Origin of the sequence: Bradyrhizobium sp. BR 1432, assembly GCF_051547705.1 — a bacterium.
Lineage (GTDB): Bacteria > Pseudomonadota > Alphaproteobacteria > Rhizobiales > Xanthobacteraceae > Bradyrhizobium > Bradyrhizobium zhanjiangense.
Map to the genome: position 1 here is coordinate 4,015,922 of NZ_JBPUGF010000003.1, position 55,964 is coordinate 4,071,885.

51 protein-coding genes and 6 pseudogenes (2 of these 57 running past the window's edge) are annotated in these 55,964 nt (G+C 64.8%); 37 read left to right on the forward strand and 20 right to left on the reverse strand.

Annotated elements, in window-relative coordinates:
• From ACSKB8_RS19345 to ACSKB8_RS19370, 6 genes are all read left to right on the forward strand, one after another.
• Positions 1-379, forward strand: the end of a protein-coding gene (locus ACSKB8_RS19345) for an ABC transporter ATP-binding protein (RefSeq protein WP_438105720.1). 701 nt of this gene lie to the left of the window's left edge; the window shows 379 of its 1,080 coding nt (coding positions 702-1,080); its start codon lies off the left edge, out of view; it ends in the stop codon at positions 377-379.
• A gap of 32 nt (positions 380-411) precedes the next feature.
• A complete protein-coding gene (locus tag ACSKB8_RS19350) occupies positions 412-1,128 on the forward strand; it encodes an HAD family hydrolase (protein WP_130215273.1) in 717 nt (238 codons plus the stop codon).
• Between the two features lie 16 nt (positions 1,129-1,144).
• Complete coding sequence (locus tag ACSKB8_RS19355; RefSeq protein WP_438105722.1) at positions 1,145-2,452, forward strand: NAD(P)/FAD-dependent oxidoreductase; 1,308 nt, start codon at positions 1,145-1,147, stop codon at positions 2,450-2,452.
• Between the two features lie 22 nt (positions 2,453-2,474).
• On the forward strand, positions 2,475-3,521 hold the full coding sequence (locus tag ACSKB8_RS19360) for an ABC transporter substrate-binding protein (protein WP_438105724.1): 1,047 nt from the start codon (positions 2,475-2,477) through the stop codon (positions 3,519-3,521).
• A 68-nt stretch (positions 3,522-3,589) separates the two neighbouring features.
• Positions 3,590-4,402 (forward strand): ABC transporter permease, encoded by an 813-nt coding sequence (locus ACSKB8_RS19365; RefSeq protein WP_438110588.1) that lies wholly within the window; start codon positions 3,590-3,592, stop codon positions 4,400-4,402.
• Entirely contained in the window at positions 4,399-5,184 is a 786-nt protein-coding gene (locus tag ACSKB8_RS19370; protein WP_438105726.1) for an ABC transporter permease, read from the forward strand. Before ACSKB8_RS19365 ends, ACSKB8_RS19370 begins: the two co-directional genes overlap by 4 nt.
• A gap of 164 nt (positions 5,185-5,348) precedes the next feature.
• Here the strand turns inward: ACSKB8_RS19370 and ACSKB8_RS19375 are convergent, their stop codons facing one another.
• Together ACSKB8_RS19375 and ACSKB8_RS19380 are read right to left on the reverse strand one after the other, a co-directional pair.
• Positions 5,349-5,999, reverse strand: coding sequence for a TetR family transcriptional regulator (locus ACSKB8_RS19375; RefSeq protein WP_438110590.1), 651 nt, complete (start codon positions 5,997-5,999; stop codon positions 5,349-5,351).
• Positions 5,999-6,688: an aspartate/glutamate racemase family protein gene (locus ACSKB8_RS19380; RefSeq protein WP_370988492.1), complete on the reverse strand. Its 690-nt coding sequence runs from the start codon at positions 6,686-6,688 to the stop codon at positions 5,999-6,001. The genes ACSKB8_RS19375 and ACSKB8_RS19380 overlap by 1 nt, the downstream gene beginning before the upstream one ends.
• Before the next feature lie 96 nt (positions 6,689-6,784).
• On the opposite strand from ACSKB8_RS19380, the gene ACSKB8_RS19385 reads away from it, so the two are divergent.
• From ACSKB8_RS19385 to ACSKB8_RS19405, 5 genes are read left to right on the forward strand one after another with little or no spacing between them, the layout of a single operon-like run.
• On the forward strand, positions 6,785-6,979 hold the full coding sequence (locus ACSKB8_RS19385) for a hypothetical protein (RefSeq protein WP_438105728.1): 195 nt from the start codon (positions 6,785-6,787) through the stop codon (positions 6,977-6,979).
• Positions 6,976-8,637 (forward strand): thiamine pyrophosphate-binding protein, encoded by a 1,662-nt coding sequence (locus ACSKB8_RS19390; RefSeq protein ID WP_438105730.1) that lies wholly within the window; start codon positions 6,976-6,978, stop codon positions 8,635-8,637. The genes ACSKB8_RS19385 and ACSKB8_RS19390 overlap by 4 nt, the downstream gene beginning before the upstream one ends.
• 3 nt (positions 8,638-8,640) lie before the next feature.
• Positions 8,641-9,906 (forward strand): NAD(P)/FAD-dependent oxidoreductase, encoded by a 1,266-nt coding sequence (locus ACSKB8_RS19395; RefSeq protein ID WP_438105731.1) that lies wholly within the window; start codon positions 8,641-8,643, stop codon positions 9,904-9,906.
• Between the two features lie 9 nt (positions 9,907-9,915).
• Positions 9,916-10,659, forward strand: a complete 744-nt coding sequence (locus ACSKB8_RS19400) for an aspartate/glutamate racemase family protein (RefSeq protein WP_091879764.1) — start codon at positions 9,916-9,918, stop codon at positions 10,657-10,659.
• A 39-nt stretch (positions 10,660-10,698) separates the two neighbouring features.
• Positions 10,699-11,478, forward strand: coding sequence for an SDR family NAD(P)-dependent oxidoreductase (locus tag ACSKB8_RS19405; protein WP_091879761.1), 780 nt, complete (start codon positions 10,699-10,701; stop codon positions 11,476-11,478).
• A 156-nt stretch (positions 11,479-11,634) separates the two neighbouring features.
• Here the strand turns inward: ACSKB8_RS19405 and ACSKB8_RS19410 are convergent.
• The 3 pseudogenes from ACSKB8_RS19410 to ACSKB8_RS19420 all read right to left on the reverse strand — a co-directional run bounded on the left by ACSKB8_RS19410 (position 11,635) and on the right by ACSKB8_RS19420 (position 15,412).
• Positions 11,635-12,430: pseudogene (locus tag ACSKB8_RS19410) on the reverse strand (IclR family transcriptional regulator).
• A gap of 22 nt (positions 12,431-12,452) precedes the next feature.
• Positions 12,453-14,187, reverse strand: a pseudogene (locus tag ACSKB8_RS19415) (FAD-dependent oxidoreductase).
• Positions 14,188-14,194: 7 nt separating this feature from the next.
• Positions 14,195-15,412: pseudogene (locus tag ACSKB8_RS19420) on the reverse strand (ABC transporter substrate-binding protein).
• A gap of 330 nt (positions 15,413-15,742) precedes the next feature.
• On the opposite strand from ACSKB8_RS19420, the gene ACSKB8_RS19425 reads away from it, so the two are divergent.
• The gene (locus ACSKB8_RS19425; RefSeq protein WP_438105733.1) at positions 15,743-17,044 is read left to right on the forward strand and encodes an MFS transporter; all 1,302 of its coding nucleotides are present in this window, start codon (positions 15,743-15,745) and stop codon (positions 17,042-17,044) included.
• Here the strand turns inward: ACSKB8_RS19425 and ACSKB8_RS19430 are convergent.
• Entirely contained in the window at positions 17,030-18,529 is a 1,500-nt protein-coding gene (locus tag ACSKB8_RS19430) for a hypothetical protein (RefSeq protein ID WP_438105735.1), read from the reverse strand. The genes ACSKB8_RS19425 and ACSKB8_RS19430 overlap by 15 nt on opposite strands.
• A gap of 442 nt (positions 18,530-18,971) precedes the next feature.
• Here ACSKB8_RS19430 and ACSKB8_RS19435 point away from each other — a divergent pair.
• The 6 genes and pseudogenes from ACSKB8_RS19435 to ACSKB8_RS19460 all read left to right on the forward strand — a co-directional run bounded on the left by ACSKB8_RS19435 (position 18,972) and on the right by ACSKB8_RS19460 (position 21,943).
• Positions 18,972-19,432: pseudogene (locus ACSKB8_RS19435) on the forward strand (Hsp20 family protein).
• Positions 19,433-19,512: 80 nt separating this feature from the next.
• Complete coding sequence (locus ACSKB8_RS19440) at positions 19,513-20,004, forward strand: Hsp20/alpha crystallin family protein (RefSeq protein WP_438105736.1); 492 nt, start codon at positions 19,513-19,515, stop codon at positions 20,002-20,004.
• A gap of 85 nt (positions 20,005-20,089) precedes the next feature.
• Complete coding sequence (locus tag ACSKB8_RS19445) at positions 20,090-20,425, forward strand: hypothetical protein (RefSeq protein WP_438105738.1); 336 nt, start codon at positions 20,090-20,092, stop codon at positions 20,423-20,425.
• Positions 20,422-20,607 (forward strand): hypothetical protein, encoded by a 186-nt coding sequence (locus ACSKB8_RS19450; protein WP_438105740.1) that lies wholly within the window; start codon positions 20,422-20,424, stop codon positions 20,605-20,607. The genes ACSKB8_RS19445 and ACSKB8_RS19450 overlap by 4 nt, the downstream gene beginning before the upstream one ends.
• A 1-nt stretch (position 20,608) precedes the next feature.
• Positions 20,609-21,406 carry a fumarylacetoacetate hydrolase family protein gene (locus ACSKB8_RS19455; RefSeq protein WP_438105741.1) on the forward strand — a complete coding sequence of 266 codons (798 nt, stop codon included), beginning with the start codon at positions 20,609-20,611 and terminating at the stop codon, positions 21,404-21,406.
• A 153-nt stretch (positions 21,407-21,559) separates the two neighbouring features.
• On the forward strand, positions 21,560-21,943 hold the full coding sequence (locus ACSKB8_RS19460) for a hypothetical protein (RefSeq protein ID WP_438105743.1): 384 nt from the start codon (positions 21,560-21,562) through the stop codon (positions 21,941-21,943).
• A 67-nt stretch (positions 21,944-22,010) separates the two neighbouring features.
• On the opposite strand, the gene ACSKB8_RS19465 is transcribed toward ACSKB8_RS19460, so the two are convergent.
• Positions 22,011-22,862: an HpcH/HpaI aldolase/citrate lyase family protein gene (locus ACSKB8_RS19465; protein WP_438105745.1), complete on the reverse strand. Its 852-nt coding sequence runs from the start codon at positions 22,860-22,862 to the stop codon at positions 22,011-22,013.
• A complete protein-coding gene (locus ACSKB8_RS19470) occupies positions 22,862-23,314 on the reverse strand; it encodes a MaoC family dehydratase (protein ID WP_438105746.1) in 453 nt (150 codons plus the stop codon). Before ACSKB8_RS19470 ends, ACSKB8_RS19465 begins: the two co-directional genes overlap by 1 nt.
• A gap of 288 nt (positions 23,315-23,602) precedes the next feature.
• On the opposite strand from ACSKB8_RS19470, the gene ACSKB8_RS19475 reads away from it, so the two are divergent.
• Positions 23,603-24,769, forward strand: coding sequence for an acyl-CoA dehydrogenase family protein (locus ACSKB8_RS19475; protein WP_438105748.1), 1,167 nt, complete (start codon positions 23,603-23,605; stop codon positions 24,767-24,769).
• Positions 24,770-24,870: 101 nt separating this feature from the next.
• On the opposite strand, the gene ACSKB8_RS19480 is transcribed toward ACSKB8_RS19475, so the two are convergent.
• Genes ACSKB8_RS19480 through ACSKB8_RS19490 form a run of 3 tightly spaced genes read right to left on the reverse strand, consistent with a single transcriptional unit; the run spans position 24,871 to position 29,210 of the window.
• Positions 24,871-25,407 (reverse strand): hypothetical protein, encoded by a 537-nt coding sequence (locus tag ACSKB8_RS19480; RefSeq protein ID WP_438105750.1) that lies wholly within the window; start codon positions 25,405-25,407, stop codon positions 24,871-24,873.
• A 12-nt stretch (positions 25,408-25,419) separates the two neighbouring features.
• Positions 25,420-26,736 carry a hypothetical protein gene (locus tag ACSKB8_RS19485; RefSeq protein WP_438105752.1) on the reverse strand — a complete coding sequence of 439 codons (1,317 nt, stop codon included), beginning with the start codon at positions 26,734-26,736 and terminating at the stop codon, positions 25,420-25,422.
• Between the two features lie 59 nt (positions 26,737-26,795).
• A complete protein-coding gene (locus tag ACSKB8_RS19490; protein WP_438105754.1) occupies positions 26,796-29,210 on the reverse strand; it encodes a hypothetical protein in 2,415 nt (804 codons plus the stop codon).
• A 513-nt stretch (positions 29,211-29,723) separates the two neighbouring features.
• Between ACSKB8_RS19490 and ACSKB8_RS19495 the strand changes: the two genes are divergently transcribed.
• On the forward strand, positions 29,724-30,416 hold the full coding sequence (locus tag ACSKB8_RS19495; RefSeq protein WP_438105755.1) for an RNA polymerase sigma factor: 693 nt from the start codon (positions 29,724-29,726) through the stop codon (positions 30,414-30,416).
• A gap of 143 nt (positions 30,417-30,559) precedes the next feature.
• On the forward strand, positions 30,560-31,384 hold the full coding sequence (locus tag ACSKB8_RS19500; RefSeq protein ID WP_438105757.1) for a flagellin: 825 nt from the start codon (positions 30,560-30,562) through the stop codon (positions 31,382-31,384).
• 42 nt (positions 31,385-31,426) lie between these two features.
• Here ACSKB8_RS19500 and ACSKB8_RS19505 read toward each other — a convergent pair whose 3' ends face one another.
• The gene (locus ACSKB8_RS19505) at positions 31,427-31,615 is read right to left on the reverse strand and encodes a hypothetical protein (protein ID WP_438110898.1); all 189 of its coding nucleotides are present in this window, start codon (positions 31,613-31,615) and stop codon (positions 31,427-31,429) included.
• On the opposite strand from ACSKB8_RS19505, the pseudogene fliD reads away from it, so the two are divergent.
• The 9 genes and pseudogenes from fliD (at position 31,533) to ACSKB8_RS19550 (ending at position 39,704) form a co-directional block, all read left to right on the forward strand.
• A pseudogene (gene fliD / locus ACSKB8_RS19510) lies at positions 31,533-33,135 on the forward strand (flagellar filament capping protein FliD). The gene ACSKB8_RS19505 and the pseudogene fliD sit on opposite strands and share 83 nt — an antisense overlap.
• 17 nt (positions 33,136-33,152) lie before the next feature.
• Complete coding sequence (gene fliS / locus ACSKB8_RS19515; protein ID WP_438105759.1) at positions 33,153-33,581, forward strand: flagellar export chaperone FliS; 429 nt, start codon at positions 33,153-33,155, stop codon at positions 33,579-33,581.
• A 163-nt stretch (positions 33,582-33,744) separates the two neighbouring features.
• The gene (locus ACSKB8_RS19520) at positions 33,745-34,017 is read left to right on the forward strand and encodes a hypothetical protein (protein ID WP_438105761.1); all 273 of its coding nucleotides are present in this window, start codon (positions 33,745-33,747) and stop codon (positions 34,015-34,017) included.
• Positions 34,018-34,280: 263 nt separating this feature from the next.
• Entirely contained in the window at positions 34,281-34,946 is a 666-nt protein-coding gene (locus ACSKB8_RS19525) for a flagellar hook assembly protein FlgD (RefSeq protein WP_438105762.1), read from the forward strand.
• 50 nt (positions 34,947-34,996) lie between these two features.
• Positions 34,997-36,245 (forward strand): annotated as a pseudogene (gene flgE / locus ACSKB8_RS19530) (flagellar hook protein FlgE).
• A gap of 3 nt (positions 36,246-36,248) precedes the next feature.
• Entirely contained in the window at positions 36,249-36,509 is a 261-nt protein-coding gene (locus ACSKB8_RS19535) for a hypothetical protein (protein WP_438105764.1), read from the forward strand.
• Positions 36,510-36,515: 6 nt separating this feature from the next.
• Positions 36,516-36,986 carry a flagellar protein FlgN gene (locus ACSKB8_RS19540; protein WP_438105766.1) on the forward strand — a complete coding sequence of 157 codons (471 nt, stop codon included), beginning with the start codon at positions 36,516-36,518 and terminating at the stop codon, positions 36,984-36,986.
• A gap of 18 nt (positions 36,987-37,004) precedes the next feature.
• Positions 37,005-38,780, forward strand: coding sequence for a flagellar hook-associated protein FlgK (gene flgK / locus ACSKB8_RS19545; RefSeq protein WP_438105768.1), 1,776 nt, complete (start codon positions 37,005-37,007; stop codon positions 38,778-38,780).
• A 12-nt stretch (positions 38,781-38,792) separates the two neighbouring features.
• Positions 38,793-39,704, forward strand: a complete 912-nt coding sequence (locus ACSKB8_RS19550; protein ID WP_438105770.1) for a flagellin — start codon at positions 38,793-38,795, stop codon at positions 39,702-39,704.
• A 6-nt stretch (positions 39,705-39,710) separates the two neighbouring features.
• Here ACSKB8_RS19550 and ACSKB8_RS19555 read toward each other — a convergent pair whose 3' ends face one another.
• The 7 genes from ACSKB8_RS19555 to ACSKB8_RS19585 all read right to left on the reverse strand — a co-directional run bounded on the left by ACSKB8_RS19555 (position 39,711) and on the right by ACSKB8_RS19585 (position 43,718).
• Entirely contained in the window at positions 39,711-41,282 is a 1,572-nt protein-coding gene (locus ACSKB8_RS19555; RefSeq protein WP_438105771.1) for an AMP-binding protein, read from the reverse strand.
• A gap of 33 nt (positions 41,283-41,315) precedes the next feature.
• A complete protein-coding gene (upp, locus tag ACSKB8_RS19560) occupies positions 41,316-41,951 on the reverse strand; it encodes a uracil phosphoribosyltransferase (protein WP_370989400.1) in 636 nt (211 codons plus the stop codon).
• Positions 41,952-42,196: 245 nt separating this feature from the next.
• Positions 42,197-42,331, reverse strand: a complete 135-nt coding sequence (locus ACSKB8_RS19565; RefSeq protein ID WP_438105773.1) for a hypothetical protein — start codon at positions 42,329-42,331, stop codon at positions 42,197-42,199.
• 14 nt (positions 42,332-42,345) lie between these two features.
• Entirely contained in the window at positions 42,346-42,537 is a 192-nt protein-coding gene (locus ACSKB8_RS19570) for a hypothetical protein (RefSeq protein ID WP_438105775.1), read from the reverse strand.
• A gap of 127 nt (positions 42,538-42,664) precedes the next feature.
• Complete coding sequence (locus ACSKB8_RS19575) at positions 42,665-42,817, reverse strand: hypothetical protein (RefSeq protein WP_438105777.1); 153 nt, start codon at positions 42,815-42,817, stop codon at positions 42,665-42,667.
• Between the two features lie 132 nt (positions 42,818-42,949).
• The gene (locus ACSKB8_RS19580; protein WP_438105779.1) at positions 42,950-43,228 is read right to left on the reverse strand and encodes a hypothetical protein; all 279 of its coding nucleotides are present in this window, start codon (positions 43,226-43,228) and stop codon (positions 42,950-42,952) included.
• A gap of 22 nt (positions 43,229-43,250) precedes the next feature.
• Positions 43,251-43,718: a hypothetical protein gene (locus tag ACSKB8_RS19585; RefSeq protein ID WP_438105780.1), complete on the reverse strand. Its 468-nt coding sequence runs from the start codon at positions 43,716-43,718 to the stop codon at positions 43,251-43,253.
• 592 nt (positions 43,719-44,310) lie between these two features.
• Between ACSKB8_RS19585 and ACSKB8_RS19590 the strand changes: the two genes are divergently transcribed.
• From ACSKB8_RS19590 to ACSKB8_RS19615, 6 genes are all read left to right on the forward strand, one after another.
• On the forward strand, positions 44,311-44,400 hold the full coding sequence (locus ACSKB8_RS19590) for a K(+)-transporting ATPase subunit F (protein ID WP_166814017.1): 90 nt from the start codon (positions 44,311-44,313) through the stop codon (positions 44,398-44,400).
• Between the two features lie 111 nt (positions 44,401-44,511).
• The gene (gene kdpA, locus ACSKB8_RS19595; RefSeq protein WP_438105782.1) at positions 44,512-46,215 is read left to right on the forward strand and encodes a potassium-transporting ATPase subunit KdpA; all 1,704 of its coding nucleotides are present in this window, start codon (positions 44,512-44,514) and stop codon (positions 46,213-46,215) included.
• Between the two features lie 17 nt (positions 46,216-46,232).
• The gene (kdpB, locus tag ACSKB8_RS19600) at positions 46,233-48,347 is read left to right on the forward strand and encodes a potassium-transporting ATPase subunit KdpB (protein WP_438105784.1); all 2,115 of its coding nucleotides are present in this window, start codon (positions 46,233-46,235) and stop codon (positions 48,345-48,347) included.
• Between the two features lie 108 nt (positions 48,348-48,455).
• Positions 48,456-49,058 (forward strand): K(+)-transporting ATPase subunit C, encoded by a 603-nt coding sequence (locus ACSKB8_RS19605; protein ID WP_438105786.1) that lies wholly within the window; start codon positions 48,456-48,458, stop codon positions 49,056-49,058.
• Between the two features lie 37 nt (positions 49,059-49,095).
• Positions 49,096-51,819: a DUF4118 domain-containing protein gene (locus ACSKB8_RS19610; RefSeq protein WP_438105788.1), complete on the forward strand. Its 2,724-nt coding sequence runs from the start codon at positions 49,096-49,098 to the stop codon at positions 51,817-51,819.
• Positions 51,816-52,505, forward strand: a complete 690-nt coding sequence (locus ACSKB8_RS19615; protein ID WP_370989413.1) for a response regulator — start codon at positions 51,816-51,818, stop codon at positions 52,503-52,505. Before ACSKB8_RS19610 ends, ACSKB8_RS19615 begins: the two co-directional genes overlap by 4 nt.
• 136 nt (positions 52,506-52,641) lie before the next feature.
• Here the strand turns inward: ACSKB8_RS19615 and ACSKB8_RS19620 are convergent, their stop codons facing one another.
• Positions 52,642-53,529, reverse strand: coding sequence for a Ku protein (locus ACSKB8_RS19620; protein ID WP_438105790.1), 888 nt, complete (start codon positions 53,527-53,529; stop codon positions 52,642-52,644).
• 117 nt (positions 53,530-53,646) lie between these two features.
• Between ACSKB8_RS19620 and ligD the strand changes: the two genes are divergently transcribed.
• Positions 53,647-55,964, forward strand: partial view of a DNA ligase D gene (ligD, locus tag ACSKB8_RS19625; RefSeq protein WP_438105792.1) — the 5' portion only. It continues 370 nt past the right edge of the window; only the first 2,318 of its 2,688 coding nucleotides appear in the window; it begins with the start codon at positions 53,647-53,649; the stop codon falls past the right edge of the window.

Genomic DNA, 55,964 nt, shown 5'->3' on the forward strand with positions numbered 1-55,964 from the left:
CGCGAGTTTCATCGGGGAAGCGACGATGCTGCCCGTTCGCCGTGTCGATGCGGCCTGCGTCGCGCTCGGCAACGCGCTGCTGCGCAGCGCCCGCGCCATTCCGGACGGCGATGCGCTGATGCTCGCCGTGCACAGCGAAAAACTGCTGATCGACAACGGCGTGCAGGATGCCGCCTGCAACCGGCTGACCGGCACGGTCACCGACATCGTCTATCAGGGCGAGAGCCTGCGTGTCTTCCTGGCGCTCGAAGGCGGCATCGCGCTCAGCCTGCGCCAGCCGAGTTACCATCAGGCCTACAGCCGCATTCCGCCGCTCGGCGGCAGTCTCACCGTCACCCTTCACCCCGAGGACACCATCGTGGTGCCCAGGGTGGACTGAAGCCTTGTTGCAACCTGAGAGAAGAAACGAACATGTCGACCCAAGCCGCGTTCAGCAATTTCAAGGTTCTCACCTTCGACGTCGTCGGCACCTTGATCGACTTCGAGACCGGCGTGCTCGCCGCGGTGCGCAGGATCTCGGGCAAGACGCCAGCCGAGCTCAGTGACGACCAGATCTTCGAATCCTACAAGCGCGGTCGCGACAAGCATTACGAGCGCTCGAGCGAGGTGATGTTCCACGTCTACCGCTATCTCGCCAAGGAGCTCGGGCTGCCGGCCGACGATGCGTCCTGCGACGTGTTCCAGCTCGCCGTGCTGCGCTGGGGGCCGTTCCCGGACTCGGTCGAGGCGCTCAAGCGCCTGCGCACCAAATTCCGGCTGGTCGCGATGACCAATGCCGACCGCGTTGCGCTCTCTTGTTACGCGCATGCACTCGGCAATCCCTTCGACGACACGGTCTGCGCCGACGAGACCGGCGTGGCCAAGCCGAACCCGGAATTCTTCGCCTACAACAAGGGTCGCCAGTCCGCCTTCGGCTACAAGCAGTCCGACATCCTGCACGTCGCGCAGAGCCAGTACCACGACATCGGGATCGCGCGGAAGCTCGGCTACAAGGTGTGCTGGATCGAGCGCCGCCAGGGCATTGCCGGCTTCGGCGGCACGCCGGCGGTGGAGACGCTGACCAAGCCGGACTTCCACTATCCGACGCTGAAGGCGCTCGCCGACGCCGCCATCGGCCCGGCGGCCTGAGTCCGTGAGCGCGGGCATGACACGGGACTGGAGCGCGCTGCCGTCAGCCAACTCGCTGTGGGCCGCCACGGCCGAACCGGCGCGCGAGTTTCCGGTCCTGTCGGGCGAGCGGCAGGCAGATGTGGTGATCATCGGCGCGGGCTACACCGGCCTCTCCGCTGCGCACCACATCGCCAGAAGCGGGCTCGCGCCGGTCGTATTAGAGGCCAACCGCCCCGGCTGGGGCGCGAGCGGCCGCAATGGCGGGGTGATCACCGCAAAATTCCGCCTCTCGTTCCGCGAGATCGATGCCGTGCACGGCCGCGCCATGGCGCGGCGCATGTACGAGATCGCGCATGAATCGACTGACATGGTCGAAGAGCTCGTCTCCGAGTTCGGCATCGCCAGCGCAAACCTCACTCGCACCGGCCAGGTCAAGGCGGCGCATAACGAGACGACGCTCCGGGCCGCGATCGACGAAGCCAACTGGATGACGCGCGAGATGGGTGATGCGGAGGTCCGCATTCTCGACAAGCGCGGCGTGCGCGAGGAGACCGGCTCCGACATCTTTGTCGGCGGCGTGCTCAATCCCGGCTCGGGCGGCATTCATCCGCTGAACTATCTGCGCGGGCTTGCCGACGGCGTCGCGCGCCGCGGCGTTGCCATCTTCCAGGAGTTGCCGGTGCTCAAACTCCGGCGGGAGAACGGCGAGATCGTCGCCGAGACGCCGAAAGGCGCGGTGCGGGCGAAGCAGGCCATCATCGCCACCAACAGCTATTCAGATCTGACCGATGCCACCGCGCAGTTGCAGCGCACGCTGATCCCGTTCCGCAGCGCCATCATCGCCACCGAGAGGCTGCCGCGCAATCTCGCCGGCAAGCTGATGCCGACGGGGCGCACCTATACCGAGACCAAACGCATGATGCGCTGGTTCCGCATGGTCGACAATCGCGTGATCTTCGGCGGCCGCGGCGCCTTCGGCAAGCAGGACTCCGAACCGGCGTTTGATGCGTTGCGCAAGGCGATGGTCGGCATCTTCCCCGATCTCGCCGATATCCCGCTCGCCTACAAATGGTCGGGTCTCGTCGCGATGACGCTGGACCAGGTGCCGCATATCGGCCGGCTCGACGACCGCACGCTGGTCTCGATCGGCTACAATGGAGCCGGTGTCGCAATGTCGAGCCTGATGGGCCGCTATCTCGCCGCCTTCGTGCGCGGCGAGACGCCCGAGGTCGGCCTGCTCGATATCAGGCGCATGAAGGCGATTCCGTTCTACCCGCTGCGCGAGCCCGCCGTGCGCATGGTCGCCGGCTGGTACCAGTTTCTCGATGCGATCGGTCAGTGAGATCTATTTGGAGGAGGTGAGGATGACGACGAAGCAGAAGTTTGGATTTGGCTGCGCATTGCTTGGTGCAATCGGATTTACCACGGCTGCCGGTGCCGCCGAGCAGATCACCTTCGTCTCGCAGGGCGGTGCCTATCAGCAGGCCCAGACGGTGGCGATCCTCGATCCCTCCGCCAAGAAGCTCGGCATCACCATCAACCAGGACTCCATTCCCGACGCCTGGCCCGCGATCAAGACCCAGGTCGGCAGCGGCAAGCCGATCTGGGACGTCGTCGACACCCCGACCGGCTATTGCCTGCGCGGCGGCGAGCAGGGGCTGATCGAAAAGCTCGACTTCTCCAAGATCCCGAACGCAGCGGCGATGCCCGAGGCCTATCGCAGTCCCTATTCGGTGTCTTACGAATTCTATTCCAGCGTGCTGGCCTACAGCCAGAAGACGTTCCCGAAGGATGCGCCGAACAGCTGGGCGGATTTTTGGGACGTCAAGAAATTCCCCGGCCGCCGGGCGCTGCGCAACCACCCGATCGCCACGCTCGAGGCGGCGCTGATGGCGGACGGCGTCGCGCCCGACAAGCTCTATCCGCTCGACGTCGACCGCGCCTTCAAGAAGCTGGAAGAGATCAAGCCGCACATCACGGTATGGTGGACCTCGGGCGCGCAGTCGGCGCAGCTTCTCAACGACGGCGAAGTGGACATGGAGATGGCCTGGAACGGCCGCGTCAGCGCGGTCGCCAAGGAAGGCGCCAAGGTGGCCTTCACCTACAACCAGGGCATCCTGCAGAGCACTTCGCTCTGCATCCTCAAGGGCGCGCCGAATCTCGCTACCGCGGTGAAGTTCCTCAACGAGGCCGTCGATCCCGTGCACCAGGCCAACCTGCCGCTCCACATCGACTACGGCCCCGGTAATCCGAAGGCGTTCGAAACCAGCGTGATCAAGCCCGAGCGCGCCGCGCAATTGCCGAGCGAGCCGGCCAACGCGGCCAAGCAGGCGCTGATGTCCTACGCCTGGTGGTCCTCGCCCGCGGGCGAAGCGGCCGAGAAGCGCTGGGCGTCGTTCATGCAGAAGTGAGCGAGGCGGCCTTGACGACATCCGTGTCCGATCCATCGCAGAAGCATCAGCGCCGCGAGCACGGCCTGATGCTGGCGCTGGTGTCGCCGGCACTGCTGGTGATTTTGGCTCTGATCGTGCTGCCGGTCGGCTGGCTCGCCTGGCAGTCGGTCTACCACGACGGCTTTACGCTGGAGAATTATCGCCGCGTCTTCACCGAGGACGTCTATTGGCGCAGCTTTGCGCTGACCTTCGAGATCAGTCTCGCGGTCACGGGAATCGCGCTGCTGCTCGGCTATCCCGTGGCCTATCTTGCCAACTCGGTGCCGAAAGCGTGGAGCATCCTCATCCTGTCGCTGGTGGTGCTGCCGTTCTGGACCAGCGTGCTGGTCAGGGCCTATGCGTGGCTGGCGCTGCTGCAGCGCACCGGCGTGATCAACCAGTTCCTGCGCTATCTGGACGTGATCTCCGAGCCGCTCGCGTTGGTCCACAACACGTTCGGCACGGTGGTTGCGACGGTGCACATCCTGCTGCCGTTCATGGTGCTGCCGCTCTATGCCACCATGCAGAAGATCCCCGGCGATCTCATGCAGGCCGGCGCCAGCTTAGGGGCGAGCCCATCGCTCACATTTTTCCGCGTGTTCCTGCCGCTGTCGCTGCCGGGCGTGCTCGCTGGCTGCACCATGGTATTCGTGCTCTGCCTCGGCTTCTACATCACGCCGGAGCTGCTCGGCGGCGGCCGCACCGTGATGGTGTCCATGCTGGTGAGCCGCAATGTCGAGCTCTACAACCAGTTCGGGGCGGCCAGCGCGGTCGCCGTGGTGCTGCTCCTGAGCGTGCTCCTGATCTTCTTCGTCGTCAGCCGCTTCATCTCGCTCGATCGTGTGTTGGGGCAGAAATGATGCGCGCCTCGCCCGCACGGATTGCTCTCTACGTGATCAGCGCGCTGGTGCTGGTCTATCTGATCCTTCCCGTGCTGATCATCGCGCCGATCTCGTTCTCGAGCGCGCGGTTCCTGACTTTCCCGCCGCCGTCGTTCTCGCTGCGCTGGTACCAGCAATATTTCGCCAACTCCGCCTGGATGCAGGCGACGCGGGTGACGCTGACGGTCGCGCTGCTGACCGTCGTGATCGCGACCCCGCTCGGCGTGGCAGCCGCCTATGCCATCAGCCAGTTGAAGCTGCGCATCATGCGCATCATCCACATGGCGCTGCTGCTGCCGTTGGTGGTGCCGATCATCATTACCGCGGTCGGCATCTTCTTCGTCTACGCCAAGGTCGGCCTGGTCGCGACCATGCCCGGCCTCGTGCTCGCGAACGTGATGCTGGGATTACCCTATGTCGTCATCTCGGTGCTCGCGGGCCTACAGAGCTTCGACCCCGCGCAGGAGATGGTGGCGCGCAGCCTCGGCATGAACCGCCTGCGCAGCTTCTTCGCGGTGACGCTGCCGCAGATCAAGTCCAGCGTGCTCGCCGGCGGCATCTTCGCCTTCATCTCGGCGATGGACGAGACCATCGTCGCGCTGTTCATCTCCGGCGGCCAGTACCAGCCGCTGACCAAGCGCATGTTCACCGCGCTCCGCGACGAGATCGACCCGACCATCGCCGCGATCTCGACGCTGATGACGGCGGCCTCCTTCATGCTGGTGCTACTGGCAAGCACGCGGCAGAAGAAGGGTGGGTGAGGCGAGTTATTGTCGTCCTGGCGAAAGCCAGGACCCATTACCCCAGGGAGTGTTTTGGCGAAGATTGGTCGTTCGGGACTAGTACCATCCGCAACCGATAGACCTCGCGGTATGGGTCCTGGCCTTCGCCAGGACGACGGCTGAGTTTGCGGCGGGCCACACCCTCACTCCTTCGCCTCCAGCCACGCCAAAATCATCTCCACGATCTGCGTCCGGCTCTTCGCCAGCACCCCGGGTTCGCTGAGGTCGCGGTCGAACAGCGCACCAAAGGTGTCGCGGTTGGCGACGCGGAAGAAGCAGTAGGAGGAGATGGCGAGGTGCAGGTCGATGGCGTCAACGTCGCCGCGGAAGACGCCTTCGTCGCGGCCGCGCTTCAGGATGCCGTCGAGCGTCGCGATCACGCTGGCGTTGAGCTGCCGCAGCTGCGGGTTCTGCTTCAGATGCTTGCCATGGTGGATATTCTCGATGCTGACGAGGCGGATGAAGTCCGGATTGCGCTCGTCATGGTCGAAGGTGGCCTCGATCAGGCGGCGCAATCCCTCGCGGGCGTCGCAGCTTGCGATGTCGAGCTGGTCCTCCAGCGCGCGGATTCTGCGATAGGCCTCTTCGAGCACCGCGAGGTAGAGCTGCTCCTTGCCGCCGAAATAATAGTAGATCATCCGCTTCGACGTGCGCGTCCGGGCGGCGATGGCGTCGACCCGCGCGCCGGAATAGCCCTCGCGGGCGAATTCGGTCATCGCCACTTCGAGGATGTCGCGCTTGGTGCGCTCGGGGTCGTTGATGCGCTTCGATGGGAGCGGCATGCGTTCGAGCATCATCCCATGGCGAAATCGGCCGCCGTCTCGGCATGAATTGCCGTCGTATCGAACGTCTCGACTGACGTGTCGTCCGGGCCGACCAGCATCGTGATCTCGGTACAGCCGAGGATGATGCACTCCGCGCCGGCGGTGACGAGCGCTGCCATCACCTCCTGATAGCGCCGGCGCGAGGGAGCGGTGACAGTTCCAAGGCACAGCTCATCGTAGATGATGCGGTTCACGTCGGCGCGGGCGTCGGCGGGAGGAACCAGGACGTCGAGATCATGCGCGCGCAGCCGGTCGATGTAAAAGTCCTGCTCCATCGTGAATTTCGTGCCGAGCAGCCCGAGCCGCCGGTACCCTTTGGCCCGGATGCGCTGCGCCGTTGCGTCCCCGATATGAATGAATGGAACGGTCAAGCTCGACATGATGTCGGGTGCCAGTTTGTGCATCGTGTTCGTGCACAACACGATCGCACGGGCCCCGGCGCTTTCGAGCCGCCGTGCGACCTCCGCCAGGCTGGCCGCCGCCTCGCTCCAGCGATCGGCGTACTGCATTTCCTTGATCTGTTGAAAATCGTAGGAATACATCAGCAGTGGGGCCGAATGCAGCTTGCCCTTGCGGTCGCGGACCCGCTCATTGATGAGCTTGTAGTAGAGCGCGGTGCTCTCCCAGCTCATGCCTCCAATCAGGCCGATGGTTTGCATTCCGGTCTCCAGACGAGTTGGTCCGGCCGGATCGTAGACGAAGACGTCGAAGCTCGCCATCATGATGGGAAAATGAGACGGGTTGGCGTGTGGCCCATGGCGGACGCCGGGATTGCGTGGACGTGGTCTCAGAGCCCGATCAGTGCAAACGGCAAGGGCGGGCATGACGCCTGCGCAGGCGGCGAGAAGTCTTTCGATCTTGCGCGTCCTGTCGGCCTGTCCTACGCCAATTCCGCACATAATGGCGAGGCGCTCGGGCGCATCGCCAAAGCCTTGAGGGAGCCGTCATGACCATTCGCAACACCCGCACCGGGGGCCAGATCCTGATCGACCAGCTGGTCGCGCAAGGGGTCGAGCGCGTTACCTGCGTGCCGGGCGAGAGCTATCTGGCGGCGCTCGATGCGCTGCATGACAGCCCGATCGACGTCATGATCTGCCGCGCCGAAGGCGGGGCCGCAATGATGGCGGAGGCCTATGGCAAGCTCACGGGCCGTCCGGGCGTCTGCTTCGTCACCCGCGGACCCGGCGCGACCAATGCCAGCCACGGCGTCCACATCGCAATGCAGGACTCAACGCCGATGATCCTGTTCGTCGGCCAGGTCGACACCGGTATGCGCGAGCGCGAGGCGTTCCAGGAGCTCGACTACAAGGCGGTGTTCGGCACCATGGCGAAATGGGCGGTCGAGATCGATCGCCCCGACCGCATTCCGGAGCTGGTGGCGCGCGCCTTCCGCGTCGCCATGCAGGGCCGCCCGGGTCCCGTGGTGATCTCGCTGCCCGAGAACATGCTGACCGAGACCGCGGCGGTTGCCGACGCCATGCGGATCGAGCCCGCGGCGAGCTGGCCGGCGCCGGCCGACATCGAAAAGCTCAGCGTCATGCTCGCCGGCGCCAAGGCGCCGCTCGTCATCCTCGGCGGCTCGCGCTGGACCGATGAAGCCACCAGGAGCATCGCGCGGTTCGCCGAACGGTTCGACCTGCCGGTCGCGACCTCGTTCCGCCGGGCCTCGCTGATCGACGCCGACCATTCGCATTACGCCGGTGATCTCGGCATCGGGCCGAGCCCGGGGGTGAAGGCGCGCATCGAGGGCGCCGACGTCATTCTGCTCATCGGCGGCCGCATGTCGGAGATGCCGTCCTCGTCCTACACGCTGCTCGACATTCCGACCCCGCAGCAGAAGCTGATCCACGTGCATCCGGGCTCCGAGGAGCTCGGCCGCGTCTATCAGCCGGCCCTTGCGATCCAGGCGACGCCCGCCGCATTCGCCGCCGCGGTCGAAACGCTGAAGCCTTCCGGTGCGGTGGCCTGGAAGGGCGAGGCCGCGAAGGCACATGCCGATTATCTCGCCTGGACCGAAAAGGCGCGCGAGCTGCCGGGCAGGTTCCAGTACGGCCAGGTCATGACCTGGCTGCGCGACCGCCTGCCGAAGGACGCGATCGTCTGCAACGGCGCCGGCAATTATGCCGGCTGGATCCATCGTCATCACCGCTTCCACAGCTTTGCCGCGCAGCTTGCGCCGACCTCGGGCTCGATGGGCTATGGCGTGCCGGCGGGCGTGCTGGCAAAACGGCAATACCCGGATCGCGTCGTCGTCGCCTTTGCCGGTGACGGCTGCTTCCTGATGAACGGCCAGGAGTTCGCGACCGCCGTGCAGTATGACGCGCCGCTGATCGTCATCGTCGTCGACAATTCGCAATACGGCACCATCCGCATGCACCAGGAGCGCGACTATCCCGGCCGCGTCGTCGGCACCCAGCTCAAGAACCCCGATTTTGCGATGTACGCGAAGGCGTTCGGCGGCCATGGCGAGCGCGTCGAGCGCACCGAGGAGTTCGCACCCGCGTTCGAGCGCGCGCTCGCCTCGGGCAAGCCGTCCATCCTCCACTGCATTATCGATCCGCGCGCGATCTCGGTCGGCAAGGATTTTGTGCCAGCGGTGAAGGCTTAAGCGATGGCGACCGGCCGCCACGTCGCCATCATCGGCGCCGGCGCAGTCGGCGTGATCAGCGCCATCGAGGCGCTGCGCGAGGGCCATCGCGTCACGCTGATCGATCCCGGCGAGCCCGGTGGCGAGCAGGCGGCGAGCTACGGCAATGCCGGCTGGCTGTCGTCGCATTCGGTGATCCCGCCGGCCGAGCCGGGCGTCTGGAAGAAGGTGCCGGGTTATCTCATGGACCCGCTCGGCCCGCTCGCGATCCGCTGGTCTTATCTGCCGAAAGCGCTGCCCTGGCTGATCAAATATTTGGTCTCGGGCTGGACCGAGGCGCGGATCGAGAAGACGGCGTTCGCGCTGCGCGATCTGTTGAAGGACGCACCACTGCTGCACAAGAAGCTCGCGGAGGAGGCGGGCGTGCCTGAATTGATCGAGCGCAACGGTGTGATGCACGTGTTCCCATCGCGCGGCAATTTCGACAACGATCTCGGCTGGCGCCTGCGCAAGAAGGTCGGTGTCGAATGGCTCGAGCTCAACGCCGATGAGATGCGCCAGCGCGAGCCGGACCTGCATCCGCGCTACACCTTTGGTGTGGTGGTGGAGGAGGCCGGCCGCTGCCGCAATCCCGGCGCCTATGTCGCGGCCCTCGCGCAACATGCGTTGGCAAGCGGTGCGAAGCACGTGCGGGCCAAGGCAACGGGTCTCAAGCTCTCCGGCAACACGCTCATCGCCGTCGTCACCGAGACCGGCGAGATCCCTTGCGATGCCGCCGTGGTTGCGGCGGGCGCCCGCTCGAAGCAATTGACTGCATCGGTCGGTGATCCGCTGCCGCTCGAGACCGAGCGTGGCTATCACGTCATGATCGAGAACCCGGAATCTGGGCCGCGCAGCTCGATGATGGCGTCAGATGCGAAAATGGTGGTGAACTGGACCGACAAGGGCCTGCGCGCCGCCGGCACGGTCGAGATCGCCGGCTTAGAGGCCGCGCCGAACTGGAAGCGTGCCGAGATTCTGCGCAACCACCTCATCAGCATGTTCCCAAAACTGCCGAAGGACATTCCGGCCTCGCGTATCAAAACCTGGTTCGGTCATCGGCCGAGTATGCCGGATGGACGTCCCTGCATCGGCTATGCGCGGGCCTCGCGCGACATCGTCTATGCCTTTGGCCATGGCCATGTCGGCCTGGTCGGCTCGGCGCGTACCGGCCGTCTCGTCGCGCAGCTTCTCAGCGGCAAGCAGCCCGAGATCCCGCTCGCGCCGTTCGCACCCGATCGTTTTCTCTGAGATCGCACCATGACCCATCCAGCCAATTCGTCCTCCCGCATCGCCCGTGGCGGCAAGGCCATCTATGGCGCGCCGCTCGGCATTTTGATGCTGGAAGCGCGCTTTCCTCGCATTCCCGGCGACATGGGCAACGGCACGACCTGGCCGTTCCCCGTGCTGTATCGCGTGGTGAGCGGTGCCTCGCCGGAGAAGGTGGTGCTGAAGGGCGCGGCCGGCCTGCTGCCTGATTTCATCGACGCCGCCAAGGATCTGGTGCGGCTCGGGGCCGAAGCGATCACCACCAATTGCGGCTTCCTGTCGCTGTTCCAGAAGGAGATCGCGGCCGCCGTCGGCGTGCCGGTTGCGACCTCGTCGCTGATGCAGGTGCCGTGGGTGCAGGCGACCTTGCCGCCGGGCAAGCGCGTCGGCCTCGTCACGGTGTCGGGCTCGACGCTCTCGCCCGCCCATCTCGAAGGTGCCGGCGTGCCGCTCGATACGCCGCTGGTCGGCACCGAGAACGGTAAGGAATTCTTCCGCGTCCTGATCAAGGCCGAGAAGGACGACATGGACGTCGCGCAGGCCGAGCGCGACGTTGTCGAGGCCGGCAAGGCGCTCGTCGCTGGGAACCCGGATGTCGGCGCCATCGTGCTCGAATGTACCAACATGCCGCCCTATGCGGCTGCGCTTCAGGCCGAGGTCGGATTGCCGGTTTACGACATCTATTCCATGATCACCTGGTTTCATGCTGGACTGCGCCCGCGCGTCTTTGCGTGAACGCGTTCGTGAGATCGTCACAAGTCCTGGAGTGAGCCCATGAAATTATCCGGCAAGGTCGCCGTCATCACCGGCGCGGCGCGCGGCATCGGCAAGGCCTGCGCGAAGAGATTCTTGGACGACGGCGTCAAGGTGGTCATCTCCGACGTCGACACGGATGCGCTCGAGAAGACGGTCAACGAGCTGGGCAAGCCCAAGGAGCTGTATGCCCTGCCGTGCCACGTCGCGCGGCGCGCGGACGTCGATCGTGCGGTCGCCACAGCAGTCCGGGAGTTTGGCCGGCTCGACATCATGGTCAACAACGCGGGCGTGGCCCGCAATCAGGACATTCTCGACATCTCCGAGCAGGATTTCGACGAGGTCATCGGCATCAATCTGAAGGGTGCCTTCTTTGGCGTGCAGGCCGCCGCGAAGCAGATGATCGCGCAGGGCGGAGGGGGCGTCATCATCAACATGTCCTCGGTGAATGCGCTGCTGGCGATTCCGACGCTTGCGACCTACGCCATCTCCAAGGGTGGCATGAAGCAACTGACGTCGGTGGCCGCCGTCGCGCTCGCGCCGCACAACATCCGCGTCGTCGCGGTCGGGCCGGGCACGATCCTGACCGATATGGTGGCCTCGGCGATCTACACGTCCGAGGATGCGCGCAAGACCGTGCTGTCGCGCACGCCGGCAGGCCGCGGCGGCGAGCCGAGCGAAGTGGCGTCGGTGGTGGCGTTCCTTGCCAGTGACGATGCGTCCTACATCACCGGGCAGACGATCTATCCGGATGGCGGCCGGCTGATCCTGAATTACACGGTGCCGGTGAGGGAGAAGTAGGGCTGGGAAGGTCGTCCCACACTCGCTGTCATCGCCCGGCTTGACCGGGCGATCCAGTACTCCGAGACAGCAGTGATAGAACCGATGGGCCGCGGCGTACTGGATGCCCCGCCTGCGCGGGGCATGACAGCGGTGGTTGTGCAGCCAGCTCGCCCTTCACTCCGCCGCGACCGTCATGCCGTGGCCGAGCCGCTTCGAGATGGCGCCGGCGCAGTCGCGCAGCGCATGGGCGATCGGGCTGTCCCAGCGCGCATCGAAGGTGCCTTCCGGGCCCATCGCGGTGATGACCAGCGCGACATGGCCGGAATGGTCGAACACCGGTGCTGAGAACGCATTGACGCCGGGCAGGGGATCGCCGAGCGCGCGGGCGAGACCGTGCTCGCGGACTTCAGCGAGCATCTCGGCGACCTTCGCGCTTTTCACCGCGCGCTCGGGATTGTAGCCGACGCCGTGGCGGTCGAGGCCGCTTTCGAGCGCGGCATTGATGGTCTTCTCCGGCAGGAAGGCCGCGAAGGCGCGGCCGGTCGCGGTCTCCAGCAGCGCCATCACCGAGCCGGCCCGCATCGCGATGTGGACGGGCTGGGCCGGCTCTTCCAGTTGCACCACGGTCGGACCGTGCATGCCCCAGACCGCGAGCGAGACCGCGTGGCCGATCTGGCTCGCGAGCGCCGCGATCTTGGGACGTGCGATGCGCACGCCGGAGAGACGGCGCAGGCTGGATCAGGCCGAGCTCCAGCGCCAGCGCGCCGATCTCGTAGCGGCCGGTGGTCTCGTCCTGCTCGATCAGCCCGATACGGGAGAAGCTGGCGAGATAGGGATGCGCCTTGGCCGGCGTCATACCGGCCTCGCGGGCGAGATCGCGCAGCATCATCGGCTCGCCGCTCCTTGCGAGCGCGCGGAGCAGTTCTCCGCCGACCTCGATCGACTGGATGCCGCGGCTTTCCCTCTTCATGCGCCTCCTGGCGTGCGTCCGCTTAGGCCGCCTTGCGCTTGGCGGCGCTGTCGGCAAGGTGTCGTCCGGCAATGTAGCCGAAGGTCAGCGCCGGCCCAAGCGTGATGCCAGCGCCGGGATAATTGCCGCCCATGATGCTCGCCATGTCGTTGCCGGCGGCATAGAGCCCGGGAATCACACGGCCTTCGGCGTCGAGCGCCCGCGCGTTCTCGTCGGTGACGATGCCCGCATAGGTGCCGAGATCGCCGATCACCATCTTGATGGCGTAGAACGGCCCGTTCTCGATCGGTGCGACGCAGGGGTTCGGGCCGTGCAGGGCGTCGCCCTGATAGCGATTATAGGCCTTCGAGCCCTTGCCGAAGGCGGCATCGTGGCCTTGCGGCGCGGTCGTATTGAATTGCTTGACGGTCTCGGTGAACGCCTTGGCATCGATGCCGGCCTTCGCTGCCAGTGCCTCCAGCGTGTCGCCACGCATGAGGTAGCCGGTCTGCAAGTGATGGCCGAGCGGCATCGGGAACGGCGGCACGCAGCCGAGGCCATATTTGCGCAGCGTCTTGTGATCGCAGACGAGGAAGGCGGCAATCTCCTCGCCGGGCTTGGCGGCCTTCATCATGGCCTGGACGAAGTCGTGATAGGAATTGCCTTCATTGGCAAAACGCCTGCCGTTCCGCATCACCGCGATCACGCCGGGCTTGGCGCGGTCGATGAAATGCGGCATCACGCCCTTCGAGCTGTCCTTGCGCGTGGTCAGCGACACCGGGACCCAGGCGGCCGCGTTCGGCAGGCGATCCTCGACATGCCCTCCGACGCTTTCCGCAAGGCGGAGGCCGTCACCGGTATTGCCAGTCGGTCCCGGCGAATAGTGCTCAGTGCCGGTCGGCGCATGTGGAAACATCTTTCTGCGTCGTTCGACATCGTGGGGGAAGCCGCCGCAGGCGAGCACGACGCCCTGGCGCGCGCGGACGTGCACATCGCGTCCCTCGCGCGAAACGACCGCGCCGGTGACGGCGCCATTCTCGACCGTCAGCTCGCGCACCGGCGAGGACAGCCACATCGGAATCCTCAGATCGAGCGCGGATTTGGCCAGCCGTCCGGCCAGCGCATTGCCGTTGGTCAAGGTCATGCCGCGGCCGTAGCGCAGCACGTCCATGAAATGCCGCGACAGGCGCTTGGCGACATAGACCGCGGAGGCCAGCGACTTCGTGACGCGCATGAAGTGGATGATCTCCTTGCCGGAGCCTAACATCATGCCGAACACGGTCAGCTCGGGCAGCGGCATGCCCAGCGTCTTGATGTGATCGCCGAGCTCGCGGCCGTCGAATGGGCGCGTCACCATGGAGCGGCCGCCTTGCGCGCCGCCGGGTGCCTCGGCGTGGTAGTCGGGAAACACCAGCGGCATGTCGAAGCGGAGCGCGGTCTTGGTGGTGAAGAAATCGACCGCTTCGGGGCCGGCGCTCAGGAATGCGTCGACGCGTGCGGCATCAAAATTGTTGCCGGCCTCATGGCGCAGATAGGTGCGGGCCTGCTCCGGCGCTTCCTCGATGCCATAGGCCTTGGCAAGAGAGGTGCCGGGGATCCAGAGCCAGCCGCCGGAGCGGGCGGTGGTGCCGCCGAAGCGCGGCTCCTTCTCGACGATGAGCACGTCGAGGCCGCGAGAACGCGCCGTGATCGCCGCCGACATGCCGGAGGCGCCCGACTCCGGCGACGAGCACATCGCACTCGTAAGTCTCAATTGCGCTGCGCTCGTTACCGGTCATGCGGGCCTCACTTCTTCAAGAGCGGACATTTGGACTCGGAGACCGGGCGGAAGGCGTCCTCGCCCTTCACGGTCTTGACGATGTCCAGATAGTCCCACGGTTCCTTGGACTGCTCGGGCTTTTTCACCTTGGCGAGATACATGTCGCGGATGACGCGGCCGTCCTCGCGCAACTTGCCGCCGATGGACGAATGTATCCTCGATCGGCAGCTCGCGCATCTTGGCCATCACCTTGGCGGACTCGTCGGTTCCGGCGGCCTTGATGGCCTTGAGATAATCGCAGCACCGAACCGTAGACGCCGGTCTGGATCATGGTCGGCATCACCTTGGTGCGTTCGTAGAATTTCTTCGACCAGGCGCGGGTCGCCTCGTCCATGGCCCAGTAGGAGGCTGTGGTCATGTAGGTGCCCTGCGCGGCCTTGAGGCCGATCGCGTGCACGTCGGTGTCGAACATCAACAGGCCGACCAGCTTCTGGCCGCCCTGCACGAGGCCGAACTCGCCCGACTGCTCGATGGCGTTGTCGGTGTCCTGGCCGGCATTCGCGAAGGCGACCACATCGGATTTCGAGCTCTGGGCCTGGAGCGCGAAGGAGGAGAAATCGGCGGTGTTGGTCGGATGCTTGACGCCGCCGAGCACCTTGCCGCCCATCTCGTTGATCGAAGCGGGTTGCGTCCCTCTCGAGCTGCTGGCCGAAGGCGTAGTCGGCGGTGATGAAGTACCAGGATTTGCCGCCCTCCTTGATCACGGCGGAGGCCGTCACCTTCGATAGCGCATAGGTGTCGTAGGTGAAATGCACGGTATTGGGGCTGCACAGCTCGTCGGTCAGCGAGCTCGCGCCGGGGCCCGAGAGCAGGGCGATCTTGCCCCGCTCGCGCACCATGTTGTGGACGGCGATCGCGATGCCGGAATTGGGAATGTCGACGACGGCGTCGACCTTGCCGTTGTCGAACCAGCCGCGCACGATCTGCACGCCGACATCGGTCTTCATCTGGTGGTCGGCGCTGATGATCTCGATCGGCTTGCCGAGCACGGTCGGGCCGAATTCCTCCACCGCCATCTTCGCCGCTTCGACCGAGCCCGGCCCGCTGTTGTCGCGGCCCCAGCTCGATAGATCCGTCAGCACGCCGATCCGCACCACGTTGTCGGAGACTTGCGCGGTGGCCACTGTGGTCATGGCAGCTGAAGTCATGGCCGCGAGCATGGCGCAGGCCAGAAGCCCTTTCATCGTGGTTCCCTCTCTTATCGGCCGCTTGGTGCGGCGGGCTATTCTGCGATAAATTAGATATTGACGAATGAGTTTGTCAATAGTGAATAATTGGATGAGAGCCGATAGGGGGCGCGGCTGCTTCGGCATCATCATTGCGAGCGAAGCGAAGCAATCCAGAATGTTTCCGCGGAGACAGTCTGGATTGCTTCGTCGCAAGGGCTCCTCGCAATGACGGGTGTGGGAGCAGAGTGCACAAGTCTCGCGCAGTCCTGTGAGAGCGAACATCCCGCAGGTTGCAACGGTCAGCCTGATTGGCCATGATGCCACCCGGGATCTTTGGGGCAGGGTATGCCGGCAGCAACGGGGCTCTCCGCTTCGGCGGAGAAATCGACGACGGCGCATGTGGTGTGGGCGAGCGCGCTCGGCACCGCGATCGAATGGTACGACTTCTTGATCTACGGCACCGCCGCGGCGCTCGTCTTCAACAAGCTGTTCTTCCCGAGCTTCGATCCTTTCGTCGGCACGCTCGCGGCGTTCTCGACCTATGCGGTCGGCTTCGTGGCGCGGCCGATCGGCGGCGCGATCATCGGGCACTACGGCGACCGGCTCGGCCGCAAGACCATGCTGGTCGCGACGATGATCGCGATGGGGCTCGGCACCTTCCTGATCGGCTGCCTGCCGACCTACAGCCAGATCGGCGTCTGGGCGCCGATCCTGCTCGTCGGCCTGCGCTTCGTCCAGGGCATCGGGCTCGGGGGCGAATGGAGCGGCGCGGTGGTGATGGTGATCGAGCATGCCGGCAATCGCCGCGGCTTTTACGGCAGCCTGGTTCAGGTCGGCTTTCCCGTTGGCGTCGCCGCCTCGACCGGTATCTTCGGCCTGATGACGAAGCTGCCCGAGGCCGACTTCCTCAGCTGGGGCTGGCGCGTGCCGTTCCTGATCAGCATTCTGCTCGTCGGTATCGGCTTCATCGTGCGGCTCAAGCTCGCGGAGACGCCGCATTTCAAGGAGGTGGTCGAGCGCAAGGAGGTGCTGGCGCAGCCGGTCCTCGAGGTGCTGCGCCGCGACTGGCGCAGCTTTCTGCTGGCGATCGGCATCACGGTGTCGGAGGTCGGGCTCGCTTATCTCCTCACCGTCTTCACCGTGGTCTATGCCACGACGAAGCTCGGACTGCCGCGGCAGGTGATCCTGGAGGCGGTCGTCTGTGCCGCCATCGTCGAGTTCGCGACGCTGCCGCTCGCGGGATGGCTCTCCGACCTCTTCGGCCGCAAGGCGCTGTATCTCGCCGGCGGCGTGTTCTCGGTGGCGCTGGCGTTCCCGCTGTTCTGGTTCCTCGACACCAGGGAGCCGGCGCTGATCACGCTCGCGCTCGTCGTCACCATGACGCTGACCCATGCGCTGCTGTTCGGGCCGAAGGCCGCGTTCATGCCGGAACTGTTCCGCACCCAGGTGCGCTACAGCGGCGCCTCGCTCGGCGCCAACGTCGCGGCGGCATTGAGCGGCGGCTTCTCGCCGTTGATTGCGGCCGCGCTGCTGGCATGGGCCGGCTCGTACTGGGCGGTGTCGGTCTACATCATCGCGCTGTCGATCATCACGATCATCGCAACGCTGATGGCACCAGAGACGGCGCGCGAGTCACTGAAGTTCTGAGCGTCGCGGCAAGCAGGCGGGATTTGCCGCGTTCGGAATCACCAGGAAGGTGATGGTCGCTGGCGCAAGCCGGATTGCTCCCGCCGGCGTTGCCTGCGCCTCGAGCCTGGGCAGCATGCCATCGGCAGTCAGCGTGAGCGTCTTGCCGTTCAACTGCACGGTCGGGCCTTGGAGCCGCACCGCGTGCAGTGTGTACCGCTCGGCAGAATCCGAGAGCGTCAGCGGGTGCGTTGCGCTGCGCGAGGCGTTGATGGCGAGCAGCGACACCGCGCCCGCCATGGCCGGGTGGCAATGCGCGTAGAGATGAAGATCGGACGAAGCGGCCCTGCCTGCGTCGAGCACGATCGTTCCCATCAGCCCGCGCCAGAGCAGCGCAGCCCAGTAACTCGGCCGCGGCCGGAACGTTGCTTCGTCGAGCAGGCCGTAATCGCTGGCGGCCAGCGTATTGTGCATCACCACCTGGACGCCGGCCTTCGCCAGGCGTCCGAGCTGGTCGAGATAGCGGAAGGTGTCGAGAAAGGTCTGGTCCCATCGGCTGCCGCCGCAGGCCGCATCAGCCGTCTCGGTCAGCCAGATCGGCTTGCCCGGCTCGAAGGCATCGCGCAGGGCTTGGTAGGTCTTGAGTGTCGCATCCGTGCGCGCCAGCCATTCCTCCGAGAGCGCCTGCGCCGGATCATCGTGCCCGCCGCAGCGTGGCGAGATCGTGTTGTAGTGATGATAGGAGAAGCGATCGACGCCGGGTCCGGATGCGGCGAGCAGGTCGCGCGTTGTGATGGCCGCGCCGGATGGCGATGGTGCGTCGCCGGTCGAGCCTGGGCCGAGGATCAGCGTCTCCGGCGCGGCGCGCCGCATCCAGTCGCGGAAGATCTTGAAGTCGCGGCCATAGGCGGCCGCGTCATAGCCGGCCGGTGCACCGTTGGTCGCTGCGAGCGTCGGCTCGTTCATGAATTCGGCGGCGGCGATGCGGCCGCCCAGCGCGTGTGTGGTGTCGACCAGCTGCTGCGCCTGGTCCGGTTTCCACAGGCCATCGGTATCGCGGCTGCCGGGACTGATCGCAAAAGAGGTGACGATCTCCGCATCGACCGCGCGCGCGAACTCGACGACGCCGCGCCACTGCGCACGGCTGAGCACGGAGTTGAATCCCGGCGGCGGCTTTCCCGGCGCGTCGGCAAAGAACGTCGCATTGGCCCAGGTTCCGCTGACGCGCAGATAGGCCGGCGACAAGGCGGCGGCGAGCAGGCGCAGGCGTGCATTGGCCAGATCGATCGGCGGTCTTGCGCTGTAACGATCCCGCTGGTCGAAGCCTCGTGCCGTTCGCGGATAGGGCTTCCAGAATCGTCCGCCGGTCACCTCCACCATCTCGATGTTGTAGGACTGAAAGCGCGTATCGATCGTCGCGACCGCCTTCAACTGCGCTGCCGCGAAGGTGCTGTCGTCGGCGCGCGCGGCGCACAACGTTGCGGCCGCGAGCAGCGCAATCGTCATCGCCCCTGCTGCTGCGCAAGCAGTCCGGCGCGTTCGGGAGCCTTGTCGATCATGCATCGTGTTTCTTCATGCCCGCTGCGGGTCCACATGCATAAGGGGCACCCCCTGGCCCTTGCCTAAATCGACATTTCTATCTTCCTTTTACGTCGCCGTCGCCGCCGAGAGCTTCCGGGCACCCGCGCCGGGGCGCCTGGAGAACCCGTTGCGAGGGCCTGCAGGGACGAGCCCGACAGCCGACGATCAACGCGGGTAGGACGAAAAAATTTCTGGCAGCCCCCTTGAAATCGATATCCGTTTTTCTAAGTCGTTTTTCGCCGCGAGAGCGGTGTGCCGGATGCCAGAATCGGGTCCGGTACGGGCGCCGGGCTGGTCTTTTCGGACCTGTCTGAAATCCCCGCCTTGCGCTCCTTCGTATCCATCTTGCTCTTTGGAGGACTTGGTTATGAGGACCAATTTTGATTTCGCGCCTTTGTGGCGCTCCACCATCGGCTTCGACCACCTGGCCGACCTCGTCGACAGCACGCTGCGCCAGGCGACCGAGGACAACTATCCCCCTACAACATCGAGCGTTCCGGTGAAGACCACTACCGGATCAGCCTTGCCGTGGCGGGGTTCGGCGTTAATGACATCGCGGTGACGGCCGAACAGAACGCGCTCACCATCGAGGGCAAGAAGCCCGAGACTGCTGCGCGCGAATACCTGTACCAGGGCATTGCCGCCCGCCCCTTCAGGCGCGTGTTCAATCTCGCCGACTATGTTCAGGTGAAGCAGGCCTCGTTCCAGGACGGGCTCCTGATCATCGACCTCGTCCGCGAGGTTCCGGAGGCGATGAAGCCGCGCCGGATCGAGATCGCGAGCTGCACATCTCCTACGTCGCAGATCGAGCAGCAGAAAGCAGCTTAGGCTCGTCCAAAGCGTTGTCTTGGAGCGCGGACGGCATGTGGCCTCCGCGCTCCCGAGACCGTTGAATGAAGGAGAATACCATGGCTATTCGCGATCTTATTCCCTGGTCGAGAAACCAGGAGCTTGTGCAGGCGCGCGGCAACTACGATCCGTTCATGACGCTGCATCGCGAGATGAACCGTCTGTTCGACGATGTGTTCCGGGGCTTCGGCGGACCCGGCCTGTCGCCGCTCATGGAGGGGCGCTTCGGCTGGCCGAAGATCGAGCTCAGCGACACCGACAAGACGCTGACGATCTCGGCGGAGCTGCCCGGGATGACGGAGAAGGACGTCCAGATCGAAATCGCCAGGGGCGTCCTGACGATCCGCGGCGAGAAGAAGGATGAGCGCAAGCACGAAGGCAAATACTTCACCGAGCGCTACTACGGCGCCTTCGAGCGGCAGATTCCGCTTGAGGACGTCGATGAAGACAAGGCAGAGGCATCGTTTAAGGACGGAGTCCTGACCGTATCGCTGCCGAAGTCGGAGAAGGCACGCGAAGGCGTCAAGCGCATCGCAATCAATACGCATTAGCAACCACGGGCGGCGGCGGTGGGCGCCGCCGTCCATCATCAACAAACCCGTCCCTTGGAAAGGAGCATGAGGGGAGGCACGACCGATGACCAACGTGAATACCAATGCCGGCACTCTCAACCCGCTGTTTCATCCCGCTGCCCATTACGACTCACCTGCCGACGTCCTGAATGCTGAGGAGCTCTCCACACCGGAGAAACGGATCATCCTCTCGTCCTGGGCGTCCGACATATACGCGGTCGAATCCTGTCCCGCTCTGCGCGAGATGCCGGGCACGAGCCAGACCGTCCGACTCGCCGATATTCTGACGGCGTTGCGCCGGCTCGACGGCGACAATGACAATGACGACCCGCCGCGCGGCGGCGGCGTCCCGAGGCGGCTGCGGCGGCCCTGGGCCGCCGCGGAGCGGCGAGCAGCATGATGCTCGCGCACACCGTTCTGGCGCTCGTGCTGCTCGGCCCGGCCAAAGGTCGATGTGGCGCAGGTTTGGTCCGCGCGGTGATCCAGTCGCCGCGCCGATCAGTGTTGCTGGCATACCAAATATCGATTATCAGCCAGATCGGCGCGCATGACGCCGCCCAAGAAGGCGAAGGGAGCACCTGAGATGAAGAGGACCTCACCCACGCGACGCGATCTGCTCGCAACCGCCGCGGTCGCGACCGCGGCCACCATGGCGGACGTCGCACCGGCCGCCGCGCAAGCCGGGCCCAAGCCGATCTTCCCGGTGCCGATGGTGACGATCCCGATCGTCGGCGAGACCCAAGTCTTCCAGATCCGCCGCATCTACTGCATCGGGCGCAATTACGCGGCGCACGCGATCGAGCGCGGCTCGGATCCGAACCGCGAGCCGCCGTTCTTCTTCCAGAAGCCGACCGACGCGATCCAGAACGTCGCGATCGGCGAGGTCGCCGATCATCCCTATCCGTCGCTGACCAAGAACTATCATCATGAGGTCGAGCTGGTCGCGGCGCTGAAATCCGGCGGCACCAACATTCCCGTCGAGAAGGCGCTCGACCATGTCTACGGCTATGCGCTCGGTCTCGACATGACCCGGCGCGATCTCCAGAACGGCATGGCCACGGAGAAGAAGCCCTGGGAGATCGGCAAGAGCTTTGATCATGCTGCCGTGCTCGGTCCGATTCATCCGGCAAGCAAGACCGGCCATTTCGAGAAGGGTGCCATCTCGCTGGCGGTGAACGGCACCGTCCGGCAGAACTCCGATCTCAGCAAGATGATCTGGAGCGTGGCCGAGCAGATCGCAAAGCTGTCGGAAGCGTTCGAGCTCAAGGCCGGCGACATCATCTATTCCGGCACGCCGGAGAATGTCGGCCCGGTGGTGAAGGGCGACGTGCTCGTGTGCAAGCTCGAGGGCCTGCCGGACATGTCGATCAAGATCGCGTAGCAGTTGCGCTGAGTGGCCAGCGTGGAACCCCGGTTGACGGCGCAAGCGGTGCGAGCGCCGAGTTCCATGGGTGGTTGCCCTTTGTTGGCCGGCAAGCGAACTTCGTACGGCCATATTTGAGCAGGAGTGATCTCCCGCGAGGGAGGCACTCCGATGAACAAGGCTCTGATCACCGCTATTGCAATGCTGGCTTGCGTGCCCGCGAGCGCAGTTGCGCAGGAGCGCGCAGGCGATGCAGCGCTCGGCGCCTTGTCCGGTGCGGTCGTGCTGGGCCCGGTCGGAGCCGTCGCCGGAGCTTTGGTCGGCTACACGGCTGGACCTTCGATCGCCCGATCCTGGGGCATGAGAGGTTCGCAGTCGGCAAGGCACCGCCAGCCGCCGCGTCGCGCGGCCGCGACCCGCGTCCCACCGCCCGCGCGCGAGGCGATGGCTGCCAACGGCCAGATGAGAACTGCCGGCAATCCGACCCCGCCGGTTCAAGCCGCGCCCGCCGTGCCGCCGCAAACCTCGACGCCGCCCGTTCAGGGATTCGACTGAGGCCGATCGATAGTCCGCGCAATCAGCGCGGCTTGGCGAACGATCATGGCGAGGCCCGCGTCCTGATCTAGACTTGGCCGAGGATCTTCTTCGCGGCGCGAAGATGCGGCTTGTCGATCATCTGGCCGTCGAGCCGCAGCGTGCCGGAATTGGGATTGCTCGCGAACGCGGCGATCACCCTCGTAGCCCATCTGCGTTCGGAGTCGGTCGGCTCGAAGGCCGCGTTGACGACATCGACATGCTTGGGATGGATCAGCGCCTTGGCCGAAAAACCGTCGCGCCGTGCCGCGCGCGTCTTCTGCTCGAGGCCGGCGAGGTTGTCAATGTCGGTATAGACGGTGTCGATCGGCGCGACCTCGGCCGCCGCCGCCGCCATCAGGCAGAGATCGCGCGCGAGCCGATAGGGGCTGTGGAACACGCCGCCCGAGGCTTTCTCGGTGGCGCCGAGCGAGGCCGAGAGGTCTTCCGCGCCCCACATCAGGCCGGCGAGGCGCGGGGAGCATCCCTTGTAGCTGCCGAGGCCGAAGATCGAGCCCGCGGTCTCCGTCGCGACGCAGACGATACGCGTCGTGCCGATCGTGATGCCAGACGCCGCCTCGAACGCTTCGAGCCAGGTCGCCACCTGCCGTACGTCGTCGCCGCCTTGCGATTTCGGCAGCACGATGCCGTCGGGTTTGCCCGGCATCACGGCGGCGAGATCGGCGAGCGTCATGCCGGTGTCGAGCGCGTTGACGCGGACGTAGAGCTGATGCGGGCCGCGAGAGCTCTTCAGCATCGCCAGCGTCAACCCGCGCGCTTCGTCCTTCTTCTCGATGACGACGGAGTCCTCGAGATCGATGATCAGCGCGTTGGCCTTGCCTTCGCTCGCCTTCTCGAATTTGCGCGGGGAATCGCCCGGCACGAACAGCATCGAACGCATCAGACTGGCCTCTTGTGCATCATCGCCATGCGCCGGCATTTGCCGACGACCTCGTCGTTCTGGTTAAGAGCGTGGTGCTCGAACTCGACGATGCCCGCCCTGGGGCGCGATTTCGATTCCCGCAACGAAAGCACCTTCGTCGTTGCCCGTAACGTATCGCCATGGAAGACAGGCTTTGGAAAAGTGACGTCGATCATGCCGAGATTGGCAACGGTAGTCCCCAGGGTCGTATCATAGACCGTCATGCCGATCATGATGCCGAGGGTGTAAAGGCTGTTGAAAATGCGCTGGCCGAATTCGGTCTTTTCGGAGAAATGCGCGTCGATGTGCAGCGGCTGCGGATTGAGCGTGAGCAGGCTGAACATGGTGTTGTCCATCTCCGTGACGGTCCGGGTCAGCGGATGCCTGAACTCCTGGCCCACGGAAAAATCCTCGTAATAAAGTCCGGCCATCGCGGTTTCCCTCCCTGCGAAATAACAGCGCGCTCGCACAGTCGCGCCGCATGACCCTATGCATGGTACACACAGTTGGCAGACAAATTCACGTATCTGTATTCAGTTTTTCCAGCTAAAGAACGCAACCGAGGGAACGTCCGGCGCAGCAATCGGCCATGGCCTTTTGGGTGGGTCACGCGAAGAGAAGAGAGATTGCGCGCGGTCGCGGCTGCCACGGTCATTTTCCAACTCGCCTCAAGATCGGGCCCGTGAGTCGCCGCTGCTCCCAATAAGGAGATCAAGAACATGGATTTCGCGCTCACCGATCAGCAGGAAGCCATTCGCGACGCCATCGCCAAGATCTGCGAAGGCTTCCCCGATGCCTATTGGCTGAAGAAGGACCACGACGGCGGCTTCCCGCACGACTTCCACAAGGCGCTGGCCGATGCCGGCTGGCTCGGCATCTGCGTGCCGGAGGAGTATGGCGGCTCCGGGCTCGGAATCACGGAAGCCGCGATCATGATGCGCACGATCGCCGAATCCGGTGCCGGCATGTCCGGGGCGTCCGCGGTGCACATCAACGTGTTCGGGCTCAATCCCGTCGTCGTATTCGGCACCGAGGAGCAGCGCAAGCGCATGCTGCCGCCGATGGTCGAGGGCCGCGAGAAGGCGTGCTTCGCCGTCACCGAGCCCAACACCGGCCTCAACACCACCCAGCTCAAGACCCGCGCGGTCGCCAAGAACGACCGCTACATCGTCAACGGCCAGAAGGTGTGGATCTCGACCGCGCAGGTCGCGCACAAGATCCTGCTGCTGGCGCGCACCACGCCGCTGGAAGAGGTACGCTCGCCGACCCACGGCCTCAGCCTGTTCTACACCGATTTCGACCGCAACACGATCAAGGTCCACGAGATCGAGAAGATGGGCCGCAAGATCGTCGATTCCAACGAGCTGTTCTTCGAGGACTTTGAAATTCCGATGGAGGATCGGATCGGCGAGGAAGGCAAAGGCTTCCAGTACATCCTCGAAGGCATGAACCCCGAGCGCATCTTGATCGCCGCGGAAGCCGTGGGCCTCGGCAAGCTCGCGCTGTCGCGCGCGACCGAGTACGCCAAGACGCGCGTGGTGTTCAACCGCCCGATCGGCAAGAACCAGGGCATCCAGCATCCGCTGGCGGTGAACTGGGTCGAGCTCGAGGCGGCCTGGCTGATGGTGATGTCGGCGGCCTGGCAATACGACAAGGGCATGCCCTGCGGCGCCGCCGCCAATGCGGCAAAGTATCTCGCCGGCGAAGCCGGTTTCTCGGCTTGCGAGCAGGCGGTGATGACCCATGGCGGCTTTGGTTACGCCAAGGAATTCCACGTCGAGCGGTACCTGCGCGAGATCCTGATCCCGCGCATCGCGCCGGTCAGCCCGCAGCTTGCGCTCAGCTTCATCGCAGAAAAAGTGCTTGGCCTCGCCAAGTCCTATTGATCTGCGGATTGTCCGGCAGGATCTGCGATGTCTCGGAGAAACCTCGCTGATCGATCCATGCTGACGGCTATCGATGCAGCTGCGCGGCTTCGCGAGATAACTCAATTCATCATCGCAAGCGTCGGGCGCTGGCTCTCGCCGGACCCGATGATCCCAGGCAGATCCGCCGCCTCGCCGGCGATCATGCCCGACATCTGCCAGAACAGATGGGCGAGGCGGGAGAACACCAGCCGCTCGCGCTCGGCAGGAACCGTGCCATCGGGGATGGTCACGGTTTCCAGGCCGACGACCTTCTTGAAATCCGGCCAGATCGTCATCGACTGCGCGATCACGGAGTAGCAGCGTGGATCCTCGTCGCTCTCGTCGGGCGCGGGTGGCAGGCCCGGATATTGCGTCGCCGCGGCGTAGAATTTGTAGGCGCCATAGCCGAGCTGAAGCAGGAATTTTTCAGAGATGGCGGCGTCGGCGGCAAAGGAGACCAGGCGGGCTTCGCTAAGCATGTCCGGGTCGATCGCGTCGAGGTCGGATGCGCGGAGCGCCGAGCAGAAGGCGAGCTCGCGATTGTGTTCGCGGAGCAGATTGGCCAGCGGCTGCTGCTGCTGAACGGTGTCGGTGAGAAGGATGATGGTCTTGAGCATCTGGGATGTTCCTCAGGGGAAGAGGTGGCGTGCGGTCGTGACCGCGTCGTCGGAAGCACAGGTGGCGAAGAAATCGTTGGCGATGCGCTGTCCCGGCGCGATCTCCAGGATGCGGTAACGGGCCAAGCCAGCGGCTTCGCGTACGGCGCCGACGTCCTCCTGCCAGGCGCAGAGCGACAGCTCCAGCCGGCCGTAGCCGCCGCAATCGGCGGCATAAGCGCCCGTCACAGCCTCAACGGTGGCGGCCACCGCGCCGGCATCGCTGGTGGAAATGTCGCGCAGGATCACGGCGATGCCGTTGCCGGCTTCGGGTTTCGAGGTCATGACCATGAAGGCGTCACGCGCGCCGGTGCGGCCGGCGCGGCGGGCCGTGCGCACGATGCCTGCAAAGCCGGGATCGGGGCCGAGCTCGAGTGTCGTCGTCTGCTGGTCGTGCAGGATCGTGGCCCGCATCGCACTGAGGTCGCCGTTCAGCGCGTGATAGGACCGCGGCAGCCATACGGTGTCGAGCGGCACCTGTGACGACGTCAGGCTCCAGGCCTGGTCCAACAGATAGCCCTCCCAGATCGCGGGATAGGAGGCGGCAAGCTGTTGCCATGTGCGAAGCAGCCGCTCCGCATCGGCGGAGCGGCCGAGATAGAGCGTGCGCGCCGACATCTCCCACCGATTCCACTTGTGGAGCGCCACGTCGCAGCCGAGGAAGGAGGGCAGCAGCGGCGCTTCGCGCAAGGCCGCCTCGGCGTCGACGTACAGCAGCGGCTCGCGATATTTGTTCCACATCCGCACAATGAACTCCGCCTTCTCGAAGCAGAGGATGCGGTCATCGAACTCCGTCTCGACCGGCTCGATATGGCAATCGAGGTGCAGGCGTTCGACCGATTGGCGGAGGCGTAGGGGCGCCGCCTCGTCGCTGCCGCGCGGATAGCAGGAGATGATCCGCGGCCGGAGCGTGCAGGCGTCGGCCGTGACGAGGAATTTCGACCAGCCGATGCCGCCCCACCACATCTCGTGCGGGCCGTCCGCGCCGCAGGGGCCGACGGTGCCGAATTCGGTCAGCTTGGACTTGAGGAAATCAAAGCCGGGATTCTCGCTTCGGGGAATGACGACGGCGCAGGCGGGATTGAGCGCGCGGTAGAGCAGCTCGGCTGCCGCGCCGCTCGGAGGCTCCTCGAGGATGATGACGCCGTTGCGCCCGTCCGGGACGCCATCGAGCGTCGGCGCACCGTACTGGCCGACGAGCCAGGCAAGCCGGTCGCGCTGGGGCCGGCCGAGCCGGATGCCGCCGGATTGCAGCAGCCGATCAAGATTCGCGCGTGTCTCGTCCGTCAATTCCGTGCCCCCTCGTAAGCCCTTGGACTTCAACGGTTGGGGCGGCGCGATCAGGCGGACTATTTCGGGCTGGCGCCGAGCGATGTGATCGCAATGGAATAGATCGCGATCTCCTGCGTCATCGGGAGGACCGGGATCAGCAGGCAGCCGTCCTCGGTGTCAGTGCGGTAGTGGCCGCCGTTCTGCTGCACGCCGGCATAGACCAGGACGTCGGCCGCAATGCCGATCACCTCCTGGCTGCCGGCCGCATCGCGAACGTCGTCGCCGTGCTGCACGGTCACGCCATGAAGAAGACCCTCGGGCGCGAATTTTGCCAGCGGCAGCGCGATCACGGCGATTGCCATGGTGCGGGCCAAGGGAACGCGCAGGCGCAGCTCGCCGACCCCGTTGCGATGGATGGTCACGCGCTCCATCGTTGCACTCCCGTCGGCACGGAACAGGCCGACCTGAACCCGCTCGCAGGGCCTTTCCTCGAAGACGTCTGCGGGCAGGCGGTTGGCACCGAACAGCACATAGAGATAGCCGTAGGACGGTGACAGGGCGGCAAAGCTGCCGGCGAGCCACATCGGCGGCGCAGCCGCGGTGCAGGCGGCCGAGAGGCCGCGGGCGGTGATCTGGTCGCGCACGAATTGCCTGTCGAGCAACGGCGCGAGCGCATGGGTGCCGAGATTGACGTCGTGCTTCAACGTGCCGAGCAGCGCCAGCTCGTCATCGTCGGGCAGCAGCAGGAGCCGTGCCAGCGTCGCCGCGCACCAGCGCGCGGCGACGTCGGGTGCAGCGTGAGGATCGAGGCGGTAGTTGCGCGCGATCTCGCCTGCACTCGCCGCGAAAGCCAGCGCGCCGGCCTGGATCTCCGCGGCGAGCGCCACCTGCTCGGCGGGACGTGGATTGATCTCGCGCAGCACCGCGCCGCCGTCGTAGTCGCGCACCGAGCCGTCGGCGGCGCAGCAGGCCTGCTCCAGCAACGCGACGTTGCGGATCAACATGCGTTTGACGTGCGGCGTGACCACGAGATCGGAGATGAAGCCGGCCGCGCTGTCCTCCTCAGTGAGATCGTCGAAGGCGTCGTCGAGCGACATCAGATAGGCGCCGTGGAGGCGGATCTTGATGCCTTCCAGGTCGAAGACGCGGCGCAGCGCCTTTTGCACGCTGCCGGAATAGCCGAGATCGGCGAGGACGAGATCGGTGCAATCGTCGAAGCCGGGGATGGCATGGCGGAGATAGGCGAGCAGCCGGGCGCGCAGGCCCGCGCCGAGCCCGACGATCTCGGCCGGATCCATCAGTCCGGGAAGCGCCTCGGCGAGCTCTTCGCCGGAGGCGATGCCACCGGGACAGCCGGCGAAGAACGCTGCCACCTTCGGCGGCATGATCTTGAGCATGTCGTGGAAGGTCGGCGCGTCGATCTTGAAGACCTTGCCGAGAAGATCGACCAGCGGCTGCATCGTGTCGGCCGACGCGATCAGACTGACTCGGCGGTTCATCTCGAGATAGGAAGCCGTCCCGCCATGCAGATCCTGCCAGATCCGGTGCGACAGGAAGCCGTCGCGGCCGAGAAAGCCGAGCGCGACCTGCCGGCCGTTGCCCGCAAGGTCTTCGCAGCGTCGCGCCACGAAAGCGTCGAATGCCGCCATCACGGGGCCTAGAACGGTCAGACCCAGATGGAAGGCTGGGGACCTCTCGACACTGCGGCCGGCGACCACGCGCCGCAGCGTCCGCGCGCCGTGATCGAGCCGCGATGGCGCGCCCGTGCACAGCAGCTCGAACAGTGCCGTCTCGCGCTGAAACTTCGAAGCCAATTGCGCGGTCGCCTGCGGATAATAGCGGGGGTGGATGCCGTGGCGCTTGGCGCCCTTGATGTCGGCCTTGTCGTTGTCGCCGACATGGAAGGAGGAGGCGGCGTCGATACCCTGCTCGGAGAGATATGTGGCGAACAGTGTTTCGCTCTTGCTGCTGCCATGGTCGCAGGACGCATAGAGGAAGTCCCATGTCAGTTCGGGACGGCAAGCCCGCAGCAAATGGCCCAGCCGCTCGGAATCCCAATACGTGTCGGAGATGAATCCGACGTGATTGCCGGCGCGCTTCATGTCCAGATATTGCCTGATCATGTCGGGATTGGCGCGGCAGAGCTCGAGTTCGGCGGCGAACTCGGCCTCGACCAGATCGTTCAGGTCGCCGCGTGAAAGGCCGAACAGCCTGAACGGAAAATAGGAATAGATCTCGGCGATGTGCACTTCGCTAGCACCGCGCTTCTCCTTCGCCGTTCGGCGCGCGCGCGATTCGGCCTGGATTCGATGCTGAACGAAACTCGTGGAAACATTCGGACGAGATCTTGAAATGTCCAAAAGCTCGTAAGTCCTTTCAAATACGCCATCCGGCGTCGTGCAGGCGCGCAGCAGAAACGTATCGAAAACATCGAATGACCAAGCAGAAACAATTTGCGCACGGCGCTCTGCGCCGGCCGTCGCTAACTTCATGCTGCAATTCCCCGTCCACCAACACGATTAACGTGCGCATGCGTGGAGTCAGGCGCTACGAATGCGAAAAAAATTCACGCGCGATTCAAAATCGCGCTCGTCGCGACTGACAGATTCAAAAAAATCGCTAGGTTCGAAAAAGGTGATTTGGAAAAAATTGCCGAGTGCAGAAGTCGTCGCGCGTTCATTCACACTCGGAAACGATCGCTTCTTCACGCGCTGCGCGCGTGTCGCGTGCGATCACCTAGTGCCGCGTAATGTCAGCGTTTTCTTACCGCTACATCTGTTCAGGATGGATGATCCGCCATGGCGCGAGACGATGTGATGATTGCAGGATTGACGCGCGCACTTCGCGCACAGTCGGCAATTATTGCCCGATACTCGGCAAAAGTGACCTGCTAACATCTTGAAAAACAACAAAAATTCTCCGCCTGGATTGTTTGGGCCCCGCGTTCAACGCCTGGAAGCCGTGTGGCATGTGCGCCGCCGGCATTGCGGGTTGGAGGTTGCGGGATGAGTTACGCTGCTGATGTCATGGCTCCCGCCGAGGCCGAGATCACGGGGCCGGCCGATGCGGTCATGCCGGTGACGCCGTCGGTGCCGCTCGCGCCTGACAGCTCGCCTGATACCGCCGATGTCGTCTTCGACGAGGACAGCGAACTGCTGGATAGGCTAGCGGCCGGCGACGAAGCCGCGTTCCGCATGCTGGTCGAGCGCCATATCGATCGCGCTTACGCGATCGCGCTGCGCATCGTCGGCAACGCTGCGGACGCCGAGGACGTGGTGCAGGACACTATGCTCAAGATCTGGAGCCATCGCGGACGCTGGCAGCACGGCCGCGCCAAATTCTCGACCTGGCTCTACCGAGTCATCTCCAACCGCTGCATCGATCTCCGGCGCAAGCCGCGCAACGAGAATGTCGAGACGGTGCCGGAAGTCGCCGACGCCCAGCCCGGCGCCGTCGAAATCATCGAGCGCAACGAGCTGAATGACATGTTGGAGCTCGCGATGCAGCGCCTGCCCGAGCAGCAGCGCATCGCGGTGATCCTGTCGTATCACGAGAACATGAGCAATGGCGAGATCGCCCAGGTGATGGACACCACGGTGGCTGCGGTGGAGTTGCTGCTCAAGCGCGGCCGCCAGCAGCTCCGACAGCTCCTGCGCAAGCACGAGCGCGACATCCGCACCGCGTTTACCGACTGCTAACCATAAAAATCGCCTCGCGAAAAATTTCGCGCCTGATCTCTTTGCGCTCCGCCGTTTGAGCGAACGGACGGGGCTGCGGTCCGCGTCGTCGTAAGTCGATTTCAACGATGCGGCACGCTTGCCCATCAGCACAGGAGCTTCCAATGCCCGCAATCAACACCAATACCGCCGCCAATGCCGCGGTCCGCTACCTCAACATCAACTCCTCGCAGGAAACCAGCTCGCTCTCGAAGCTGTCGAGCGGTTCGCGCATCACGTCCGCGTCCGACGATGCCGCCGGCCTTGCGATCTCCACCCGCATCTCCTCGGACGTCACCACCTTGCAGCAGGCCGCGACCAACGCCTCGCAGGCCACCGCGATCCTCCAGACCGCGGATGGCGGCGCCTCGAACATCTCCGACATCCTGGCGCGCATGAAGTCGCTGGCTTCCGAATCCGCTTCGGGAACCACGACCAACTCCAGCCGCGCCTATATCAACTCGGAGTTCACGCAGCTCACGAGCGAAATCGATTTGATCGCCTCCGGCACTCGCTACTCCAGCCAGAGCCTGCTCGATGGCTCGAGCGTGTTCGCCTCCGGCGTTTCGGTGCTGGTCGGCTCCTCGGGCTCGGACACCATCACGATCACGCTCACGAGCCTCACGGCCTCTTCGCTCGGCGTGTCCTCGCTCGACGTCAGCACGCTGTCGGATGCGACCTCGGCGTTGACCGCGCTGGATACGGCGATCGACACGGTCTCCGCGGCCCGCGCCAGCATCGGCGCCCAGGAGTTGCGGTTCAACTTCAGCGCGGACTCGATCTCGACCCAGACCCAGAACCTGCAATCCGCGAACTCGGCCATCAAGGACGTCGACATCGCGGCCGAACAATCCAAGCTCTCCTCAGCGGAAGTGAAGACGCAGGCTGCCGTGTCGGCGCTCGCCGCGGCGAACCAGATGCCGCAGTACCTGCTCAAGCTGCTGGGCTGATGAAATCCAGGGCGGGCCGGCATGATGCCGGCCCGCCCTCTATCAGGGACCGCCACGCAAAGTGACCACCGTCAGTTCCAGCACCAGCACAAGCTCCACGAGTTCGGCAGTCTCGGTCACCACGAGCGGGACCACCAATTCGAGCAGCATCGACTGGTCGGCGCTGATCCAGGCCGCCGTCGACGCCAAGACCGCGCAGGCCACGACGATCTCGACCTCGATCACGAACAACGAGGCGAAGATCTCGGCGTATCAGACGCTCCAGAGCGATTTGAAGACGCTGTATTCGGGGCTGGCGTCGCTGGCGACCTCGGTCGTCAACTCGCTTTCCAGCAGCGCATTCGCCACACGCGCGGCAAGTATCGGTTCGACGGGAGACGTGAGCGCCTCCTCGGCGCTCTCGATGACCCTTCAGAGCGGTGCCGCGACGGGCGACCACACGCTGACGATCAGCCAGCTCGCGACCGCGCAGAAGGTGATCGGCACCTCGCAGTCGAGCCAGACCGACGAGCTCGGCTATTCCGGCACGTTTTCGATCGGTCTCGAAGGCGGTGCTACGTCCGACATTACCGTCACCAGCACGATGTCGCTCCAGGACGTCGTCGATGCCATCAATGCCCAGACCTCGACCACCAACGTCCAGGCATCGATCGTGCAGGTCTCCAGCGGCTCATACGAGATGGTGTTGACGGGCACGGAGGATGCCGCCGACATCACCTATTCCAGCACGTCGGGCGACAACATCCTGAACGAGCTCGGCGTGACCGACAGTTCGGGGTATTTCGCCGACGTGCTTCAGGAGGCGCAATCGGCGGAGTTCACGCTCGACGGCATCGCGATGACCCGCGACACCAACGATATCTCCGACGTCCTGAGCGGGGTCACCTTCAGCCTGCTCCAGGCAACGCCCGACGGAACGACGCTGAACATCAGTATCGAGCCCGATACCAGCCAGATCGAATTCGGCGATCGAGACCTTCGTCACCAACTACAACGCGTTTCGCGACGAGGTCATCGCCCAGCAGGCGACCGCGACGGACGGAACGGCAGCGTCGAGCGCGGTCCTGTTCGGCGACGGAACCATGCGCAACATCATGGATGCGCTGCAAAATGCCCTGAACAGCACCGTGGGCGGGCTGACCATGGCCGACCTCGGTCTGTCGTTCAACGAGAACAACGAGCTCGAGCTCGACACCAGCACGCTTTCGGACATCCTGACCACCAATCTCAGCGGCGTGACCAAACTGCTGTCGGCGCAGACGACGACGTCGTCCAGCCAGCTCAGCGTCATCAATACCGGGACATCGCCGCAATCCTTCACCCTGGATCTGGCGGTCGATTCCGATGGAAACCTCACCTCGGCCTCGGTCAGTGGCAACTCCTCGCTGTTCACGGTCAGCGGCAACACCATCATCGGCGCCTCCGGCTCGATCTATGCCGGCATGGCCTTCACCTATGGCGGATCGACCTCCCAGTCGATCACGGTGACATCGACCTCGGGCATCGCGACGCAGCTCTATCAGGTCGCGAAGAACTATTCGTCCTCGACTGGCGCGCTGCAAACGCTGATCACCAACCTCACGACGCGCGATGAAGAGCTGCAGCAGAAGGTCGACGACATCAACAGCGCGGCGTCGACCCTGCAGTCGCAGCTGGAGACGCAATACGCGAAATATCAGGCCGCGATCGAGAGCGCCAACAGCACGCTGACATATCTCAAGGCATTGCTGAACAGCTCGTCGAGCGATTGATCGGATCGAGTGAATTGATGATGCATAATCCAACCGCGTACATGGCCAATCAGGCCTATCGGGGCACGGCAACCACCGTACCGCCGCTCAAGGCGGTGTCGATGCTGCTCGGCGGCGCGATCACCTTCCTCCAGAAGGCGCTCGCGGCCCAGGAGGCGCGCCGCTTCGAGGAAGGGCACGAATACGTGATGAAGGCAACCGCGATCCTCCGCGGCCTCAGCCACAATCTCGATTTCGCCAAGGGCGGGGCGGTCGCCGAGCGGCTGTTCCAGACCTACAACGCCCTCATCCTGGCGAGCCTGAAGGCCTACGGCCGGCCGCACGCCCGACAAGCTTTTCAGCGGATCATTGCCGCTTTGGCCGAGCTGCGCGAGGCTTGGCAGTCCGTCGATGCGACCGTGCGGGGCGGCAAGGCCGTACCGACCGGTTCGGTCCGCACGGGCTAGGCCTCGGCTTCCCGATCCAGAGGGCAGGGGAGGCGTCCACCTTCAATTCCGGCCGGCTTCCGTGGTGCTGCGGACGCTTTTGCGCTTCAGTCCGCCGAAATCCGGTTTTCGGCATGCCGGCAATGCTTTATGACGGGCCTGACCGAAGCGGAATCGGCGGGCGATGGACGTCACCGAGTTTGAGGAACTGATCGATCGGCTGGGCGAGGATCTCTCGCTCTGGCCCGATGACCGGCGTTTGCCCGCCGAAGAGCTGCTGACGCAATCGGCCACCGCGCAAGCGCTGCTGGAACAGGCGCGCGCCTTGCGCCATGCGCTCGCCGCACCTCCGGTCCGCGCGCCCAAAGGCCTCGCCGACCGCATCGTCGCTGCGGCAGCGAAAATGAAAGACGAGACTGCCGAGCCGCGCACCGAAGGCGAGACGGCGGAGAGCTGAGCGGCTCTTTCTGACAAATTGTGTCTCTTTCACCTCACCCCGATTGCGGGGAGAGGGAACGCAGCGGCAGCGCGCCGCTAAATCAACCTGACATCATCGCACTTCTAAACGCGCGCACGGCAGATTTTGCCGTGTCGAAAGCTGTTTTTGCGCGGGCGAATCCGCGCCTGAATCCACGCGCCCACGCGTTTCATCAGCACACAGATTTCACGTGCCGCCCGCCGACATCGTCACCGCCGGCCGCACGAGAACCGGAGTGACCGATGACCGTTTCCGCGACGAGCTCCGTCTCGACAGCCACCACGACGACGTCGTCGTCGAGCACATCGTCCAGTTCGACGCTGACCTCCAGCGACTTCCTCAGCCTGCTCGTCAGTGAGCTTCAGAACCAGGATCCGCTGAACGCGACGTCGACCACCGACTTCATCAATCAGCTCACCTCCTACGCCAATTTCACTCAGCAGCAGTCGATCAACTCCAACATGTCGTCGCTGGCGAGTTCGTTCTCGAGCCTCGTGACGCTCAACTCGGTGAACTACATCGGCCACACCGTCGAGGCGAAGACCGACACGTCGACCCTGAGTAACGGCTCGGCGACCTTCGGCTACTCGCTGTCCTCGGCGGCCTCGAACGTATCGATCAGCATCTCGGACTCTTCCGGCAATGTCGTCTACACCGGCGCCGGAACGGGAAATGCGGGCTCGAACAGCTTCACCTGGGACGGCAAGGATTCCAGCGGCAATCAGCTCTCCGATGGCGGCCAGTACACGATCTCGGTGACGGCGACAGATTCCGCCGGCAACTCGGTGCTCAACTACACGACCGTCACCGGCACGGTGACCGGCATCGACACCTCGACCTCCACGCCCTCGCTCACGGTGAACGGTGTCGCCGTCAGCGCCGCCAACATCCTCGGCGTCACGTCCTGATCTGACATCCTGATTTCCTCGGAGTTTCATCATCGAGTCTCACCGGTGCATTGTCCTCGGCGATCTCGGCGCTCAGCGCCCAGAGCCAGTCCCTGTCGATGATCAGCGACAACATCGCCAACTCCGATACGACCGGTTACAAGACCACGTCGGCGATGTTCGACGCGCTCGTGACCGCGTCCAGCAATACGACCTCCTACGCCTCGGGCGGCGTCACCGTCTCGGGCCGCGCCAACATCACCCAGCAGGGCCTGCTGGCTGCGACCTCCAATGCCACCGACGTTGCGATCCAGGGGTCCGGATTCTTCGTGGTGACCAATGCCACCACCGGCGGCACCGTCGCCTATACGCGTAACGGCGCCTTCACGATCAACAATGCGGGCTATCTCGAGAACAACGGCTATTATCTCGAGGGGTGGCGCACCGATGCCGACGGCAACGTCGTCGGCAGCGAATCGGCGAGCAATCTCGAGGCCATCAACACCCAGGTCGCCTCGACCAGTGGCAGCGCCACCACCAAGACCACGATCGCGGCGAACCTGCCGTCGGACGCTGCCACCGGCGACACCTATACCAGCTCGATGACGGTCTACGATTCGCTCGGTGCAGCGAACACGATGCAGATCACCTGGACCAAGACCGGGACCAACGCCTGGAGCGCGAGCTTCGCCAATCCAACGTCGGCCTCGGATACCACGACCGCGACGGGCACAGCCTCGGGCATGATCGACATCACCTTCAACAGCGACGGCTCGCTCGCCAGCACCAGCCCGGACCCGGCCACCGTGTCGATCACGGGCTGGACCGACGGTGCGGCCGACAGCACCATCACGATGGACGTCGGCACCGCCGGGGGCACCGATGGTCTGACGCAATACGCCTCCGGCGAGACCACGCCGTCGGTCAACGTCACCAGCATCGATTCGGACGGCCTGTCCTACGGAAAATTATCCAGCATCTCGATCGGCAAGGACGGCGTGGTCGACGCCACCTATTCCAACGGCCAGACCATTGCGATCTACAAGATTGCGGTGGCGACCTTCGCCGATCCCAACGGGCTCGCGGCTTCCAGCGACGGCATCTACTCGGCGACGGTGACGTCGGGCAACGCCGCCTTGCAGGCCTCCGGCGAGAACGGTGCGGGCACGATCTACGGCAGCGAGCTGGAATCGTCGACCACCGACACCTCCAGCCAGTTCTCGAGCATGATCTCGGCGCAGCAGGCCTATTCCGCCGCGTCCCAGGTCATCTCCACCGTCAACAAGATGTACGAACACCCTGATCTCGGCGATGAGGTGAGCGATGCCCGGTGAAAAGGCAAGCACGACGGGCGAAGCGCTGCTGCGCCGGTTGCGGCGGCTGGTCGGCCGCGCCGCAACCGTCACAGGCCGCGACCGCAAGCAATTGCTCGCGCTGCTCGACGATTTCGAGACGACCCGCCGCGGCCTGTTGAAGCAGTGCGCGGAGATCGAGGGCGAGATGAGGCAGGCCGCCGTCAGGGCAACCGCGATCGGCACGTATCTGCGCAACTCGCAAGTCCACCGCGGCAAACGGCACAACTAGAAGGCAATGATCATGAGTGTAGCTCAAGCCAAGAGCCAAGCGAGGACGAACGCTGCGAGCGGCGACGCACGGATCAAGTCGCTGATCGTGCTCATCGATGCGCTGACCGCGCTGGTCGTGGAGGAGAACGCCGAGCTTGCCAAGGGCTTGCCGGCCTCGCGCTTGAAGCAGGTCGACGAGAAGAATCAGCTGGCGGAGATCTTCGAACGGACCGTTGCCGAATGTGCGGCGGGCACGACCAGCCTGAACGTGGGGGACCGGATCCTGCGCGAGCAGCTGATGGAGCGGATCCTGAAGCTGCGCGCGGCGATGGACGAGAATCTGGTGCGCCTGCGCGCGGCGATCGAGGCCAGCAACCGCCGGATCGAAGCGGTCATGCAGGCGATCCGCGAGCAGATCGCGACGGTGTCGCCCTACGGGGCCTCGGGCCGTGTCGCCGCGCGCGCGGTCTCCAGCGGCACCTGCCGCAGCGCCTGACGAGCCGAGGAAGCTGCCGTGTCACTCGATATCGCACGATCGATCGCCTTCAGCGGGCTGTCGTCGACGTCCGTGCAGATCAGCGTGACGTCCTCGAACATCTCGAACGCCGACACGACGGGCTACACCCGGAAGACCGCGAACCAGTCCAGCAGCGTCACCAACGGTGTCGGCACCGGCGTCACGGTGACCGGCATCACCTCGACGGTCGACAAGCTGCTGCTGAAGTCGCTGATCGCTGCGACCTCCGAGCTCGGCTCGGCCGACACCGCCAACACCTATCTGACCTCGCTGCAGAAGCTCTACGGATCGACCAGCAGCACCGACAATTCGTCGACCGGGACCTCGCTCGCCAACAGCATTGCCTCGCTCGAATCGGCGCTGTCGTCACTGGCGAGCACACCGAGCAGCGCTTCGCTGCAATCCAACGTCGTCAGCGCACTCGACGACGTCGCGAGCCAGTTGCGGGAGACCTCAAGCGGCATCCAGAAGCTCCGCGCCGATGCCGACCAGGACATTGCGTCCGCGATCGACGATGTCAACGCGGACCTGGAGCAGATCGCGGATCTGAATGCCCAGATCAAGCAGACGGCGGCAGCGGGCCAATCGACCGCGGACCTGGAGGACCAGCGCAACACCGCGCTCCAGTATCTCGCCTCGAAGATGAATATCAGCTATTTCACGGCGTCGAACGGCGATCTCCAGATCTACACCAATTCGGGCCAGGCGCTGGTCGATTCGTCCGCGCACACGATCAGCTATACCGCTGCGGCCAACGTGACGGCATCGACGACCTACACCGCCGGCTCGTCGTCGAACGGCTTCAGCGCGATCACGGTGAACGGGGTCGACATCACCTCCCAGATATCAGGCGGCGGTATCGGCGCGCTCATCACGCTTCGCGACACGACCCTGCCGGCGGCGCAGTCCCAGCTCGACCAGCTCGCGCAACAGCTTGCCTCGGCGATGAACAGCGTCTCGAACGGCGCTTCGTCGGTGCCGGCGCCGACGAGCCTCACCGGCACGACTGTTGTCACCAGCTCTACGGCGCTCTCCGCCACCGGAACGGTGCGCATTGCCGTCACCGATCAGAGCGGCAATCTGGTCTCCTATGGCGATCTCGATTTGTCGTCCTATTCCACCGTCGGGGATCTCGTCACGGCCATCAACGGCATTTCCGGATTATCCGCCTCGGTCGATGCGGACGGCCATCTCTCGATCACGGCGACCGGATCTGGCAATGGCGTCGCCATCAACGAGATGACGAGCTCGGTGGGAGGCTCGGGTGAGGGATTTTCGGAATATTTTGGCCTCAACGATCTCGTGACCGGAACGAGCGCGGCTGATATCGCGGTCAACAGCAAGATCCTGTCGGGCACCAACGAGCTTCAACTCGCGACGTTGGATTCGTCATCGAGTCTGACGGTCGGCAGCTCCGTACTGCCGTCGGGGTCGGCCACCGTGGTCAATGCATTCTACGACGCATTGACGAACTCCCGGACATTTGCCTCCACCGGTGGGCTTGCCGCCACCACCGGCTCGCTGGCCGACTACGCCTCGGCCATCGTTGCCGATGTCGCAAGCAAGGCGTCCCAGGCGTCGACGAGCTACACCGCCAAGGAGACCGCGCAGTCGACCTATGCGAGCTCGCTGGCGTCGCAGTCGGGCGTCAACCTCGACGAGGAATCCGCCAAGCTCAGCACGCTCCAGAACAAATATTCTGCGGCATCAGCGCTGATCCAGGCGATCAACTCGATGTACTCGGCGCTGCTCACCGCCGTGCAGTCGACGTAAGAGGGGAAGGCCATGGTTGCGATGCGGGTTGCAACCTTCGCGCAGTCGGACAAGATGATCGCCGATGCGATGCGCGTCGAGACGGTCATGGCCAACAAGCAGATCCAGGAATCGTCGGGCGTCGTCTCGACCGATTTCGGCGGCTACGGCGCGGATGCGCAGCATATCGTCAATCTCCAGGTCTCGGTGACGCGCGCGCAATCCTATATCGATGCCGCGACGCTGGCCGACAGCAAGGTCCAGGTGATGTATTCGGCCGTGGGCTCGATGACCGACATCCTCACGCAGCTCCGCTCCCAGCTCAGCGCAGCCTCGACCGGCAGCTCGACCGAGACGAATTCGGTGATCACGACCGCCCAGCAGATGCTGGAGCAGATGGGCTCGCTCATGAACACGCAATATGACGGTCAGTATGTGTTCGCCGGCGGCAAGACCGATACGGCGCCGGTCGATCTCACGAGCTTTTCGTCCGGGACCGGCTCCACCACCACGGCGGACACCAGCTATTATTACGGCGATGACGAGATCGCCTCGGTCCGCGTCGCCTCGGATGAGACGGTGTCGTACGGCGTAACCGCCGACAATGCGGCGTTCGAGGAGGTGATGCGGGTGCTGAAGTTCGTCGCCAACAGCACCTCGCTGTCGTCTTCGGATATTGCCAGCGCGCTCGATCTCGCTGGCACGGCGCTCGACGACACCGCGGCCGTGCAGGCAAAGCTGTCCAGCGCGGCGTCGTCGATCGAGAGCGCGAGCGCCCGCCAGAGCGACTACAAGAGCTATGCCGAGACGCTGTCGAACGACCTCACCGGTGTCGACGTGGCCGCCATCACGGCACAGCTTTCGACTTACCAGGCCCAGCTCACCGCGTCCTATTCGGCACTCGCCAAGATCCTCAGCCTCAATCTCGCGAGCTATTTGAAATAGGTCGGCCTATTCGGCGGCGATCCGTTCCATCGCCATGGCACGAAGCCTGGCGCGCTGGATCTTGACGCCATTGGCACTGTCGGTGACGGGAAAGGCGTCCACGACATAGATCCGCGCCGGCACCTTGTAGCCGGCGAGCCGCTCGCGCAGATGGGCAGTCAGCGCGTCCTGTCGCGGTGGCTCTCCAGCAGGGATCACGAAGGCGACGCAGCGTGCCTGGCCCTTGAGATCGACCGCAACCACCTGAGCGTCGGCCACCCCAGCGCACGACTTGAGCTCGTCTTCGATTTCTCCGGGCGCGACCAGGAAACCGCCGAGCCGCATCGCATCGCCCGCGCGGGTCTCGTAGACGAATGAACCATCGCCGCGCAGGTGGCCGATGTCGCCGGTGCGGAAGAATCCGTCGGCGGTGATCGCTTCGCGCGTCGCCTCGGGATTGTTGAAGTAGCCGAGGAAGCGCGACGGCGCGCTGATCTCGATCTCGCCGGAAACGCCCTGGGCCGCAAGCTCGCCGGTCTCGACATCGCGGACGCGGACTTTCGCGTCCGGCGACATCGGCCAGCCGCCGCCTTCGATGCGGTCGGCGAAGGCATCGCTGCCGCGGCCGATCGAGAACAGCGCCTGCACCTCGCTCGAACCATAGAGGCCGAACAGCGGCATGCCGCGCGCCTCGGCCTCCGCGGCCAGCTCGCGCCAGCCTGGCTGGAATGCGGCGAAGCCGCAGATTTCGAGATGCGGAAACGGACGTGGTGCATCGGTGAGCGCGAGGATGCGGCGGAACATCTCATCCGAGCCGAATGAATGCGTGATCCTGCACGCGCTGAGGATCTTCGCCGCCGGCGCCGCTTCGAAGGCGTCGAGCACATGAATGGTCGCGCCCGCTGCGATGAAACCGAGCAGGCTCGTCATGCCAAAAGTGCCGCAGAACGGCAGCATCGCGAGCAGCGAATGGCGCTGTGGATCAAGCTTGAGCGCTTGGACGATGGAGGCGGCGTGCGTCGCCAGCGTCCGCTGCGAATGCGCGACGAGCTTCGGGCCCCTGGTCGTGCCCGATGTCGTGTAGAGCAGGACCGGCAGGCCGATGTCGTCCTGAGCCGGCGGGGCGGGCGGATAGGGCCGCTCGAAGGCATCGAACCGCACACAAGGCCAGTGCGCCGGGATGGCATCCGCGCCGACCACCGCGAGCTGTCGCAGTGCGGGCACCTCGTCCTTGGCGATATCGGCGAGGATGGCGGCAAAGTCGATCGAGCGGAACGCGGCTTCGACCACCATCAGCTTGGCACCGGACACGCGCAGCAGATGCGCGACTTCCGCGCTGCGATAGCGCGTATTGACGGCGGCGACGACCGCGCCCAGGCGGGCCGCGGCGAACAGCAGTGCGAGCCATTCGATCCGGTTGACCAGCCAGGCCGCGACGACGTCGCCTCTGCCGATGCCCTGCGCGGCGAGCCAGGCGGCGGTCTGCTCGATCCTTCCTGATAACTCCGCGCACGAAACCGGCGTGCCGTCGAACACGAAGGCGGGACTGGCGGTCTCGGTCCGGATCAGCGATTGCAGCGAAAATCTGTCGGTCAGCATGGCAATCGGAGTAACCCGATCGCGCGAAGCTGTCTACTTGGTGCCGAACATCCGGTCGCCGGCATCGCCCAGGCCCGGCACGATGTAGCCGTGGTCGTTGAGCCGTTCGTCGATCGCGGCGGTCCAGACCGGGACGTCGGGATGCTCGCTCTGGAACTTCGCGATGCCCTCGGGCGCGGCCAAAAGGCAGACGAAGCGGATGTCGCGGGCGCCGCGCGCCTTGAGCAGCGAGGCGCCGGCGCAGGCCGAATTGCCGGTGGCCAGCATCGGATCCATCAGGATCACGGTGCGATCGGACAGGTCCTGCGGCGCCTTGAAGTAATATTCCACGGCCTGCAATGTCTCGGGGTCGCGGTAGAGCCCGATATGGGCGATGCGCGCCGAGGGCATCAGCGCCAGCATGCCGTCGAGGAAGCCGACGCCCGCGCGCAGGATCGGCGCCAGCGTGAGCTTCTTGCCCGCGATCTTCGGCGCCTGCATCGGTGCGATCGGCGTTTCGATCTCCACCAGCTCCAGCGGCAGGTCGCGCGTCACCTCGTAGCCGAGCAGCATCCCGATCTCGTTCAGGATCTCGCGAAAGCTCTTGGTCGAGCGGTCCTTCTCCCGCATCAAAGAGAGCTTGTGCTGGACCAGGGGGTGGGCGACGACGTTGACGCTGCTTGTGCTCATGAAACCGCTCTACACGGTTCCGTGAAATTGCGCCAGATCGGTCGGGTCTTTTCCGCGGGATATGCCGCCTCAACCGGGCACAGCGACCGCGCTGCGCGCCCGGTTGCTCGCCTCCTAGGCAGCCATGGTCAGTTCGCGGTCGATCGCCATGCGCATGGCGTCCATGGCCGGCTGGCGCAGGCAGCTCTTCGCGGTGACATTCGACGGCTGGTGGATCGTGCGCAAGCCAGGAGCATAAGTGAGGATTAGACCCCCAGCCCGCGCGCGACGAGCGTGATCATGATCGTCAGGATGGCGCCCCAGACCATGCTCAGCGTCATGGTCAGGACGGTTACGGTGACCGCCTGCTCGAGATTTCCCTTGAAGGGCTGCAAGGTCATGATGGTGGCCCCGCTCAGGCGTGGAGATGCCAGACATAGATTGCGGTCCTGAGCGCAATCAGCGCGGTGAGCACGCTGCCCATCGTGAGCAGGGTCAGCGCGCGGAGCGCGACGCGCTTGAGCTGGGCCTCGCGGAACGGCGATAGCCGCATGGTGCTCTCTGCCCAGCCAAGAGGCCGTTCAAATCCATGTGTCAGCATCGACATTTGAAAGTCCTTGTCCGTGGTGCGGTGAATTGGCCGCTCCGATCTCTCTCACATGATCAGCAGCGATGTGTAGGATTGCGAGATGAACGCCGAGGCTTCCGTATAGGAATCTCATAAGCGCGCAGATCTATGCCCTGACGCTGTCGATCAATTCCTCATCGGCGATCGCGGCGAACGCGCGTACCACCTCTCTCTGCGCGACCGCGTCCAGCGGCACGATCGGAAGCCGTGTATCGGCGGACATCAGGCCAAGCACGCTCAATGCGTATTTGAGTTTCACGAGGATATTCCTTCTGAACGGTGCCGGCGTGGGACGCACGTCCTTGCCGGCGTCCTCAGTATCCTCAGTCGCGAATATGATTTCGAGGGCGGGGGCGCGGCGATCTCATAGGAAGGTCATAAAGCCGGACGTTCAGGCCACATCGTCGACGATGTGGGCCAGCGCGAACAGCGCGCCGAAGGCGACGCCTTCGTCCCAATGATTGAGCGCGGCTCCGAACAGCGGCTCGCGCCTGACGAGGCCAGCGAGCGCGCACAGGATGATCGACATCCAGAGCAGGACGGCGAGGCTCCGGCCGAAGCCGATGCTGCCGAATGCGGCAAAGCCAACGAGCAGCGCGAGGCGGACCGCGAAACGTGCGATCACGCGCGACGGGGTCAGCGTGCGCGGCATGTCGGGAGCTTGCGACACGGCATCGATCCGTCAGGCTGCCCTAGCCGAAATTGTCGCAGACGAGTTGCTCGTAAAGCGGATCCGGCGCAGGACGAACCGAAGGAACGCTCGGTCGCCGCACATCCGCGACCAAAGTCCGGACCTCGAGGAAGGCCGACAGCAAAGCCAGCGCGAGGTCGGCATGGCGCCCCTCGACCGCGGCGTCCAGCCAGTCCGGCAGCTCACGCTCGCGCGACAGCGCGCAATGCCACTCGCCGTCGTCATAGGCGATGCGGCGGACCTGCCACATCGGCAGCTCAAGCTGCACCAGCGCCAGTGCCGCATCGGCCCAGGCCTCGACGTCGATCAGGCGCATGATGCGTGTGGTGCGTTCGCTTTGCCCGAGCGAGGAGACGCGCCGGCAGGCGTGCTCGATGATGTCGAGCATCAGCGGCCGTGTCATCGCCGGTACCGCGCGAAGCCGCTGGCTGAGGGAAGGCGGGTCATGGCGTGGGACAGCGGCGGTCATATCAGGCCTCCTGAAATTGGCGTCGGTCAGTCGGCCGGCATTGCCAAGATGGCCGGGAGGGCATTTGAAAGCGAGATGAGGATCGGGCGAGAGATATAGGGATTTCATAAGTGCGGGGGAGGGCGTGCGCTCATGGAAGGCTCGGTCGCTCACATTCTCCGCTGTCGTCCCGGCGAAGGCCGGGACCCATAGCCACGCAAGGTGGTTCGGCGAAGACTCTTGGTTACCGGCTTCGGGGCGCAACTACTTCCTGGGGTTATGGGTCCCGGCCTTCGCCGGGACGACGGCGCAAAGTTGGGCGAGCCTCAGCCCGCTCGCCTTTATGAGATTCCTATAACGTCGCCATAGGGCTCATCTCGAAAACCTATGTGCGCGGTGGCACCTCAGCGCCGTGAAGTTCCCGGCCGGAGAGGCATGCATTGCATTCGCTCCCAGCAAGCCGCCCGCCGGCCTGAGACGGGCTCGCCGGATATCGTCTCGTATTGAGGAGTATCGTCATGATGGACATTCTGATGCTGGCGCTGGGCTTCGTCTTCTTCGCCCTTGCGATCGGCTACACCTATGCCTGCGAACGGCTGTGAGGGAGCGGATCATGATCTTCGATTATGCCCTCGCCGGCGCCGTCTCCCTCGGCCTCCTGGTCTATCTCACCTATGCGCTGCTGCGGCCCGAGCGGTTCTGAGCCGTGCTGCTGCTCGTCGAATTGCTGCTGGCCGACGCCGTGCTCGTCGCCTGTCTGCTGACGGTGCTCCTGCCGCTGTTGCGCCGGCACCAAGCCTGAAGGGTTAATTCCATGACTGTGATCGGTTGGCTCCAGATCATTCTGTTTTGCGCCATTATCGTTGCGCTGACCAAGCCGCTCGGCTGGCACATGACGCGCGTGTTCAACGGCGAGCGGACGTTCCTGTCGCCGGTGTTGCGTCCGATCGAGGCCGGCATCTACTGGATTTCCGGCGTCGACGAGAAGCGCGAGCAGCACTGGCTGACCTACACGGTCGCCATGTTGCTGTTCCATGTCGGCGGCTTCCTCATCATCTACGGCGTGATGCGGCTTCAGGCCGTGCTGCCCTTCAATCCGGCCGGGCAGGGCGCGGTCGCCGAGGATCTCTCCTTCAACACCGCGGTCTCCTTCATCACCAACACCAACTGGCAGAACTACGGCGGCGAGAGCACGCTGTCCTATCTCGTGCAGATGCTCGGCCTGACGCACCAGAACTTTCTGTCGGCCGCGACCGGCATCGCGCTGGCGATGGCCCTGATCCGCGGCTTCTCGCGCGCTTCGATGCGCACGGTCGGCAATTTCTGGGTCGACGTCGTCAGGTGTACGCTCTACGTGCTGCTGCCGATCTGCGTCGTCTATGCGCTGTTCCTGGTCTGGCAGGGCATGCCGCAAACGCTCGGGCCGTATATCGAGGCGACCACGCTCGAAGGCGCCAAGCAGACCATTGCGGTCGGGCCGGTCGCCTCGCAGGTCGCGATCAAGATGCTCGGCACCAATGGCGGCGGTTTCTTCAACGCCAATGCCGCGCACCCCTTCGAAAACCCGACGGCGCTGTCGAACTTCGTGCAGATGCTGTCGATCTTCACGCTTGGCGCGGCCATGACCAATGTGTTCGGCCGCATGGTCGGCAACCAGCGCCAGGGCTGGGCGATCCTCTCCGTGATGGGCGTGCTATTTCTGGCCGGCGCCGCCATCACCTATTGGGCGGAGGCGAACGGCACCTCGACGCTCCATGCGCTGGGTCTGACTGGCGGCAACATGGAGGGCAAGGAGGTCCGTTTCGGCATCGTGGCGTCCTCGCTGTTCGCGGTCGTTACCACCGCCGCCTCCTGCGGCGCGGTCAATGCGATGCATGACAGTTTTACCGCCCTCGGCGGCATGATCCCGCTGATCAACATCGAGCTCGGCGAAATCATCGTCGGCGGCGTCGGTGCCGGCATGTACGGCATGCTGCTGTTCGTCATTCTCGCGATCTTCGTCGCGGGACTCATGGTTGGTCGCACCCCGGAGTATGTCGGCAAGAAGATCGAGGCGCGCGAGGTCAAGATGGCGATGCTGGCCATCCTGGTGCTGCCGCTGATGATCCTCGGCTGGACCGCGGTCGGCGTGGTCTATCCGGCGGCAGTCGCCTCCATGGCGAATTCCGGACCGCACGGCTTCACCGAAGTGCTCTACGCCTTCACATCGGCGGCCGGCAACAACGGCTCGGCTTTCGCCGGGCTCACCGGCAACACGTTCTTCTACAACCTGACGCTGGCAAGCGCGATGTTCGTCGGCCGCTTCTTCATGATCGTCCCGGCCATGGCGATCGCGGGATCGCTTGCGGAGAAGAAGTCGATCCCGCCGTCCATGGGCACGTTCCCGACCACCGGCGCCCTGTTCGTCGGCCTCGTCGTCGGCGTCATCCTGATCATGGGTGGCCTGACCTTCTTCCCGGCGCTCGCGCTCGGCCCGATCGTCGAACATCTGGCGATGAACGCCGGCAACCTGTTCTGATTTTTGGAGTGACCTCCATGGAGACGATGAAACTGCAAAAACGTGCGCCGATGTCGGCAATGCTCGATCCCAGAATCGTGATGCCCGCGATCCGCGCCTCGTTCACCAAGCTCGATCCGCGGCTGATGGTGAGGAACCCTGTCATGTTCGTGGTCGAGGTCGTGGCTGCGCTCACCACGGTGATCTTCCTGCGTGACATCGTCACCGGTGTTGCCAGCCTCGGCTTCACCTTCCAGATCATCGTCTGGCTCTGGTTCACGGTGCTGTTCGCCAATTTCGCCGAAGCGGTGGCCGAAGGCCGCGGCAAGGCGCAGGCCGAATCGCTGCGCAAGACCCGCACCGAAAGCCAGGCCAAGCTCCTGACCGGGTCCGAGCAGCCGTTCAAGCTCGTGCCTGGCACGAGCCTCAAGGTCGGCGACATCGTGCTGGTCGAGGCCGGTGACACCATTCCTTCCGACGGCGAGGTGATCGAGGGCGTCGCCTCCGTCAACGAGGCCGCCATCACCGGCGAATCCGCACCCGTGATCCGCGAATCCGGCGGCGACCGCTCTGCGGTCACCGGTGGCACGCAGGTGCTGTCGGACTGGATCCGCGTCCGCATCACCGCAGCCCAGGGCTCGACTTTCATCGACCGCATGATCAAGCTGGTCGAGGGCGCCGAGCGGCAGAAGACCCCGAACGAGATCGCGCTCAACATCCTGCTCGCCGGTCTCACCATCATCTTCGTGTTCGCGACCGTCACCATCCCGAGCTATGCGGCCTATGCCGGCGGCTCGATCTCAGTGATCGTGCTGGTCGCCCTGTTCGTGACGCTGATCCCGACGACGATCGGCGCGCTGTTGTCGGCGATCGGCATCGCCGGCATGGACCGCCTGGTGCGCTTCAACGTGCTGGCGATGTCCGGCCGCGCCGTCGAGGCTGCCGGTGACGTCGACACGCTGCTGCTGGACAAGACCGGCACCATCACGCTCGGCAACCGGCAGGCGACGGCGTTCCGTCCTGTGCGCGGCGTCACCGAGCAGGAGCTGGCGGACGCGGCCCAACTCGCCTCGCTCGCCGATGAGACACCGGAGGGCCGCTCTATCGTCGTGCTGGCGAAGGAGAAATACGGCATCCGTGGCCGCGACATGGCCGAGCTTGGCGCCACTTTCATCCCGTTCACCGCGCAAACTCGCATGAGCGGCGTCGATGCCGGCGGCTCATCGGTGCGCAAGGGCGCGGTCGATGCCATGCTGAATTATGTCGGCGGCGGCGCGCCGCTGGCCGTTGCCTCCGGCAACGCGGCGCGGGCAATCCAGCCGGCCGCGCTGTCGGATCTCGGTCGCGAGATCCAGGCCATTGCCGATGATATCTCGAAGGCCGGCGGCACCCCGCTGGCGGTCGCCAGGGACGGCAAGCTGCTCGGCGTCATCCAGCTCAAGGACATCGTCAAGGGTGGCATCCGCGAGCGCTTTGCCGAATTGCGCCGCATGGGCATCCGCACCATCATGATCACCGGCGACAATCCGATGACGGCGGCTGCGATCGCCGCGGAAGCCGGCGTCGACGACTTCCTGGCGCAGGCAACCCCCGAGGACAAGCTCAAGCTGATCCGCGACGAGCAGGCCAAGGGCAAGCTGGTCGCGATGTGCGGCGACGGCACCAACGACGCGCCGGCGCTCGCGCAGGCCGACGTCGGGGTCGCCATGAACACCGGCACTCAGGCCGCCCGCGAGGCCGGCAACATGGTCGACCTCGATTCCAATCCGACCAAGCTGATCGAGGTGGTCGAGATCGGCAAGCAGCTCTTGATGACGCGCGGTGCGCTGACCACGTTCTCGATCGCCAACGACGTCGCCAAGTATTTTGCGATCATCCCGGCGATGTTCCTGGCGTTCTACCCCCAACTCAGCGTGCTCAACGTCATGAACCTGTCGAGCCCGCAGAGCGCCATCCTGTCGGCGATCATCTTCAACGCGCTCATCATCATCGCGCTGATCCCGCTGGCGCTGAAGGGCGTTGCCTACCGCGCCGTCGGCGCCGGCGCGCTGCTCCAACGCAATCTCTTGATCTACGGCCTCGGCGGCATCGTCATTCCCTTTATCGGCATCAAGGCGATCGACCTCGTCGTCACCGCCTTGCATTTGGCATAGCCCGTCATTGCGAGGAGCCCTTGCGACGAAGCAATCCAGGCTGCCTCCATGGAAAGACTCTGGATTGCTTCGCTTCGCTCGCAATGGCGGAAGAAATAGGAGACTAACATGCTCAGAGAAATTCGTCCCGCCATCATGCTCTTGCTGGCGCTCACCGCCATCACGGGCCTTGCCTATCCGCTGGCGATGACTGCCATTGCCGGCACGTTGTTTCCCGTGCAGGCGCAGGGCAGCCTGATCGAGAGGGACGGCAAGGTGGTCGGCTCCGCCCTGATCGGGCAGGAGTTCAAGGAGGACAAATACTTTCACGGCCGCCCTTCGGCGACGGTTGCGCCGGACCCTAATGATTCAACCAAAACGGTGCCGGCGCCCTACAACGCCGCCAATTCGGGCGGCTCCAATCTCGGCCCGACCAGCAAGGCGCTGGCCGACCGGCTGAAGGAAGATGTGGACAAGCTGAAGGCAGAGAATCCGAATGCGGCGGTGCCGGTCGATCTGGTCACGACGTCGGCCAGCGGCCTCGATCCTGATATCTCGCCGGAGGCGGCGCAATTCCAGATACCGCGCGTGGCGAAGGCGCGGAAGATGCCGGAGGATCAAGTCGAGCAACTCGTGGCTGCCAACACCGAAGGCCGTCTGCTCGGCCTGATCGGCGAGCCCCGCGTCAACGTGCTGGCGCTGAATCTCGCGCTCGACCGCGCCGCGAAGTAGTCTAGGCTCGGCACACGGGGGTGATTATATTGGCCTGATGGTTCAACAGCGCCGTGATCCCGAACAACGTCCGTCGCCCGAGGCGCTGCTGGAAGCAGCGCGGCGGGAGGAGAGCGCGAGCGGCAGGCTGAAGATCTTCGTCGGCGCCGCCCCCGGCGTCGGCAAGACCTACGAGATGCTGCAAAGCGCTCACGCCAAGCGCAAGGCGGGCGTCGACGTCGTGGTCGGCTTCGTCGAGACCCACGGCCGCGCTGAGACCGAGGTGCTGGTGCGCGGGCTAGAGGTGGTCCCGCGCAAGCGGCTCGATTACCGCGGCCAGGTCGTGGAGGAGATGGACCTCGACGCCGTAATTGCGCGTCGGCCGCAGATTGCGCTGGTCGACGAGCTCGCCCACACCAACGCGGCGGGCAGCCGCCACCCCAAGCGCTATCTCGACGTCGACGAGCTGCTCTCCCACGGCATCGACGTCTATACCGCCGTCAACATCCAGCACATCGAGAGCCTGAACGACGTCGTCGCCCAGATCACCCATGTGCGGGTGCGCGAGACCGTGCCTGATTCGGTGTTCGACCGGGCCGATGCGATCGAGCTGATCGACCTCACGCCTGATGATCTGATCCAGCGGCTTAAGGAGGGCAAGGTCTATGTGCCCAAGCAGGCTGAGCGGGCGCTGGAGCATTATTTCTCGCCGGGCAACCTGACCGCGTTGCGCGAGCTCGCGCTGCGGCGCACGGCCGAGCGGGTCGACGAGCAACTGCTCACCCATATGCAGGCGAACGCCATCGCCGGTCCCTGGGCAGCGGGCGAACGCATCCTCGTCTGCGTCAGCGAGGATCCGCGCGCGGCTGGCCTCGTGCGCTATACCAAGCGGCTGGCCGACCGGCTCCATGCCCCGTTCACCGCGCTCTCGATCGAGACCCGGCGATCCCTGCAATTGTCCGACGATGAGCGCGACCGGCTGGCCGATACGCTGCGGCTTGCCGAATCGCTCGGCGGCGAGGCGCTGACGATTCCCGCCGTCGGCCGCCGCATCGCCGACGACGTCGTCAACTTCGCACAAGGCAACAACGTCACCCAGATCGTGATCGGCAAGTCGACGCGTTCGCGCTGGTTCGAGATGACGCGCGGCTCAGTCGTGCATGACCTGGTGCGCCGCGCCGGCAACATCACCGTCCATGTCATCGCCGGTGACGAGCTGCCCGGCGAGGCCGTGCCCAAGACCGCGGTGCAGACCGCTGCTCGCTCGGAGCCGTTCAACCCGCGGCCCTATCTGAAGGCGCTCGGCATCGTGCTGATCGGCCTCGGCGCCGCCGAGCTGATCCAGCCCTATTTCGGCCTCGAGAACGTCGATCTCGTGCTGCTGACCTCGGTCGTCGCGGTTGCCGTCCGCTATGGTTTGTGGCCGTCCCTGATGGCAACAGTGGCGGCGTCGCTTTGCTACAACTTCTTCTTCATTCCGCCGATCTACACCTTCACGATTACCGACCCGACCAACGTTGCCGCCTTCGTGCTGTTCATGGTGGTGGCGATGATCGTCTCCAATGTCGCGGCGCGCGTGCGCATCCAGGCCGACACCGCGATCGGCCGGATCCGGATGACCGAGCAGCTCCATGCCTTCAGCCGCAAGCTCGCCGGCACCGCCACGCTCGACGATGTGCTGTGGGCAACCGCCTACCAGATCGCGCTGATGCTGAAGGTCCGCGTCGTGTTGCTGCTGCCGGAAGAGGGCCTGCTCACGGTGAAATCCGGCTATCCGCCGGAGGATGAGCTCGATCAGGCCGACCTCGCCGCCGCCAACTGGGCCTGGAGCAACGACCGCCCCGCAGGCCGCGGCTCGGACACGCTGCCGGGTGCGAAACGGCTGTTCCTGCCGATGCGCACCGGGCGCGGGCCAATCGGCGTCATCGGCATCGACAACGACCGCACCGGCCCGCTATTGACCCCGGACCAGCGCCGGCTGCTCAACGCGCTGGTCGACCAAGGCGCACTCGCGATCGAGCGCGTGCTGTTGGTCGAGGACATGGACCGCGTCAAGCGCACCGTCGAATCCGAGCGGCTGCGCTCGGCGCTCCTGACCTCGATCTCGCACGATTTGAAGACGCCGCTGGCCTCGGTGCTCGGCGCGGCCTCCACCATGCGCGATCTCGCCGGCGCACTCTCGGACACCGAGAAGCGCGACCTGCTCGCGACCGTGATCGACGAGTCCGAACGGCTCAACCGCTTCATCGCCAATCTGCTCGACATGACCAAGCTCGAATCCGGCGCCATCGTGCCCAACACGGCGCTGCACGATCTCGGCGAGATCGTCGGTAGCGCGCTGCGGCGGGCGGCCAAGATCCTCGCTGCCCACAAGGTCGAGCTCGTGCTGGCGGCCGATCTGCCGATGCTCGAGCTCGATGCCGTACTGTTCGAGCAAGTGCTGTTCAACCTGCTCGACAACGCCGCAAAATATTCGCCGGCCGACACCACGATTGCGATCCGCAGTCAGCGCGAGCGCGATCAAGTCGTTCTCCAGATCGCCGATGAGGGCGGAGGCATCCCACCCGACGAGCTCGAGAGCGTGTTCGACAAGTTCTATCGCGTGCAGAAGGGGGACCATGTTCGTCCCGGCACCGGGCTCGGCCTTGCCATCTCCCGCGGCTTCGTCGAGGCGATGCGGGGCACGATCTCGGCCGCCAACCGCAGCGACCGGAGCGGCGCGATCCTCACCATCCGTCTGCCCGTCCCAGTGCAGACCCACGCATTGGATACCGCTGCATGAGTGCTGCCCCGATCAAGGTTCTGGTCATCGATGACGAGCCGCCGATCCGTAAACTGCTGCGGATGGGGCTGTCGACGCAGGGCTATGAGATCCTGGAGGCGTCGAACGGCAAGACCGCGCTGGACAAGCTTGCCGAGGAGCCGGCGCTGATCATCCTCGATCTCGGCCTGCCCGACATCCAGGGCCATGAGCTGCTGCGCTCCATCCGCGCCCGCAACGAGGGCGTGCCGATCGTGGTGCTGTCGAGCCGCGGCGACGAGGCCGGCAAGGTGCAAGCGCTCGATCTCGGCGCCGACGATTACCTGACCAAGCCGTTCGGCATGGACGAGCTGCTGGCCCGCTTGCGTGCCGCACTCCGCCACCAGCTTCAGGTCAAGGGCGAGCGCCCTGTGTTCCGCACCGGCGACCTCTCCGTCGATCTCGTTCGCCGCATCGTCAAGGTCGGCGAGCGCGACGTGAAGCTGTCACCGAAGGAATACGATCTTCTTCGCGTGCTGGTGCAGCACGCCGGCAAGGTGCTCACCCACCGCTTCCTGCTCAAGGAGCTCTGGGACGAGCTGACGGATGCGCAATATCTGCGCGTCTATGTCCGTCAGCTCCGCCAGAAGATCGAAGCCGACCCGGAACGGCCGCAATATGTGCTGACGGAGACGGGGATCGGATACAGGTTGAAGGCGGGGGATTAGGCCCGTCCTCTGGTCACGACTGAGTTGTCGCGCGAGCCTGTATCCACATCGTCATTGCGAGCGCAGCGAAGCAATCCAGGGTCCCTCCGCGGGAAGATTCTGGATTGCTTCGCTGCGCTCGCAATGACTGAGTGAATCAACCCGCCTTGCGATGCCGCGCCGGTGAACGGTGCGCCTTCCTGGTGGCTCGGTGCCGCCCCTGCGCACGGCGCGCATGTGACTTCGCCGCAGTCTTTTTCCCTCTTCCGCGTCCCTTCAGGCTCTGCTTCAGCGCATCCATGAGGCTGACGACGTTGCTCGGCCGTTCTTCGGGCTCCGGCAGCTCGATCTTCTTGCCGCTGGCCTTGCGCTTCACCAGCGCCTTCAGCGCGTTCTCGTACTCGTCCTTGAATTCGCTAGGATCGAAATGCGCGGCCTTGGAGTGCAGGATGTGGCCGGCGAGCTCGACCATGTCCTTGGTGATCTTCGGGCTCTTGATGTCCTCGAAGAACTGATCCTCGTCGCGCAGCTCGTAAGGATAGCGCAGCGTGGTGCCGAGCAGGCCCTTGCCGAGCGGCTCGATCGCCATCACGTGCTCGCGGTTGGTGAGCACGATTTTTGCGAGTGCCACGCGGTCCTGATCTTTCATGGCGTCGCGGATCACCGCGAAGGCGTCGACCGCGGCTTTGCCATCGGGGGCGATGTAATAGGGGTGGTTGAGGTAGCGCTGGTCGATTTCCTCGCTCGGCACGAAGCTCTCGATGTCGATGGTGTGGTTGCTCTCGATCTGGACCGCCTCGAGCTCCTCCGGTTCGACCTCGACATATTTGCCCTTGCTCAGCTCGTAGCCGCGCCCCTTCTGGTCGCTCTCGACGACGTCGCCGGTCTCGGAATCGATCATCTGCTGCTTGAGCCGGTTCCCGGTCTCGCGGTTGATGAGATGAAACCGAGTCTTCTCCGCGGCGGTCGCAGCCGGATAGAGCATGACCGGACAGCTGACCAGCGAGAGCTTCAACGTTCCCTTCCAATAGGCACGCGGGGCCATTCCATTCTCCAGCGTTTTCAAGGCGTTTTGGAACCCCAACCCTTCCGTGGGGTTTTGGTTCCGGGTGGGACTTTGGCCGTGATAGGCTTGAATGCCGAAAGAGAAGCGGGACCAGTCGTGCTGCAAAAACTCTCCACTTACCGACAGAAGCGTGATTTCGAAAAGACGCCCGAGCCATCAGGCAAGACCGCTGTCGCGCCCTCGAAGCAGCGGCGCTTCGTGATCCAGAAGCATGATGCCAGTCGGCTGCATTACGACTTCCGGCTCGAGTTGGACGGCGTCTTCAAGTCCTGGACGGTGACGAAGGGGCCCTCGCTCGATCCGCGCGACAAGCGGCTGGCGGTCGAGGTCGAGGACCATCCGCTCGACTATGGTGATTTCGAAGGCACGATTCCCGAAGGGCAGTACGGCGGCGGCACCGTGATGCTGTGGGATCGAGGCACTTGGGAATTGGAAGATCCGGAAGCCGGCTTCAAGAAGGGCGATCTCAAGTTCACCCTGCATGGCGACAAGCTGCATGGAAGCTGGGTGCTGGTGCGCATGCGCAACCGCGGCGGCGAAAAGCGGACCAACTGGCTGCTGATCAAGCACCGCGATGAACATGTCCGCGAAGGTGCCGACAACGACATCCTCGACCAGGACAAGTCCGTCGCCTCCGGCCGAGCGATGGAGCAGATCGCCGAAGGCAAGGGCCGCGCGCCCAAACCTTTCATGCTGGCTAGAGGTCTCAAGGGTCCCAAGGGCAAGGCCAATGCAGTCTGGCAGTCCAACCGCGCCGAGGAGGCGAAAGGGCGCACGGTGAAGCCGGCGCCGCGCACGGCGTTGAAGGCCGGAAGGGCGGCAAGGAAGAAGGCGACGACGGCAGCAAACGCGAAGAAAGTTTCAGAGATACCGGATTTCGTGGCGCCGCAGCTCTGTACGCTGGTCGAGCGGCCGCCGGCCGACCAGGGCTGGTGCCACGAGATCAAGTTCGACGGCTATCGCGTCCAGCTCCGCGTCGAGGACGGCGAGGCGACGCTCAAGACGCGCAAGGGTCTCGACTGGACCGGCAAGTTCGCCTCCATTGCCAAGGATGCGGGCGCGCTGCCGGATGTAATGATCGACGGCGAGATCGTCGCGCTCGATCACAACGGCGCGCCGAACTTCTCCTCGCTTCAGGCTGCGTTGTCCGATGGCAAGACTGACGAGCTGATCTTCTTTGCCTTCGACCTCCTGTTCGCGGAGAACCAGGATTACCGCCGGCTGCCGCTCGGCGAACGCAAGGCCCAGCTGAAGGAGCTCCTGGAATCGCACAAACGGAAGGCGAGCCAGATCCGATATGTCGAGCATTTCGAGAGCGGGGGCGATGCCGTGCTGCAATCGGCCTGCAAGCTCGAGCTCGAGGGGGTGGTGTCGAAGAAGCTGGATGCCCCGTATCGTTCCGGCCGTACCGAGAGCTGGGTCAAGTCGAAATGCCGCGCCGGCCACGAGGTGGTGATCGGCGGCTACAAGACCACGAACGGCAAGTTCCGCTCGCTGATGGGCGGCGTGCAGCGCGGCGATCATCTCGCCTTCGTCGGCATGGTCGGCACCGGCTTTGGCGCGGACAAGGTCAAGCGCATCATGCCGTCACTGAAGGCCATGGAGGCGAAGGAAAGCCCCTTCGGCGGCAAGAATGCGCCGAAGAAGACCCGCGAGGTACACTGGCTGAAGCCGGAGCTCGTCGCCGAGATCGAGTTCGCCGGCTTCACCGCCGACGGCAATGTCCGCCAAGCGGCTTTCAAAGGCCTGCGGCAGGACAAGCCGGCCGAGGAGGTCGAGGCCGAAACGCCAGTCGACACCGAGCTCGCCAAACCCTCGGCCAAAGGAGTGAAGCGCGCAAAAGCGAAGCCAGGCGCGCGATCGGCCCCCAGCGGCAGCAATGCCGAGGTCATGGGTGTCGTCATCTCCAAGCCGGACAAGGAGCTCTGGCCCGATGTCGGCGATGGTGGTGCCATCACCAAGCTGGACCTTGCCCGCTATCTCGAAGCCGTCGGCGAATGGATGATCGTGCACCTGAAGGGCCGGCCTTGCTCGCTGATCCGCGCTCCTGACGGCATCAAGGGTGAATGCTTCTTCCAGCGCCATGCCATGCAGGGCACGTCGAACCTTCTGGAGCTCGCAAGGGTCTCCGGCGACCGCAAGCCGTACCTGCAGATCGATCGGATCGAAGGGCTCGCCGCGGTGGCGCAGGTCGGCGGCGTCGAGCTGCATCCCTGGAATTGCGCGCCTTATGCCTATGACACGCCGGGCCGGCTGGTGTTCGATCTCGACCCTGCGCCTGACGTCGACTTCGCCGACGTCGTCGAGGCGGCCAAGGAGATGCGGCAGCGGCTCGCCGATATCGGCATGGACAGCTTCTGCAAGACCACTGGCGGCAAGGGCATCCATGTGGTGGTGCCGCTGCTCCACGGCGC

Excerpts from the sequence above, each read along its gene's own strand:
- ACSKB8_RS19350 (WP_130215273.1), top strand. The coding sequence starts at position 412 with ATGTCGACCCAAGCCGCGTTCAGCAATTTCAAGGTTCTCACCTTCGAC.
- ACSKB8_RS19355 (WP_438105722.1), top strand. The coding sequence starts at position 1,145 with ATGACACGGGACTGGAGCGCGCTGCCGTCAGCCAACTCGCTGTGGGCC.
- ACSKB8_RS19360 (WP_438105724.1), top strand. The coding sequence starts at position 2,475 with ATGACGACGAAGCAGAAGTTTGGATTTGGCTGCGCATTGCTTGGTGCA.
- ACSKB8_RS19365 (WP_438110588.1), top strand. The coding sequence starts at position 3,590 with ATGCTGGCGCTGGTGTCGCCGGCACTGCTGGTGATTTTGGCTCTGATC.
- ACSKB8_RS19370 (WP_438105726.1), top strand. The coding sequence starts at position 4,399 with ATGATGCGCGCCTCGCCCGCACGGATTGCTCTCTACGTGATCAGCGCG.
- ACSKB8_RS19375 (WP_438110590.1), bottom strand. The coding sequence starts at position 5,999 with ATGCTCGAACGCATGCCGCTCCCATCGAAGCGCATCAACGACCCCGAG.
- ACSKB8_RS19380 (WP_370988492.1), bottom strand. The coding sequence starts at position 6,688 with ATGCAAACCATCGGCCTGATTGGAGGCATGAGCTGGGAGAGCACCGCG.
- ACSKB8_RS19385 (WP_438105728.1), top strand. The coding sequence starts at position 6,785 with ATGGCGGACGCCGGGATTGCGTGGACGTGGTCTCAGAGCCCGATCAGT.
- ACSKB8_RS19390 (WP_438105730.1), top strand. The coding sequence starts at position 6,976 with ATGACCATTCGCAACACCCGCACCGGGGGCCAGATCCTGATCGACCAG.
- ACSKB8_RS19395 (WP_438105731.1), top strand. The coding sequence starts at position 8,641 with ATGGCGACCGGCCGCCACGTCGCCATCATCGGCGCCGGCGCAGTCGGC.
- ACSKB8_RS19400 (WP_091879764.1), top strand. The coding sequence starts at position 9,916 with ATGACCCATCCAGCCAATTCGTCCTCCCGCATCGCCCGTGGCGGCAAG.
- ACSKB8_RS19405 (WP_091879761.1), top strand. The coding sequence starts at position 10,699 with ATGAAATTATCCGGCAAGGTCGCCGTCATCACCGGCGCGGCGCGCGGC.
- ACSKB8_RS19425 (WP_438105733.1), top strand. The coding sequence starts at position 15,743 with ATGCCGGCAGCAACGGGGCTCTCCGCTTCGGCGGAGAAATCGACGACG.
- ACSKB8_RS19430 (WP_438105735.1), bottom strand. The coding sequence starts at position 18,529 with ATGACGATTGCGCTGCTCGCGGCCGCAACGTTGTGCGCCGCGCGCGCC.
- ACSKB8_RS19440 (WP_438105736.1), top strand. The coding sequence starts at position 19,513 with ATGGCTATTCGCGATCTTATTCCCTGGTCGAGAAACCAGGAGCTTGTG.
- ACSKB8_RS19445 (WP_438105738.1), top strand. The coding sequence starts at position 20,090 with ATGACCAACGTGAATACCAATGCCGGCACTCTCAACCCGCTGTTTCAT.
- ACSKB8_RS19450 (WP_438105740.1), top strand. The coding sequence starts at position 20,422 with ATGATGCTCGCGCACACCGTTCTGGCGCTCGTGCTGCTCGGCCCGGCC.
- ACSKB8_RS19455 (WP_438105741.1), top strand. The coding sequence starts at position 20,609 with ATGAAGAGGACCTCACCCACGCGACGCGATCTGCTCGCAACCGCCGCG.
- ACSKB8_RS19460 (WP_438105743.1), top strand. The coding sequence starts at position 21,560 with ATGAACAAGGCTCTGATCACCGCTATTGCAATGCTGGCTTGCGTGCCC.
- ACSKB8_RS19465 (WP_438105745.1), bottom strand. The coding sequence starts at position 22,862 with ATGCGTTCGATGCTGTTCGTGCCGGGCGATTCCCCGCGCAAATTCGAG.
- ACSKB8_RS19470 (WP_438105746.1), bottom strand. The coding sequence starts at position 23,314 with ATGGCCGGACTTTATTACGAGGATTTTTCCGTGGGCCAGGAGTTCAGG.
- ACSKB8_RS19475 (WP_438105748.1), top strand. The coding sequence starts at position 23,603 with ATGGATTTCGCGCTCACCGATCAGCAGGAAGCCATTCGCGACGCCATC.
- ACSKB8_RS19480 (WP_438105750.1), bottom strand. The coding sequence starts at position 25,407 with ATGCTCAAGACCATCATCCTTCTCACCGACACCGTTCAGCAGCAGCAG.
- ACSKB8_RS19490 (WP_438105754.1), bottom strand. The coding sequence starts at position 29,210 with ATGAAGTTAGCGACGGCCGGCGCAGAGCGCCGTGCGCAAATTGTTTCT.
- ACSKB8_RS19495 (WP_438105755.1), top strand. The coding sequence starts at position 29,724 with ATGAGTTACGCTGCTGATGTCATGGCTCCCGCCGAGGCCGAGATCACG.
- ACSKB8_RS19500 (WP_438105757.1), top strand. The coding sequence starts at position 30,560 with ATGCCCGCAATCAACACCAATACCGCCGCCAATGCCGCGGTCCGCTAC.
- fliS (WP_438105759.1), top strand. The coding sequence starts at position 33,153 with ATGATGCATAATCCAACCGCGTACATGGCCAATCAGGCCTATCGGGGC.
- ACSKB8_RS19520 (WP_438105761.1), top strand. The coding sequence starts at position 33,745 with ATGGACGTCACCGAGTTTGAGGAACTGATCGATCGGCTGGGCGAGGAT.
- ACSKB8_RS19525 (WP_438105762.1), top strand. The coding sequence starts at position 34,281 with ATGACCGTTTCCGCGACGAGCTCCGTCTCGACAGCCACCACGACGACG.
- ACSKB8_RS19535 (WP_438105764.1), top strand. The coding sequence starts at position 36,249 with ATGCCCGGTGAAAAGGCAAGCACGACGGGCGAAGCGCTGCTGCGCCGG.
- ACSKB8_RS19540 (WP_438105766.1), top strand. The coding sequence starts at position 36,516 with ATGATCATGAGTGTAGCTCAAGCCAAGAGCCAAGCGAGGACGAACGCT.
- ACSKB8_RS19550 (WP_438105770.1), top strand. The coding sequence starts at position 38,793 with ATGGTTGCGATGCGGGTTGCAACCTTCGCGCAGTCGGACAAGATGATC.
- ACSKB8_RS19555 (WP_438105771.1), bottom strand. The coding sequence starts at position 41,282 with ATGCTGACCGACAGATTTTCGCTGCAATCGCTGATCCGGACCGAGACC.
- upp (WP_370989400.1), bottom strand. The coding sequence starts at position 41,951 with ATGAGCACAAGCAGCGTCAACGTCGTCGCCCACCCCCTGGTCCAGCAC.
- ACSKB8_RS19565 (WP_438105773.1), bottom strand. The coding sequence starts at position 42,331 with ATGACCTTGCAGCCCTTCAAGGGAAATCTCGAGCAGGCGGTCACCGTA.
- ACSKB8_RS19570 (WP_438105775.1), bottom strand. The coding sequence starts at position 42,537 with ATGTCGATGCTGACACATGGATTTGAACGGCCTCTTGGCTGGGCAGAG.
- ACSKB8_RS19585 (WP_438105780.1), bottom strand. The coding sequence starts at position 43,718 with ATGACCGCCGCTGTCCCACGCCATGACCCGCCTTCCCTCAGCCAGCGG.
- ACSKB8_RS19590 (WP_166814017.1), top strand. The coding sequence starts at position 44,311 with ATGATCTTCGATTATGCCCTCGCCGGCGCCGTCTCCCTCGGCCTCCTG.
- kdpA (WP_438105782.1), top strand. The coding sequence starts at position 44,512 with ATGACTGTGATCGGTTGGCTCCAGATCATTCTGTTTTGCGCCATTATC.
- kdpB (WP_438105784.1), top strand. The coding sequence starts at position 46,233 with ATGGAGACGATGAAACTGCAAAAACGTGCGCCGATGTCGGCAATGCTC.
- ACSKB8_RS19605 (WP_438105786.1), top strand. The coding sequence starts at position 48,456 with ATGCTCAGAGAAATTCGTCCCGCCATCATGCTCTTGCTGGCGCTCACC.
- ACSKB8_RS19610 (WP_438105788.1), top strand. The coding sequence starts at position 49,096 with ATGGTTCAACAGCGCCGTGATCCCGAACAACGTCCGTCGCCCGAGGCG.
- ACSKB8_RS19615 (WP_370989413.1), top strand. The coding sequence starts at position 51,816 with ATGAGTGCTGCCCCGATCAAGGTTCTGGTCATCGATGACGAGCCGCCG.
- ACSKB8_RS19620 (WP_438105790.1), bottom strand. The coding sequence starts at position 53,529 with ATGGCCCCGCGTGCCTATTGGAAGGGAACGTTGAAGCTCTCGCTGGTC.